This window comes from Agromyces luteolus, assembly GCF_009729855.1.
GTDB classification, from domain to species: domain Bacteria; phylum Actinomycetota; class Actinomycetes; order Actinomycetales; family Microbacteriaceae; genus Agromyces; species Agromyces luteolus.
Genome location: NZ_WODA01000025.1, coordinates 343,382 through 399,732, shown reverse-complemented (window position 1 = coordinate 399,732; position 56,351 = coordinate 343,382). Strand labels below are relative to the sequence as shown.

55 protein-coding genes (2 of these 55 running past the window's edge) are annotated in these 56,351 nt (G+C 72.8%); 39 read left to right on the top strand and 16 right to left on the bottom strand.

The window, feature by feature from the left end:
- Positions 1-370, bottom strand: partial view of a TIGR03885 family FMN-dependent LLM class oxidoreductase gene (locus GLX25_RS15535; RefSeq protein ID WP_155843411.1) — the beginning only. 617 nt of this gene lie to the left of the window's left edge; 370 of the gene's 987 nt are visible here — the first part of the coding sequence; its start codon is at positions 368-370; its stop codon lies off the left edge, out of view.
- A gap of 137 nt (positions 371-507) precedes the next feature.
- On the opposite strand from GLX25_RS15535, the gene ftsY reads away from it, so the two are divergent.
- The 4 genes from ftsY (at position 508) to GLX25_RS15515 (ending at position 5,066) form a co-directional block, all read left to right on the top strand.
- Positions 508-1,383 (top strand): signal recognition particle-docking protein FtsY, encoded by an 876-nt coding sequence (gene ftsY, locus GLX25_RS15530; protein ID WP_154347653.1) that lies wholly within the window; start codon positions 508-510, stop codon positions 1,381-1,383.
- A gap of 16 nt (positions 1,384-1,399) precedes the next feature.
- The gene (locus tag GLX25_RS15525) at positions 1,400-1,888 is read left to right on the top strand and encodes a DUF2004 domain-containing protein (RefSeq protein ID WP_155843410.1); all 489 of its coding nucleotides are present in this window, start codon (positions 1,400-1,402) and stop codon (positions 1,886-1,888) included.
- A gap of 69 nt (positions 1,889-1,957) precedes the next feature.
- Positions 1,958-3,547, top strand: coding sequence for a signal recognition particle protein (ffh, locus tag GLX25_RS15520; RefSeq protein ID WP_155843409.1), 1,590 nt, complete (start codon positions 1,958-1,960; stop codon positions 3,545-3,547).
- 85 nt (positions 3,548-3,632) lie between these two features.
- Positions 3,633-5,066, top strand: a complete 1,434-nt coding sequence (locus GLX25_RS15515) for a GH1 family beta-glucosidase (RefSeq protein WP_155843408.1) — start codon at positions 3,633-3,635, stop codon at positions 5,064-5,066.
- A gap of 5 nt (positions 5,067-5,071) precedes the next feature.
- Here GLX25_RS15515 and GLX25_RS15510 read toward each other — a convergent pair whose 3' ends face one another.
- The gene (locus GLX25_RS15510; protein WP_155843407.1) at positions 5,072-6,229 is read right to left on the bottom strand and encodes a glutamate--cysteine ligase; all 1,158 of its coding nucleotides are present in this window, start codon (positions 6,227-6,229) and stop codon (positions 5,072-5,074) included.
- A gap of 149 nt (positions 6,230-6,378) precedes the next feature.
- Between GLX25_RS15510 and GLX25_RS15505 the strand changes: the two genes are divergently transcribed.
- Genes GLX25_RS15505 through GLX25_RS15480 form a run of 6 tightly spaced genes read left to right on the top strand, consistent with a single transcriptional unit; the run spans position 6,379 to position 11,789 of the window.
- Positions 6,379-7,041, top strand: coding sequence for a GntR family transcriptional regulator (locus tag GLX25_RS15505; RefSeq protein ID WP_155843406.1), 663 nt, complete (start codon positions 6,379-6,381; stop codon positions 7,039-7,041).
- Between the two features lie 8 nt (positions 7,042-7,049).
- Positions 7,050-8,207 (top strand): NAD(P)/FAD-dependent oxidoreductase, encoded by a 1,158-nt coding sequence (locus tag GLX25_RS15500; RefSeq protein WP_166548893.1) that lies wholly within the window; start codon positions 7,050-7,052, stop codon positions 8,205-8,207.
- Positions 8,204-8,446 carry a (2Fe-2S)-binding protein gene (locus GLX25_RS15495; RefSeq protein ID WP_155843404.1) on the top strand — a complete coding sequence of 81 codons (243 nt, stop codon included), beginning with the start codon at positions 8,204-8,206 and terminating at the stop codon, positions 8,444-8,446. The genes GLX25_RS15500 and GLX25_RS15495 overlap by 4 nt, the downstream gene beginning before the upstream one ends.
- Positions 8,443-9,828, top strand: a complete 1,386-nt coding sequence (locus GLX25_RS15490; RefSeq protein WP_166548892.1) for an FAD/NAD(P)-dependent oxidoreductase — start codon at positions 8,443-8,445, stop codon at positions 9,826-9,828. The genes GLX25_RS15495 and GLX25_RS15490 overlap by 4 nt, the downstream gene beginning before the upstream one ends.
- A gap of 45 nt (positions 9,829-9,873) precedes the next feature.
- Entirely contained in the window at positions 9,874-10,788 is a 915-nt protein-coding gene (locus GLX25_RS15485) for a dihydrodipicolinate synthase family protein (protein ID WP_155843403.1), read from the top strand.
- Entirely contained in the window at positions 10,788-11,789 is a 1,002-nt protein-coding gene (locus tag GLX25_RS15480) for a proline racemase family protein (protein ID WP_155843402.1), read from the top strand. The genes GLX25_RS15485 and GLX25_RS15480 overlap by 1 nt, the downstream gene beginning before the upstream one ends.
- 39 nt (positions 11,790-11,828) lie before the next feature.
- Here GLX25_RS15480 and GLX25_RS15475 read toward each other — a convergent pair whose 3' ends face one another.
- Together GLX25_RS15475 and GLX25_RS15470 are read right to left on the bottom strand one after the other, a co-directional pair.
- Positions 11,829-12,815, bottom strand: coding sequence for a proline racemase family protein (locus GLX25_RS15475; RefSeq protein WP_205719913.1), 987 nt, complete (start codon positions 12,813-12,815; stop codon positions 11,829-11,831).
- The gene (locus GLX25_RS15470) at positions 12,812-13,750 is read right to left on the bottom strand and encodes an ornithine cyclodeaminase family protein (protein WP_155843401.1); all 939 of its coding nucleotides are present in this window, start codon (positions 13,748-13,750) and stop codon (positions 12,812-12,814) included. Before GLX25_RS15470 ends, GLX25_RS15475 begins: the two co-directional genes overlap by 4 nt.
- Positions 13,751-13,942: 192 nt before the next feature.
- On the opposite strand from GLX25_RS15470, the gene rpsP reads away from it, so the two are divergent.
- The 5 genes from rpsP to GLX25_RS15445 all read left to right on the top strand — a co-directional run bounded on the left by rpsP (position 13,943) and on the right by GLX25_RS15445 (position 16,860).
- Entirely contained in the window at positions 13,943-14,365 is a 423-nt protein-coding gene (gene rpsP / locus GLX25_RS15465) for a 30S ribosomal protein S16 (protein WP_166548891.1), read from the top strand.
- Between the two features lie 3 nt (positions 14,366-14,368).
- Entirely contained in the window at positions 14,369-14,605 is a 237-nt protein-coding gene (locus tag GLX25_RS15460; protein ID WP_155843400.1) for an RNA-binding protein, read from the top strand.
- Position 14,606: 1 nt separating this feature from the next.
- Positions 14,607-15,236, top strand: coding sequence for a ribosome maturation factor RimM (gene rimM / locus GLX25_RS15455; RefSeq protein ID WP_166548890.1), 630 nt, complete (start codon positions 14,607-14,609; stop codon positions 15,234-15,236).
- 9 nt (positions 15,237-15,245) lie between these two features.
- Entirely contained in the window at positions 15,246-15,962 is a 717-nt protein-coding gene (trmD, locus tag GLX25_RS15450; protein WP_155843399.1) for a tRNA (guanosine(37)-N1)-methyltransferase TrmD, read from the top strand.
- Positions 15,963-16,125: 163 nt separating this feature from the next.
- A complete protein-coding gene (locus GLX25_RS15445) occupies positions 16,126-16,860 on the top strand; it encodes a sirohydrochlorin chelatase (RefSeq protein ID WP_271192386.1) in 735 nt (244 codons plus the stop codon).
- A 53-nt stretch (positions 16,861-16,913) separates the two neighbouring features.
- Here GLX25_RS15445 and GLX25_RS15440 read toward each other — a convergent pair whose 3' ends face one another.
- The 6 genes from GLX25_RS15440 to nirB all read right to left on the bottom strand — a co-directional run bounded on the left by GLX25_RS15440 (position 16,914) and on the right by nirB (position 26,830).
- Positions 16,914-18,530 carry an NAD(P)/FAD-dependent oxidoreductase gene (locus GLX25_RS15440; protein WP_155843397.1) on the bottom strand — a complete coding sequence of 539 codons (1,617 nt, stop codon included), beginning with the start codon at positions 18,528-18,530 and terminating at the stop codon, positions 16,914-16,916.
- Positions 18,527-20,653: a molybdopterin oxidoreductase family protein gene (locus GLX25_RS15435; protein WP_155843396.1), complete on the bottom strand. Its 2,127-nt coding sequence runs from the start codon at positions 20,651-20,653 to the stop codon at positions 18,527-18,529. The genes GLX25_RS15440 and GLX25_RS15435 overlap by 4 nt, the downstream gene beginning before the upstream one ends.
- Positions 20,654-20,732: 79 nt before the next feature.
- Entirely contained in the window at positions 20,733-22,163 is a 1,431-nt protein-coding gene (locus GLX25_RS15430) for an MFS transporter (RefSeq protein ID WP_155843395.1), read from the bottom strand.
- A gap of 139 nt (positions 22,164-22,302) precedes the next feature.
- Positions 22,303-23,433 (bottom strand): uroporphyrinogen-III synthase, encoded by a 1,131-nt coding sequence (locus GLX25_RS15425; RefSeq protein ID WP_155843394.1) that lies wholly within the window; start codon positions 23,431-23,433, stop codon positions 22,303-22,305.
- Complete coding sequence (cobA, locus tag GLX25_RS15420; RefSeq protein WP_155843393.1) at positions 23,430-24,206, bottom strand: uroporphyrinogen-III C-methyltransferase; 777 nt, start codon at positions 24,204-24,206, stop codon at positions 23,430-23,432. Before cobA ends, GLX25_RS15425 begins: the two co-directional genes overlap by 4 nt.
- Complete coding sequence (gene nirB / locus GLX25_RS15415; RefSeq protein WP_155843392.1) at positions 24,203-26,830, bottom strand: nitrite reductase large subunit NirB; 2,628 nt, start codon at positions 26,828-26,830, stop codon at positions 24,203-24,205. The genes cobA and nirB overlap by 4 nt, the downstream gene beginning before the upstream one ends.
- 201 nt (positions 26,831-27,031) lie before the next feature.
- Between nirB and nirD the strand changes: the two genes are divergently transcribed.
- Positions 27,032-27,382 (top strand): nitrite reductase small subunit NirD, encoded by a 351-nt coding sequence (gene nirD, locus GLX25_RS15410; RefSeq protein WP_155843391.1) that lies wholly within the window; start codon positions 27,032-27,034, stop codon positions 27,380-27,382.
- On the top strand, positions 27,379-28,089 hold the full coding sequence (locus GLX25_RS15405; RefSeq protein ID WP_166548889.1) for a sirohydrochlorin chelatase: 711 nt from the start codon (positions 27,379-27,381) through the stop codon (positions 28,087-28,089). Before nirD ends, GLX25_RS15405 begins: the two co-directional genes overlap by 4 nt.
- A 19-nt stretch (positions 28,090-28,108) precedes the next feature.
- On the opposite strand, the gene map is transcribed toward GLX25_RS15405, so the two are convergent.
- A complete protein-coding gene (gene map, locus GLX25_RS15400) occupies positions 28,109-28,876 on the bottom strand; it encodes a type I methionyl aminopeptidase (protein WP_166548974.1) in 768 nt (255 codons plus the stop codon).
- Between the two features lie 86 nt (positions 28,877-28,962).
- Between map and GLX25_RS15395 the strand changes: the two genes are divergently transcribed.
- The 10 genes from GLX25_RS15395 (at position 28,963) to GLX25_RS15350 (ending at position 37,155) form a co-directional block, all read left to right on the top strand.
- Positions 28,963-29,484, top strand: coding sequence for a hypothetical protein (locus GLX25_RS15395; RefSeq protein ID WP_155843389.1), 522 nt, complete (start codon positions 28,963-28,965; stop codon positions 29,482-29,484).
- Positions 29,485-29,694: 210 nt separating this feature from the next.
- Complete coding sequence (rplS, locus tag GLX25_RS15390) at positions 29,695-30,042, top strand: 50S ribosomal protein L19 (protein WP_155843388.1); 348 nt, start codon at positions 29,695-29,697, stop codon at positions 30,040-30,042.
- 80 nt (positions 30,043-30,122) lie between these two features.
- Positions 30,123-30,869, top strand: coding sequence for a signal peptidase I (gene lepB, locus GLX25_RS15385; RefSeq protein ID WP_155843387.1), 747 nt, complete (start codon positions 30,123-30,125; stop codon positions 30,867-30,869).
- Position 30,870: 1 nt separating this feature from the next.
- Complete coding sequence (locus GLX25_RS15380) at positions 30,871-31,557, top strand: ribonuclease HII (protein ID WP_271192385.1); 687 nt, start codon at positions 30,871-30,873, stop codon at positions 31,555-31,557.
- A gap of 6 nt (positions 31,558-31,563) precedes the next feature.
- Positions 31,564-31,887 (top strand): DUF2469 family protein, encoded by a 324-nt coding sequence (locus GLX25_RS15375; protein WP_155843385.1) that lies wholly within the window; start codon positions 31,564-31,566, stop codon positions 31,885-31,887.
- 102 nt (positions 31,888-31,989) lie between these two features.
- On the top strand, positions 31,990-32,346 hold the full coding sequence (locus GLX25_RS15370) for a YraN family protein (RefSeq protein ID WP_155843384.1): 357 nt from the start codon (positions 31,990-31,992) through the stop codon (positions 32,344-32,346).
- Positions 32,346-33,926 carry a YifB family Mg chelatase-like AAA ATPase gene (locus tag GLX25_RS15365; RefSeq protein ID WP_155843383.1) on the top strand — a complete coding sequence of 527 codons (1,581 nt, stop codon included), beginning with the start codon at positions 32,346-32,348 and terminating at the stop codon, positions 33,924-33,926. The genes GLX25_RS15370 and GLX25_RS15365 overlap by 1 nt, the downstream gene beginning before the upstream one ends.
- Positions 33,923-35,200 (top strand): DNA-processing protein DprA, encoded by a 1,278-nt coding sequence (gene dprA / locus GLX25_RS15360; RefSeq protein WP_155843382.1) that lies wholly within the window; start codon positions 33,923-33,925, stop codon positions 35,198-35,200. The genes GLX25_RS15365 and dprA overlap by 4 nt, the downstream gene beginning before the upstream one ends.
- A 49-nt stretch (positions 35,201-35,249) precedes the next feature.
- The gene (locus GLX25_RS15355) at positions 35,250-36,170 is read left to right on the top strand and encodes a phosphodiesterase (RefSeq protein WP_155843381.1); all 921 of its coding nucleotides are present in this window, start codon (positions 35,250-35,252) and stop codon (positions 36,168-36,170) included.
- A complete protein-coding gene (locus GLX25_RS15350) occupies positions 36,163-37,155 on the top strand; it encodes a tyrosine recombinase XerC (protein WP_155843380.1) in 993 nt (330 codons plus the stop codon). Before GLX25_RS15355 ends, GLX25_RS15350 begins: the two co-directional genes overlap by 8 nt.
- 13 nt (positions 37,156-37,168) lie before the next feature.
- Here the strand turns inward: GLX25_RS15350 and GLX25_RS15345 are convergent, their stop codons facing one another.
- Positions 37,169-37,741, bottom strand: coding sequence for a murein hydrolase activator EnvC family protein (locus tag GLX25_RS15345; protein ID WP_240898389.1), 573 nt, complete (start codon positions 37,739-37,741; stop codon positions 37,169-37,171).
- 282 nt (positions 37,742-38,023) lie between these two features.
- Here GLX25_RS15345 and rpsB point away from each other — a divergent pair, with 282 nt between their 5' ends.
- The 9 genes from rpsB (at position 38,024) to GLX25_RS15300 (ending at position 44,807) form a co-directional block, all read left to right on the top strand.
- On the top strand, positions 38,024-38,941 hold the full coding sequence (gene rpsB / locus GLX25_RS15340) for a 30S ribosomal protein S2 (protein WP_155843379.1): 918 nt from the start codon (positions 38,024-38,026) through the stop codon (positions 38,939-38,941).
- 45 nt (positions 38,942-38,986) lie between these two features.
- Positions 38,987-39,817 carry a translation elongation factor Ts gene (gene tsf, locus GLX25_RS15335; RefSeq protein WP_155843378.1) on the top strand — a complete coding sequence of 277 codons (831 nt, stop codon included), beginning with the start codon at positions 38,987-38,989 and terminating at the stop codon, positions 39,815-39,817.
- Between the two features lie 161 nt (positions 39,818-39,978).
- Positions 39,979-40,710: a UMP kinase gene (pyrH, locus tag GLX25_RS15330; protein WP_155843377.1), complete on the top strand. Its 732-nt coding sequence runs from the start codon at positions 39,979-39,981 to the stop codon at positions 40,708-40,710.
- A gap of 30 nt (positions 40,711-40,740) precedes the next feature.
- Positions 40,741-41,295 (top strand): ribosome recycling factor, encoded by a 555-nt coding sequence (gene frr / locus GLX25_RS15325; RefSeq protein WP_166548888.1) that lies wholly within the window; start codon positions 40,741-40,743, stop codon positions 41,293-41,295.
- An 11-nt stretch (positions 41,296-41,306) separates the two neighbouring features.
- On the top strand, positions 41,307-42,290 hold the full coding sequence (locus GLX25_RS15320) for a phosphatidate cytidylyltransferase (protein ID WP_240898388.1): 984 nt from the start codon (positions 41,307-41,309) through the stop codon (positions 42,288-42,290).
- Between the two features lie 42 nt (positions 42,291-42,332).
- Positions 42,333-42,887, top strand: coding sequence for a DivIVA domain-containing protein (locus GLX25_RS15315; RefSeq protein ID WP_166548887.1), 555 nt, complete (start codon positions 42,333-42,335; stop codon positions 42,885-42,887).
- A 50-nt stretch (positions 42,888-42,937) separates the two neighbouring features.
- On the top strand, positions 42,938-43,705 hold the full coding sequence (locus tag GLX25_RS18965; RefSeq protein WP_271192384.1) for an aggregation-promoting factor C-terminal-like domain-containing protein: 768 nt from the start codon (positions 42,938-42,940) through the stop codon (positions 43,703-43,705).
- A gap of 44 nt (positions 43,706-43,749) precedes the next feature.
- On the top strand, positions 43,750-44,058 hold the full coding sequence (locus GLX25_RS15305) for a hypothetical protein (RefSeq protein WP_205719912.1): 309 nt from the start codon (positions 43,750-43,752) through the stop codon (positions 44,056-44,058).
- Between the two features lie 11 nt (positions 44,059-44,069).
- Positions 44,070-44,807, top strand: a complete 738-nt coding sequence (locus GLX25_RS15300) for an alpha/beta hydrolase (protein ID WP_155843872.1) — start codon at positions 44,070-44,072, stop codon at positions 44,805-44,807.
- 60 nt (positions 44,808-44,867) lie between these two features.
- Here the strand turns inward: GLX25_RS15300 and GLX25_RS15295 are convergent, their stop codons facing one another.
- Both GLX25_RS15295 and GLX25_RS15290 read right to left on the bottom strand, forming a co-directional pair.
- The gene (locus GLX25_RS15295; RefSeq protein ID WP_155843375.1) at positions 44,868-45,932 is read right to left on the bottom strand and encodes an AI-2E family transporter; all 1,065 of its coding nucleotides are present in this window, start codon (positions 45,930-45,932) and stop codon (positions 44,868-44,870) included.
- Positions 45,933-45,955: 23 nt separating this feature from the next.
- Positions 45,956-47,563 (bottom strand): DivIVA domain-containing protein, encoded by a 1,608-nt coding sequence (locus GLX25_RS15290; RefSeq protein WP_155843374.1) that lies wholly within the window; start codon positions 47,561-47,563, stop codon positions 45,956-45,958.
- Positions 47,564-47,757: 194 nt separating this feature from the next.
- On the opposite strand from GLX25_RS15290, the gene GLX25_RS15285 reads away from it, so the two are divergent.
- Complete coding sequence (locus GLX25_RS15285; RefSeq protein ID WP_155843373.1) at positions 47,758-49,635, top strand: DUF8094 domain-containing protein; 1,878 nt, start codon at positions 47,758-47,760, stop codon at positions 49,633-49,635.
- On the top strand, positions 49,632-50,594 hold the full coding sequence (locus tag GLX25_RS15280) for a tetratricopeptide repeat protein (RefSeq protein ID WP_166548886.1): 963 nt from the start codon (positions 49,632-49,634) through the stop codon (positions 50,592-50,594). Before GLX25_RS15285 ends, GLX25_RS15280 begins: the two co-directional genes overlap by 4 nt.
- 103 nt (positions 50,595-50,697) lie before the next feature.
- Here the strand turns inward: GLX25_RS15280 and glgB are convergent, their stop codons facing one another.
- Both glgB and GLX25_RS15270 read right to left on the bottom strand, forming a co-directional pair.
- The gene (gene glgB / locus GLX25_RS15275; protein WP_155843372.1) at positions 50,698-52,902 is read right to left on the bottom strand and encodes a 1,4-alpha-glucan branching protein GlgB; all 2,205 of its coding nucleotides are present in this window, start codon (positions 52,900-52,902) and stop codon (positions 50,698-50,700) included.
- Complete coding sequence (locus GLX25_RS15270) at positions 52,899-54,914, bottom strand: maltotransferase domain-containing protein (protein WP_166548885.1); 2,016 nt, start codon at positions 54,912-54,914, stop codon at positions 52,899-52,901. Before GLX25_RS15270 ends, glgB begins: the two co-directional genes overlap by 4 nt.
- Before the next feature lie 120 nt (positions 54,915-55,034).
- Between GLX25_RS15270 and glgP the strand changes: the two genes are divergently transcribed.
- A protein-coding gene (gene glgP, locus GLX25_RS15265; RefSeq protein ID WP_166548884.1) for an alpha-glucan family phosphorylase crosses the window boundary here: on the top strand, positions 55,035-56,351 show its 5' portion. 1,248 nt of this gene lie beyond the right edge of the window; the window shows 1,317 of its 2,565 coding nt (coding positions 1-1,317); it begins with the start codon at positions 55,035-55,037; its stop codon lies off the right edge, out of view.

The following is a 56,351-nucleotide window of genomic DNA, read 5'->3' as shown; positions in this document are numbered from 1 at the left end:
GGTCGCGGTCGTCTTTCTCGGGCCAGGGCTCGCCCGTGATGTGCTCGTTGACGGCCTCGCCGCTGCCGATCGCCGCCCAGAACCGGCCGGGGAACATCTCGCCGAGCGTCGCGATCTTCTGCGCCGCGACGGCGGGGTGGTAGCGCTGGCCCGGCGCCGTGACGACGCCGAGCGAGAAGTCGGTCGCCTGCAGCGCCGCGCCGAGCCACGACCACGCGTAGCCCGAGTGGCCCTGGCGCACGCTCCAGGGCGCCCAGTGGTCGCTGCACATGGCCGCGTCGAAGCCGGCCTGCTCGGCGCGCACGACGGCGTCGAGGAGCGCGCTCGGCGGGAGCTGCTCGTGCGACGCGTGGAATCCGACGAGGGGCATGGGGGTCTCCTTCCGTCAGCGCTCGATGCTTCCGGGACGCGCACGGGGCGACAAGGCCTTGCGGGCCGCGCGGTCGCCCGCTATCCCGCGTGCTGCGGCGCGAGCCCGCGGCATCCGCCACCCGTAGGCTGGGAGGCATGGTGGAACGCGCATCGTGGTCGCTCGGGTCGGCCCTCCGCAACGTCTTCGGCGCGAGGACGATCGACGAGGACACCTGGGACGACCTCGAGTCCGCGCTGATCCGCGCCGACTTCGGGCCGGCGGTGACCGAGGAGATCGTCGAGTCGATCAAGGCGCAGGTCGAGCGCTACAAGACCACCGACCCGCGCGACGTGCAGCGGATGCTCCGCGAGCTCGTCGAGGAGCGGCTCGCGAAGTACGACCCCACGCTCAAGCTCACCGAACGTCCCGCGGTCGTGCTCGTCGTCGGGGTGAACGGCGTCGGCAAGACGACCACGATCGGCAAGTTCGCCAAGTTCCTCGGCAACTACGGCCGGAGCGTCGTCGTCGGCGCGGCCGACACCTTCCGCGCGGCGGCCGTCGACCAGTTGGCGACGTGGGCCGAGCGGGCGGGCGCGCAGGTGGTCCGGCCCGAGCGCGAGGGCCAGGACCCGGCGTCCGTCGCCTTCCAGACCGTGGACTACGCCAAGCGCACCGGCACCGAGATGGTCATCATCGACACGGCCGGCCGCCTGCACACCAAGGGCGGGCTCATGGACGAGCTCGGCAAGATCCGGCGCGTCGTCGAGAAGCAGGCGCCGATCAGCGAGGTGCTGCTCGTGCTCGACGCCACGACGGGGCAGAACGGGCTCGCGCAGGCCGAGGCCTTCATTCAGCACGGCGGCGTGACCGGCCTCGTGCTCACCAAGCTCGACGGGTCCGCCAAGGGCGGCTTCGTGATCGCGGTGCAGGAGAAGACTGGCCTGCCGATCAAGCTCATCGGCCAGGGCGAGGGCATCGGCGACCTCACGGGCTTCACGCCGCACGTGTTCGCGCAGCAGCTCGTCGGCTGAGAAGGGGAGGGCGCGCATGTCCATGGAGCACGACTACTTCGGACTCGTCGGCGACTACTGGTCGGAGGACGTCGAGTACGGCGACCAGCGCGTCGAGGTGGTCCTCGACGCCGACGCCGACACCGTGGCGCTCGCGGCGCTGGATGTCGCGGCGACCCTGGTCGGCGAGCTCGAGCTCGTCGACGACGAGCTCCGGTCGGCGTTCGTCACGCAGCTCGACTCGGGCTCCTCGCCGGTGATGCGCTTCCTCGCGGCCGTGCTCGATCCCGAGCTGGAACAGGCCGAGGAGGTCGAGGCCGCCATCGGCCGCGACTCGGGCGATCGCCAGATCGACGCGCTGCGCTCGATGTCGCTCATCCGGGTCGACCTCCGCCCCGATGCCGACGAGCCCGGCGACGCGTTCGCCGAGTTCGAGTTCGGGCTCGCGCCCGAGGACACCGACGAGCGGCTCGTCGCGTCGATCGACCTCGAGCGCGAGATCGTCGACGTGCGCTTCGAGGGCTGAGCCCGCCCCGGCATCCGCAGCGACCTCCGAGCGGATGCCGCGGAGTCGCCCTCTACACTTGAGGGCATCATGGCTACGTTCGGCACCCTCTCCGACCGTCTCACCGAGACGTTCAAGAACCTCCGCACCAAGGGCAAGCTCTCCGCTTCCGACGTCGACGGCACCGTCCGCGAGATCCGGCGCGCGCTCCTCGACGCCGACGTCTCGCTCGACGTCGTGAAGTCCTTCACCGCGACGGTCCGCGAGCGCGCGCTCGGCGACGAGGTGAACCGGGCGCTGAACCCCGCCCAGCAGGTCGTGCAGATCGTCAACGAAGAGCTCGTCGCGATCCTCGGCGGCCAGCAGCGCCGGCTGCAGTTCGCGAAGACCCCGCCGACCGTCATCATGCTCGCCGGCCTCCAGGGCGCGGGCAAGACGACGCTCGCCGGCAAGCTCGCGAAGTGGCTCAAGAAGGACGGCCACACGCCCATGCTCGTGGCCGCCGACCTGCAGCGCCCGAACGCCGTGAACCAGCTCCAGGTCGTCGGCGAGCAGGCCGGCGTCACCGTCTTCGCGCCCGAGCCCGGCAACGGCGTGGGCGACCCCGTGCGCGTCGCGAAGGACGCGGTCGTCCAGGCGCAGCGCGCCCAGCACGACGTCGTCGTGATCGACACCGCCGGCCGCCTCGGCGTCGACGCCGAGATGATGAAGCAGGCCGCCGACATCCGGAAGGCCACGAACCCCGACGAGGTGCTCTTCGTCATCGACGCCATGATCGGCCAGGACGCGGTCACGACCGCCAAGGCCTTCCAGGAGGGCGTCGACTTCACGGGCGTCGTGCTCTCCAAGCTCGACGGCGACGCGCGCGGCGGTGCCGCGCTGTCCGTGGCATCCGTCACCGGCCGCCCCATCATCTTCGCCTCGACCGGCGAGACGCTCGACGACTTCGAGCCGTTCCACCCCGACCGCATGGCGAGCCGCATCCTCGACCTCGGCGACATCCTCACCCTCATCGAGCAGGCCCAGCAGGCCTTCGACGAGGAGGAGGCGCTCAAGGTCGCCGAGAAGATCGCGTCGGAGCAGTTCACGCTCGAGGACTTCCTCGCGCAGATGCAGCAGCTCCGCGGCGCGGGCTCGATCAAGAAGATGCTCGGCATGCTCCCCGGTGCGGGCGGCATGAAGCAGCAGCTCGAGAACTTCGACGAGCGCGAGATCGTGCGCACCGAGGCGATCATCCAGTCGATGACGCCGGCCGAGCGCAAGAACACCAAGCTCCTGAACGGCTCGCGTCGCCTGCGCATCGCGAAGGGCTCCGGCATGACCGTCACCGACGTGAACCAGCTCGTGCAGCGCTTCGAGCAGGCCGCGAAGATGATGAAGACCGTCGCGCGCGGCGGCGTGCCGCAGATCCCCGGCATGGGCCCGATCCCGGGCGGCGGCGGGTACGGCGGCGGCAAGCGCCAGGCGGCGAAGAACAAGAAGAAGTCGGGCGGCGGCTCGCGCTCGGGCAACCCCGCCAAGCGCGCGGCCGAGAACGCGGCGATCGCCTCGGGCCAGGTGCCCGGTGCGGCCTCGAACGCGCCCGCCGGCTCGGGCTTCGGCATCGGCGGCGGTGCGGGCGCCGCGGGCGGGCCCTCCGAGGAGGAGATGGCCGCGCTGCAGAAGCTGCTCGGCCGCTGACCGGCTGCCGTCGGCATGCCGCGGCGGAGCGCCCCGGCGTAGTGTTGGACCCGCGGCGCGCGCCGCGGACGAGGACGGAGCGACGATGACGACCGGCGACCCCGACTACCGCGACTCGGGCCTCGAGTTCGCACCCGACTTCCTGCTCGGCTCGGCGACCGCGTCGCACCAGATCGAGGGTGCAGCGACCGAGGGCGGCCGCGGCCCGTCGATCTGGGACACGTTCAGCCACACGCCGGGCAAGGTCTGGAACGGCGACACCGGCGACGTCGCGTGCGACCACTACCACCGGTGGGAGTCCGACCTCGACCTGATGGCCGAGCTCGGACTCGAGGCGTACCGGTTCTCGATCGCGTGGCCGCGCATCCAGCCGACGGGCCGCGGGCCCGCGAACGAGGAGGGGCTCGCGTTCTACGAGGGACTCGTCGACGGGCTCATCGCCCGAGGCATCCGCCCCATCGCGACGCTGTACCACTGGGACCTGCCGCAGGCGCTGGAGGACGAGGGCGGCTGGACGAACCGCGCGACCGCCGAGGCGTTCGCCGACTACGCGCGGATCGTGGGGGAGCGGCTCGGCGACCGCGTCGCGGTGTGGACGACGCTCAACGAGCCGTGGTGCTCGGCGTACCTCGGCTACGGTTCCGGTGCGCACGCGCCCGGCCTCATGGACGGCGCGAAGGCGCTTGCCGCGGTGCACCACCTGAACCTCGCGCACGGCCTCGCCGTGTCGGCGCTCCGCGAGGTCGTCACGAACGACCCCGGCTTCTCGATCACGCTCAACCTGCACGTCATCCGGCCGGCCGGCGAGACCGGGCACGAGGCCGCCCGCCGCATCGACGGGCTCGCGAACCGCGTCTTCCTCGGGCCACTCTTCGGCGACGGCTACCCCTCCGACGTGATCGAGGACACCGCCGACGTCACCGACTGGTCCTTCGTGAAGCCGGGCGACACCGAACTGATCGCGCAGCCGATCGACCTGCTCGGCGTGAACTACTACTCGACCGTCACGGTGCGGATGTGGGACGGCGTCTCGCCGCGCGTGAACGCCGACGGCCACAAGGACATGGGCGGCACGCCCTGGCCGGGCTCCCAGCACGTCGAGTTCCTCGAGCAGCCGGGGCCGTACACGGCGATGGGCTGGAACATCGACCCGTCGGGACTCGAGGACCTGCTGATCGCGCTGCACGGCGCGTACCCCGAGGTACCGCTCATGATCACCGAGAACGGCGCCGCGTTCGACGACGTGGTCACCGAGGGGCCCGACGGACCCGAGGTCCGCGACCTCGACCGCGTCGACTACCTCCGCCGGCACTTCACGGCCGCGCACCGCGCCCTGGCCCGCGGCGTCGACCTGCGTGGGTACCAGGTGTGGTCGCTCATGGACAACTTCGAGTGGGGCTACGGCTACTCCAAGCGCTTCGGCATCGTGCGCGTCGACTACGACACGCTCGAGCGGCTGCCGAAGGCGAGCGCCCGCTGGTTCGCCGAGCTCATCCGGACCCGGCGCATCCCCGCGTAGGCGCGCTACCCGCCCGCCGCCCCCCGCGGGTGCGTGCCCTCGCGCAGCTCGCGCGCGAGGTGCGCGACGACCGCGGTGAGGTCGCCGCCGTGCTGCTCGGCCACCTTCAGCTGGCGCTGGTACCCGGCGCCCTCGTCGATCGTGCGGCGGATGCGCTGGAGCTCGACCGCGCAGCCGAGGCGCTCCGCGACGGGGGCGAGGGTGACGAGCAGGTCGCGGAGCGCGTCCGCGACGGGACGCTCGTTCCCCGCGGCATCCGTGATGATCTCGGCGTGCATGCCGTAGCGGGCCGCGCGCCACTTGTTCTCGCGCACGTACCAGGGCTGCATGACCGGGAGCGTCTCGCCCTCGTCGAGCCGCGTCGACATCCACTCGACCAGGCTCTGGATCAGCGCGGCGATCGCGCCGATCTCGTCGGCCGACGACACGCCGTCGCACACGCGGACCTCGACGGTGCCCCAGCGCGGCGACGGGCGGATGTCCCAGCGCACCTCGGTGTGGTCCTCGATGACGCCGGTGCGGACGAGGTCGTCGACGTACCGTTCGTACGCCCCCCAGTCGGGAAGCTGGTAGGGCAGGCCCGCGGTCGGCAGCTGCTGGAACATCAGCGCCCGGTTCGACGCGTACCCCGTCTCGACGCCCGCCCAGAACGGGCTCGACGCCGACAGCGCCTGCAGGTGGGGGACGTAGGCGAGCAGCCCGTCGAGGATCGGCAGCGCCTTGTCGCGCTCCTCGATGCCGACGTGCACGTGGATGCCCCAGATCATCATGTTGCGGCCCCACCAGCGGGTGCGCTCGATGAGCTTGCGGTAGCGGGGCTTGTCGGTGAGCCGCTGGTCGTACCAGCGGCTGAAGGGGTGCGAGCCGCTGCACATGAGCTCGTACTCGCCGATGCGATCGAGGACGGCGCGCACCTCCGCCACCTGCCCGGTGAGGTCGTCGACGGCGCCGGCGACTCCGTCGTGCACGCCGCTCACGAGTTCGACCGTGTTCGTCAGCAGCTCCGAGGTGATGAACGGATGCGGCGTCCCGTCGGCCTCGCCGAGCTCGTCGAGCACGCGGTCGCCGACGGACGCGAGCTCGCCGGTCGATCGGTCGACGATCGCGAGCTCCCACTCGATGCCGACGGTCGATCGCTCGGATCGCGCGAACTCGATCGCCATGCGGCACCCCCGTCCCGCGCCCGTGGGCGCACGGCAATCATGTCACGGTGCGAACCGCCGGGGCCGGGACCGGGACGACGCGATCCGGCCCTGTCGTCGGAGCGGCGGCGGGGCTAGGGTGTGATGCATGACATATCACCGGCGTCGACATGGCTGACCCGGCCCGACTGCTCGAGGTCGCGAGCCTCCGCGAGCAGGTCGAGCGCGCGATCTCCTCGCGGATCGTCTCCGGGGAGGTCGCACCGGGCGACGTGCTCACCGTGCCGACCATGGCGGTGGAGTTCGGCGTCAGCGCCACGCCCGTGCGCGAGGCGATGCTCGACCTGGCGCGGCGCGGGTTCCTCGCGCCGATGCGCAACCGGGGCTTCCGGGTGACGGAGGTCTCGCTCGACGAGCTGCGCCAGCTCCGCGAGGTGCGCCGCCTGCTCGAGGTCCCGCCGATGCGGGAGCTCGCCGGGCACGTGCCCGACCAGACGGCCTCACGGCTGCTGGAGCTCGCCGCGGAGATCGTCCGCGCGGGCGAGGAGGGGCGCTTCCAGGACTACCTCGAGGCCGACACGACGTTCCACCTGACGCTGCTCGAGCTCACCGGCAACCGATTCCTCGTCGACGTCGTGGGGGAGCTGCGTCGGCAGACGCGCCTGACCGGCCTCGCCGAACTCGCCGAGTCCGGCGCGCTGACCGAGTCGGCGCTCGAGCACGCCGAGCTCGTCCGACTGCTCGTCGACGGGCGCGGGGATGCCGCCGCCGACCTGATGTCGCGCCACATCGGGCACGTGGCCGGCATCTGGAGCGGCGAGCGCGAGGACTGAGGCGCGGCGTGCGGGCGGTGGTCATCGGGGCGGGCATCGTGGGTGCCGCCTGCGCGCTCGCGCTCGCCGAGCGCGGCGCCGAGGTCGTGGTCGTCGATCGGGTCGGGGTCGCCGGCGAGACGTCGAGCCGGTGCGAGGGGAACCTGCTCGTCAGCGACAAGGCGCCCGGGCCCGAGGCCGACCTCGCGATCGCCTCGAACGCAAGGTGGCGGCCCCTCGCCGAGCGACTCGACGACGACCGGCGCGACGGACGGCCGGCGACGGAGTTCGAGGCGAAGGGCGGCATCGTCGTCGCGTTCGCCGGGGGCGGGGCCGCACTCGAGCGGTTCGCCGATGCGCAGCGGGCGACGGGCATCCGCGCCGTGGGGATCGACGCCGCGGCGCTCGCGGCCGACGAGCCGTTCCTGTCGCCCGAGGTCGCCCATGCCGTCCACTACCCTGACGACGCCCAGGTGCAGCCGTCGAACGCGACGCAGGCACTCCTCGCCGAGGCGATGCGGCTCGGCGCGCGCCTCGTGATCGGCGAGGTGACCGGCGCGATCGGACGGACCGGCCGACTCGCCGGCGTGCGGACGAGTGCGGGGGAGATCGACGCCGACGCGGTGGTGAACTGCGCCGGGCCGTGGTCCGCGGAGGTCGCCGCGCGCCTCGGCGCGCGCCTCGACATCCGCCCGAGGCGGGGCATGATCCTCGTGACGGCCCCCATGCCGCAGCGCGTGTTCCACAAGGTCTACGACAGCGACTACGTCGGCGCGGTGGGCTCGGGCGACGCCGCCCTGCAGACCTCGACCGTCGTCGAGTCGACCCCCGGTGGAACCGTGCTCATCGGCTCCAGCCGCGAGCGCGTCGGGTTCGACGAACGGCCGGGCGTCGCACCCGCGGCGGCGATCGCGGCCAAGGCCGTCCGCCTGTTCCCGTTCCTCGAGCGCACGATCCTGCTGCGCAGCTACGTGGGATTCCGCCCCTACGCACCCGATCACCTCCCCGTGATCGGGCCCGATCCGGATGTCGCGGGGCTCGTGCACGCGACCGGCCACGAGGGCGCGGGCATCGGGCTCGCGCCGGCGACCGCCGAGCTCGTCGCGCACGCCGTGCTCGGCGCCCCGACCGACCTCGATCCGACGCCGTTCCTGCCGAGCCGGGCCGGCCTCCGGGAGACCGCATGATCCGCATCACCGTCGACGGCGAGCCCGTGCAGGGCCGCGACGGCCAGACCATCGCCGGAGTGCTCGTCGGTGCCGGCCGCACCGCCTGGCGCACCTCGCAGACCGGAGATCGGGGCGTGTTCTGCGGCATCGGCGTGTGTCACGACTGCCTCGTGACCGTCAACGGCGTCGAGGGGGTCCGCGCGTGCCGGCGCGAGGCCGCCGACGGCGATCGCGTCGAACGGGAGGTGCGCGCGTGACGCACGTCGCGATCCTCGGCGGCGGCCCGGCCGGCCTCGCGGCCGCGCAGGGCGCCCTCGCCGCCGGCGCCCGGGTGAGCCTGCTCGACGAGGGCGACCGGCTCGGCGGCCAGTTCTGGCGGCACCACGAACGGCTGACCGATCCCCGCCTCCAGCACGCGTGGCACCGGTTCGGGCGACTGCGCGGCGCACTGGCCGACGGCGACGCCCAGGTGCACGTCGGCGCGAGCGTGTGGTGGGCCGAGGCGTCCGCCGACGGGGTCCGGCTGCGCGCCACGGTCGGCGACGCCGACGGCGACGGCCGGACCGGGCTCGAGGTCGACGCCGACGCGGTCGTCGTCGCCACCGGCGCGCACGACCTCGCGCTCCCCGTCCCCGGCTGGACCCTGCCCGGCGTCACCACGGCCGGCGCCGCGCAGGCGCTCGCCAAGCGCGACGGCGTCGCCGTCGGGCGCCGCACGGTCGTGAGCGGCTCGGGGCCGTTCCTCCTGCCCGTGGCGCACTCCCTCGCGCTCGTCGGATCCGAGGTCGTGGCGGTGCATGAGGCGTCGCGGCTCCCCGCGCTCGCCCGCGGGTGGCTGCCCCGGCCGTGGGAGCTCGCCGGCAAGGCCGAGGAGTTCCTGGAGTACGCGGGCGGCCTCATGCGGCATCGGATCCCGTACCGGACGGGGAGCGCCGTCGTGCGGGTCCTCGGGACCGACCGGGTGGAGGGCGTCGTCGTCGCCGCGGTCGACGCCGACTGGCGACCGATCCCGGGCACCGAACGCGAGGTCGCGTGCGACGCGGTCGCGCTCGGCCACGGCTTCACGCCACGGCTCGAGGCCGCCCTCGCGCTGGGGTGCGCGATCGACGGCGATCATCGCGGGCGATTCGTCGTAGTGGATGACACGCAGCGCACCAGCGTCGCCCGCGTGTTCGCCGCGGGCGAGCTCACGGGCATCGCGGGTGCCGACGCCGCGCTCGCCGAGGGCGCCGTCGCCGGGTTCCTCGCGGCGGGCGGTGCGTTCGACGATCCCCGCCTCCGGGGCCCGGTGGCCGCGAGGTCGCGGACGCGCGCGTTCGCGAGGCGCCTCGAGCGGGCGCACGGGATCCGGCCCGGATGGACGGCGTGGCTCGACGACGACACGATCGTGTGCCGCTGCGAGGCCGTCGCGCGGCGGGCGATCGTCGAACGCGCCGACGTGCCGCTCCGCGCGATGCGGCTCGCGACGCGCGCGGGCCTCGGCCCCTGCCAGGGGCGCACGTGCGGTCGGACCGTCGAGGCGATCGTCGCCGAGGCCGGCGGGGCCGCGGCATCCGTCGGGTTCGACCGTCGGCCGGTGCTCGCGCCGGTGCGGATCGGCGAGGTGGCGGCGCTTGCCGAGACCGATCCGCCCACGTAGCATGTGACATATTACTCGAACGAAACCCCGAAGGACGGACGACGCATGACCGGCACCATGGACCTGGGCGGCGTCATCGTCGCGACGACGCTCGCCTTCCGGGAGGACGACTCGGCACCCGCGGGGCTCGCCGTCGACTACGACCGGTTCGCCGAGCACGTCGACTTCCTCATGCGCAACGGATGCCGCGGCGTCGGGCCGAACGGATCGCTCGGCGAGTACTCGTCGCTCACCGACGACGAGCGCCGCCGGGTCATCCAGGTCGCCGTCGAGGCGGTCGACGGCCGCGGCGTCGTCGTCGCCGGCGCCCACGGCGTCGGCAGCCACCAGGCGCGGGCGTGGGCCGAGCTGGCCCGCGAGGACGGCGCCGACGGCGTGCTGCTCCTCCCGCCGACGCTCTACCGGGCGAACGAGGGCGAGGTGATCGCGCATTACGAGGAGGTGGCGAAGGCGGGCCTGCCGATCATGGCCTACAACAACCCCTTCGACACCAAGGTCGACCTCGTGCCCTCGCTCGTCGCGAAGCTCGCCGAGATCCCCGAGGTCGTCGCGATCAAGGAGTTCTCGGGCGATGTCCGGCGCGTGTACGAGATCCGGGAGCTCTGCGACATCGACGTCATCGCGGGCGCCGACGACGTGCTGTTCGAGCTCATGGTCAACGGCGCGGTCGGCTGGTTCGCCGGCTACCCGAACGCCTTCCCGAAGGAGGCGGTCGAGCTGTACGACCTGTGCGCCCGCGGAGACTGGCACGAGGCGAAGGCCCTCTACGAGCAGCTCGTCGCCGTGTTCCGCTGGGACTCGCGCACCGAGTTCGTGCAGGCCATCAAGCTCTCCATGGACATCTGCGGCAACTCGTACGGCGGGCCGACCCGCCCGCCGCGCGGCCCGCTCTCCGCGGAGCAGCACGCGCAGGTCACGGCCGACACCGAGCGGGCGCTCGCCGCCCTGGCGGCGCGCTGATGAGGGCGCGCCGGGTCGTCACGGCGGTCGACTCCCACACCGAGGGGATGCCGACCCGCGTCGTCACGGGCGGCGTCGGCCGGATCCCCGGCGCGACCATGAACGACCGGCGCCTCCACGCCATGGAGCACCTCGACGGCCTCCGCGGCTTCCTCATGAACGAGCCGCGCGGTCACGCCTCGATGTCGGGCGCGCTGCTGCAGCCGCCCGCGCGCGACGACGCCGACTGGGGCGTCGTCTTCATCGAGGCGAGCGGGTTCCTGCCCATGTGCGGGCACGGCACGATCGGGGTCGCGACGGTCCTCGTCGAGACCGGCATGGTCGAGGTGACCGAGCCGGTGACCGAGATCCGGCTCGACGTGCCGGCGGGGCTCGTCGTCGCGCGCGTCGAGGTCGAGGGCGGCCGGGCGACGCGCGTCACCATCGAGAACGTGCCGAGCTTCGTCGAGCGGCTGGATGCCTCGATCGAGGTGCCCGGCCACGGGACCGTGCCGTACTCCATCGCGTTCGGCGGCAACTTCTACGCGCTCGTCGAGCTCGACGCGCTCGGACTGCCGTTCGACCGCGAGCGCAAGGACGACCTCCTCGCGGTGGGGCTCGCGATCATGGACGCGATCAACACGCAGGCGCCGCCGCGGCACCCCGTGCTCGAGGGTGCGGACCACGTGCACCACGTCGAGTTCATCGCCCCGGGCTCCGACGCCGTGCGATCGCGACACGCGATGGCGATCCATCCGGGCTGGTTCGACCGGTCGCCGTGCGGGACCGGGACCTGCGCCCGGATGGCCGAGCTGCACGCGCGAGGCGACCTCGCGCTGGAGGCAGACTTCGTCAACGAGTCGTTCATCGGGAGCGAGTTCACCGGGCGGCTCCTGCGGGAGACGGCCGTCGGCGGCGTGACCGCCGTCGTGCCGACGATCAGCGGCCGCGCCTGGGTGACCGGCTTCGCGCAGTACGTGCTCGACGACGACGACCCGTTCCCCGAGGGGTTCGTGTTCTGAGCGGATGCCGCGTCGGAGCGCAGCGGGAGCCGGCGACGGTCAGCGGAGGCTGAACCCGGCCGCCACGGGGTCGTCGGGGTCGAGCTCGAACTCGCACGCGCCGACGCGATACGCCTGACCCGTGACCTCGGGGACCACCCCGTCGACGGTGCGCCCGGCCACTCGACCGAGGAACCGGGTGCCGATGATCGAGTCGTGCGTGAGCACCTCGTCGTCCGCGAGCTCGCCCCGCTCGGCGAGCAGCGCCACCCGCGCCGCCGTGCCCGAGCCGCACGGGCTCCGGTCGACCTCGCCGTCGGCGAAGACGGTCACGTTGCGCTGCCAGGGCCCCTCGTCGGTGCGCCCGAGGTCGTCGACGAGGATGGTCCCGTAGACGCCGGACAGGCGGCGATCGACCAGTTGCGCCGCGGGGTGGTCGTGCAGCGCCCATTTGATCTCACGACCCAGCCGGATGAGCTCGGTCGTGTGCGCGGGTGTCACCTGGAGGCCGAGCGCCGCGGCGGGAAGCGTCGCGTACACCGCGCCCCCGAAGACCAGGTCGACGTCGACCTCGCCGCGGCTCGTCGGGAGGCGGATCCCGGTCGCGAGCACGCGCGAGGGGACGTTCCGGAACACGACCCCGGTCGTGCGGCCTCCGCTCCGCTGCACGCGCGCCTGCACGCGACCGCTCGGCACGTCGATCGTGACGACCGCCTCGCCGTCGTCGGGCGCGACCACGCGCCCCGTGCGCACCGCCCACGCGCCGAGCGCCATGGTGCCGTGGCCGCACGCGGTCGAGAACCCGTCCTTGTGCCAGAACAGGACCCCGAAGTCCGCGCCGTCGTCGTCGGGCGGGGTGATGAAGCCGCCGTACATGTCGTCGTGCCCGCGCGGCTCGAGGCACAGGAACCGTCGCAGCGCGTCGGCGCGGCCGGTCATCGCCTCGACGCGGCGCTCGGCGACGGTCGCGCCCTCGGTCGGGGCGTCGAGCACGATCCGGAACGGCTCGCCCGCCGTGTGCCAGTCCTCGGTCCGCCACCGCATCATGCGCTCCCGCCGTTCGCGAGGGCGAGGGGCGCCACCGCGAGGTCCTGCCAGCCCATGCCGCAGGTCTTGACCACGCGAGGGCGGTCGGATGGCACGGGCTCTCCGCCGAAGAGGGTCGCGAACGGGATCAGCGCGCCGGCCGAGAGGTGGCCCTCCCCGATCGCGAGGATTACGTCGCCGGCCTCGGCGAGCGCGACGCGCTCGGACTCGACGATGACGTGCGCCCGACCGAGGAGGTCGCCGGGCAGTTCTCGTGCGGAGGGCTCGTGCGAGCCGACGGCGACGACGGCCGCACGGTCCGCCACGAGGGTGGCGTCGAAGAGCGGTTCGCGTGCGGTCGTCGCGCAGACGACGACGTCGGCGTCGGCGACATCCGCTGCGCTGCCCACGGCGGCATCGAGCCCGGGTCGTGAGACGCGCGCGACCGCGTCGCGGGCCTTCCCGGGTTCGCGCCCCACGAACCTGACCCGGTCGATCGGACGGATCGCGCGCATCGCCTCGACGTGGCGGACGCCCTGCGGGCCGGTGCCGAACACGACGAGCGAAGCGGCGTCGGGCGCGGCGACGACGTCGAGCACCGCGGCCGACACCGCGGGCGTGCGGAGGTTCGTGAGCTCCGTGCCGTCGAGCACCGCGACCGGGGCGAGCGTCTCGGCGTCGATGAGGACGTAGAGCGCCTGGATCCGCTCGAGGCCGCGCGCGGGGTTGCCCGGCGCGACGGTTGCGAGCTTCTGGCCGACCCATCCGCCGAGCTCGGAGGGCATGAGCAGGAGCTGCCCATGGCCGACTTCGACGACGCTGCGCGGCGGATCGGCGTCGGGGTCGTAGCCCGCACGCAGCACGGCGCCGATCGCGTCGATCGCCGACCGCATCGAGACGCGCTCGGCGATCGCGGGTCCGTCGACGAGTCCGACGGAATCCAAGGTGCCGCCCATGCGGCCATCGTATTCACCGACGCGACCGGGAGGATTCTCGTTTCGGCGCGGAATCTGCAAGAATGGTCAGTCGAGTTCTGTACCGCCCGACCCTCTATCCGGCGCGCAGAGCACCCTTTGAGCTTCCGCCGAGTGTGCACCCCACGCTCACGGCTGTCAGTTCGCCTACCTCACAACACATCCAGGAGAATCGTGGCTGTCAAGATCCGCCTCAAGCGGCTCGGCAAGATCCGTGCCCCGTACTACCGCATCGTCATCGCCGACTCGCGCACCAAGCGCGACGGTCGCGTGATCGAGGAGATCGGCAAGTACCACCCGACCGAGAACCCCTCGTTCATCGAGGTCGACTCGGAGCGCGCGCAGTACTGGCTCGGCGTCGGCGCGCAGCCGACCGAGCAGGTCCTCGCCATCCTCAAGCTGACCGGCGACTGGGGCACGTTCAAGGGCGACAAGAACGCCAAGAGCACCGTCCAGACCGCCGCCCCGAAGGCCGAGTACGAGGTCGACGCGACCAAGAAGTCGGTCGTGAAGCCCAAGGCCGAGAAGCCGGCCAAGGCCGAGGAGCCCGCCGAGGCCCCCGAGGCCGCCGACGAGACCGCGTCGGACGAGGCGTAGGCCTTGCTCACCTCCGCGCTCGAGCACCTCGTCAAGGGGATCGTCGATCACCCCGACGAGGTGAAGGTCGTCTCCGCGTCGAGCGCGCGCGGCGAGGTCCTCGAGGTGCACGTGCACCCCGAGGACCTCGGCCGCGTCATCGGGCGGTCCGGTCGCACCGCGAAGGCGATGCGGACGATCGTCGCCGCCCTCGCCGACGGCCGCCGCGTCCGGGTCGACGTCGTCGACACCGACGACTGACGTGGCCGCGGCAACCCGCCCCCAGCAGCTCCGCGTCGGCCGGCTGACGAAGGCGCACGGCCTGAAGGGCGCCCTCAAGCTGGAGCTGTACACCGACGACCCCGAGCGACGCTTCGTGCCGGGCGCGGTGTTCTCGCTGCAGGTGCCCGAGGAGTCGCCGTGGCACGGCCGCACGCTCGCGTTCCGCGAGCTGCGCTGGTACAACGGCCAGCCGGTCGGCTTCTTCGAGGGCGTCGACGACCGCACCGCGGCCGAGGGCCTCGTGAAGGCCATCCTGTGGGTCGACCAGCCCGTCGACGAGGAGCCCGAGCCCGACGCGTGGTACGACCACCAGCTCATCGGGCTCGCGGTCGTCCGCGACGGCGAGCGCATCGGCCAGGTGGCGCACGTCGACCACCTGCCCGCCCAGGACCTCCTCGTCGTCAAGACGAAGGGGGGCGACGTCATGGTGCCGTTCGTCTCCGCCTTCGTCCCCGAGGTCGACGTCGAGGCCGGCACGCTCACCGTCACGCCGCCGCCCGGGCTGTTCGAGGAGCTCCCCGAGGAGACCGGGAGCCCTGAGGCATCCGTCGCCGATGCGGCCGACGCCGCGGACGGCGCCGACGCGTCCGACGAGACCCCCTCCGCGTAGGCGACGACGATGCGCATCGACATCGTCACGATCTTCCCGTCGTTCTTCGACGTGCTCGACCTGTCGCTGCTCGGCAAGGCCAGGCAGACGGGGCTGATCGACGTCGTCACGCACGACCTCCGTGACTTCACCCACGACCGTCACCGCACGGTCGACGACACGCCGTACGGCGGCGGCGCCGGCATGGTCATGAAGCCCGAACCCTGGGGCGAGGCGCTCGACTCGATCGTCGGCGACGGCGACTCCGACGCGCTCCTCGTCGTGCCGTCGCCCGCCGGCGAGCCGTTCACGCAGGCGACGGCGCGCGAGCTCGCGACCGAGCCGCACCTCGTGTTCGCGTGCGGCCGCTACGAGGGCATCGACCAGCGCGTCGTCGACCACTACGCGACGCGCATGCGCGTGCGCCTCGTCAGCCTCGGGGACTACGTCCTGAACGGCGGCGAGGTCGCCGTCATGGCGATGATCGAGGCCGCCGGCCGGCTCGTGCCCGGGGTCGTCGGCAACCCCGAGAGCCTCGTCGAGGAGTCGCACGAGGACGGCCTGCTCGAGTACCCGAGCTACACCAAGCCCGCCGTCTGGCGCGGGCTCGAGGTGCCGCCCGTGCTGCTCTCCGGGCACCACGGCCGGGTGGCGGAATGGCGGCACGAGCAGCAGGTCGAGCGCACCCGTCGCGTGCGTCCCGAGCTGCTCGCCGACGATCCGACGGATGCGCCGGACGCCCCCTGATCCCTGGCGCCGACCGCCCTCGGCGTGAGGGACTCTTCACGCGCCGGAAACACGTGGGTGTGCTCGGCGAAACACGCCCTGAATACCGTCGGATCGGCGGGTGAGACCGGATTCCGCCGGAAGGTGCGGGCGTGAGATGGGTCGGACGAGCGATGCCGGAGACGTGTCACAGCCGGTCCGTCGCCCGCCGCTCCGCCTCGTCGCCGTCACCCACGGAACCCCGTCGACCGCCAACCGCGAGGCGGTCATCCGGCTGATCGACGGCGTCGCCTCCGCCCGCCCCGACCTCGACGTCTCGATCACGTTCGTCGATGCGAGCAACGCCGACATCGGCGCCGCGCTCGAGGCGGCGGCCGAGCCCGACGCGGTCATCGTGCCGCTCGTGCTGTCGGCGGGATTCCACGTGCGCACGGGACTCTCGCTCGGCCTCGACCGGATCGGCGGGTCGGCCCGACTCGCCGCGGAGCTCGGACCCGACGAGCGCCTCGTGGACGTGCTCGCCGAGCGGCTGCTCGCCGCGGGGCTCGCCGACGGCGACACGGTCCTCCTGGCCGCGGCCGGCTCGAACGACCCGCGCGCCGTGCGCGAATGCTTCGAGACGGCCCGCCGGCTCGGCCAGCGCCTCGGCCGGTCGGTCACCGTCGGCTTCATCGCCGCCGCGATCCCGCGGCTCCCCGATGCGATCGAGATGATCCGCGAGGTGCACCCGGGTTCCCGGATCGTCGTCGGGCCGTACCTGCTCGCCCCCGGCACGTTCTACGACCAGGCCGTCGCGGTCGGCGCCGATGCGATCGCGGACCCCCTGCTGGTGCCCGGCGCCCCGCCGCCGCCCGCGCTCGTCGACCTCGTCCTCGACCGGTACTCCGCCATCGAGCAGGAGCAGCGCGAGCACGCCTGAGGCGAACCCCGGCGGCGACGACGGATGCCGCGTCCCCGACACCGTGCCCGACGTCAGCCGGTGAGGCTCGGCGCCCCGTCGGCCTCGGCCGCGCGGGCGAGGACGTCGGCGATGCGCCCGCGGCATCCGCCGCAGCCCGTGCCGGCCCGCGTGTCCCGCCCGACGCACTCGACGGTCGTGTTGCCGCACGCCGCCGACTCCTGGATGCGGCCGACGGTGACGCCGTTGCACCAGCAGACGGTCGTCTCGGGCGCGAAGGCGTCGGCGTTCGCGGCCGGGTCGTCGTCGGGCCCGTCGAAGCGCAGCAGCAGCGACCGGTCGGCGGGCAGCTCGGCACGTCGCTCGAACAGCAGGGTCAGCTCAGCCGCGGTCCGGGGCATCCCGACGCTCGCGAAGCCCGTGAGGATCCCGTCCTCGGTGACCATCTTCACGTAGCGCAGGTGCTCGGGGTCGGCCCATTGGGCGACCCGACGTCGGGGCGAGAGCGCGTCGTCGTCCCACGGGTCGGCGGAGACGTCGCCGACGGCCACGACGTCGACGTGCTCGGCCTTGAGCATGACGATCGCGTCGCGCTCGGGCGGCAGCGGCGCGGCGGCCGATCCCGTGGCGGGGTCCGCCGCCTCGGCGGCGAACCGGCCCGCGAGGTGCTCCGCCTGACGCCATCCCGGCCCGATGAGCCCGGAGGGGGCGCCGGGGAGGATCCGGCGGCCGGCCGTCTCGTCGGTGCGCTCGACGACCTGGGCGCAGTCGCCGATGGCGAACACGTCCGGGTCGCTCCAGCTGCGGAGGTCGGGTCCGACCACGACGCCGACGGCGGTGCGGAGCCCGGCGAGCGTGGCGAGCTCGTTGCGCGGGCTCACGCCGCACGAGAGCACGAGCAGGTCGCCCCGCACCTGCTTGCCGTCGGCCGTGACGAGCATGTCGAAGCGGCGCGTACCGTCCTCGTCGGTGCGGAACCCGATCGCCTCCGCGCGGCTGTGCGCGATGACCGTGATGCCCGTGCGACGAAGCGCCGAGCGCAGCACGTGACCGCCGCCGCGGTCCAGGTTGCGCGGCATCGGATGCGGCCCGTGATGCACGACGCAGACCTGGGCGCCCGCATGGGCGGCCGCGAGTGCGAGCTCGAGTCCGAGCACGCCGGCGCCGAGCACGACGATCCGGCGTCGGCCGCGCACGGCGGCGAGCACTCGTTCGGCGTCGTCGAGGTCGCGGAGCGCGGTGACGCCGGCGGGCAGCTCGTCGTCGCGTGCGACGAGCCGGGCGGGGTGGCGCTCGAGGTCGGCGAGGTCGCGCCGCGGGCGCTCGACGCCGTCGAGCGTGGGCACGTTCGCGCGGGAGCCGGTCGCGAGCACGAGCCGGTCGTAGGGGAGCGCCTCGCCCGTCGAGAGGTGGACGAGGTGCGCGTCGCGGTCGATCCGCGTCGCCCGCACCCCGAGCAGGATCGCGGCACCGGCCGCCTCGGCGGCCTCGCGGTCGCCGACGAGCATCGCGTCGAGGTCGGCGTTGCCGACGGCGTACTCGGCGACGAGCACGCGGTTGTAGGCCTCGACCGGTTCGCCCGCGACGACCGTCAGCGCGACCGCGCCGCCGCGCGCGGCGGGCAGCAGCTCCTCGACGAAGCGCGCGCCGACCGGGCCGTAGCCGATGAGGACGATCCGGAGAGGGCTCATGATTCGGCTCCCGTTTCGACGAGGCGCGTCACGCGCACGAGGTTGGCCTTGAACTCGGGCATCGACGAGATCGGGTCGACTGCGTCGGAGGTGAGGAGGTTCGCGGCCTGCTCGTCGCCGTAGTGGAACGGCAGGAACACCGCGTCGGGGCGGATGTCGGTGGTCAGCCGAGCGCGGCACCGCACCGTGCCGCGCTCGTTCCGGACCTCGACGGGCTCGTCGTCGGCGATGCCGAGCCGAGCCGCGGTGGCGGGGTGGATGGCGGCGCGCGCATCGGGCTGGGCGCCGAGCAGTTCGGGCACCCGGCGCGTCTGCGCCCCGCTCTGGTAGTGCTCGAGCAGGCGCCCGGTCACGAGGGTCAGCTCGTCCGGCGACGGCGCCGGGCGGGCGCCGGTGCGCGGTGCGACGGCGACCAGGCGCGCGAGCCCGTCGTCGTGGTGGAACCGCTCCGCGAAGAGCCGCGGGCTGCCCGTGCCGCCACGCGGGAACGGCCAGAAGGCCTCGGCGCCGGAGTCCAGCAGCGCGTAGTCGATGCCGGAGTAGTCGGCGATGCCGCCCTCGGAGGCGAGGCGCAGTTCCTCGAAGACCGCCTCGGGGTCGGTGTCGAAGTCCGCGGTCGATCCGAGCCGCATCGCGAGTTCGTGCAGGATCCAGAGCTCGTCGCGCGCACCGGCCGGCGGCGCGAGCGCCGGGCGACGACGGATGACGCGTCCCTCGAGGTTCGTCATCGTGCCCTCCTCCTCGGCCCATTGGAGGACCGGGAGCACGACGTCGGCGAGCGCCGCGGTCTCCGAGAGGACGAAGTCGCACACGACGAGGAGCTCGAGGCGTTCGATGCCGCGTCGCACCTCGGCGACGTTCGGGGAGGAGACCACGAGGTTCGAGCCGTGCACGAGCAGGGCCCGCACGCCGTCGGGGCGGCCGAGCGAGCCGAGCAGCTCGATCGCCGGCAGTCCGGGCCCGGGGATCTCCGACGCGTCCACGCCCCAGACCCGGGCGACGTGGGCGCGCGCGGCCGGGTCGGTGATCTTGCGGTACCCGGGCAGCTGGTCGCACTTCTGGCCGTGCTCGCGCCCGCCCTGGCCGTTGCCCTGGCCGGTGAGCGTGCCGTAGCCGCTCCCCGGACGGCCCGGTAGGCCGAGCAGCAGCGCGAGGTTGATCGCGGCGGTCGCGGTGTCGGTGCCGTCGACGTGCTGCTCGACGCCGCGGCCGGTGAGGATGTACGTGCGCCCGCCCGACGCGAGGCGGCGGGCGATCGCCCTGACCGTCGCGGCGGGCACGCCCGTCACCGACTGCACACGCTCGGGCCACCACTGGGCGACGCTCCTCCGGAGCGCGGCGAACCCGGTCGTGCGACCGGCGACGTACGCGTCGTCGACGAGCCGCTCGGCGATCACGACGTGGGCGAGGCCGAGCAGCAGCATCAGGTCGGTGCCGGGGGCGGGCTGCACGTGCAGGCCCTGCCCGTCGTCGACGAGCCGCGCGGTCGCCGTGCGCCGCGGGTCGACGACGACGAGTCCGCCCGCCGCCTGCGCCCCGCTGAGGTGGCCGATGAACGGCGGCATGGTCTCGGCGACGTTGGTGCCGAGCAGGAGGATGGTTTCCGCGTCGTCGAGGTCGGTGAGCGGGAACGGCAGGCCGCGGTCGATGCCGAACGCGCGGTTGCCCGCGGCCGCCGCCGACGACATGCAGTAGCGCCCGTTGTAGTCGATGCGGCTCGTGCCGAGCGCGAGCCGGGCGAACTTGCCGAGCAGGTACGCCTTCTCGTTCGTCAGCCCGCCGCCGCCGAACACGCCGACGGCGTCGGCGCCGTGCTGCGAGCGGATGTCGCGGAGCCGGTCGGCCACGAGGTCGAGGGCCGCGTCCCACGTGGTCTCACGCAGGGCGCCGTCCGCGTCGCGCACGAGCGGCGCTGTCAGCCGGGACGGCGCGGCCAGCAGCTCCGCGGAGGTCCAGCCCTTCTTGCAGAGCCCGCCGCGGTTGGTGGGGAAGTCGCGACCCGCTACCGTCACCGGGGCCGCCGGGGCGGCGCCCGTCGCGACCGTCGCGGACGCGGCATCCGTCGGCGTCAGGGTCATCGCGCACTGGAGGGCGCAGTAGGGGCAGTGGGTCTCGGCTGCCATCTGGTCCTCCTGGTCTCGGTGATCGGGTGGGGTGGGGGTGGGAGCGGGTCGGGCGGTGAGGTCGCCCGACCCGCCCCGGTCAGATCCGGTGTCCGGAGCGCTTGGCGAGGGTCAGGTAGACGCCAGCCGTGATGAGGAGCATCACCGCGTACGCCCACACGAACCAGCTGAGGCCCGTCGTGTAGTCGCCGAACGTGGTCTTCGAGAAGCCGAGCAGCTGCGGGATCACGAACCCGCCGTACGCGCCGACCGAGGAGATGATGCCGAGGGCCGCGGCGGCCTTCCGCTGCGAGCTCACGTCGCCGGCCGACTCGTGCGCGTTGTGCGCGCCGGCGCGGAGGGCGAAGACCGTCGGGATCATCCGGTAGGTCGAGCCGTTGCCGACGCCCGATGCGGTGAAGAGCACCAGGAACAGGCCGAGGAAGAGCCAGAAGTTCCCGAGCGGCAGCGTCCAGACGACGGCGAGCGCACCGAGCGCCATGACCGCGAACGCGGCGATGGTGATCTGCGTGCCGCCGAACCGGTCGGCGAGGCGCCCGCCGTAGGGCCGGGCGAGCGAGCCGACGAGCGCGCCCATGAACGCGAGCGACAGGGTCGCCGACCCGACGTGGAACGCGGAGAAGTCGGGGAACTGGTCGGCGATGAGCTTCGGGAAGACGCCCGCGAACCCGATGAACGAGCCGAACGTGCCGATGTAGAGCACGGCGAGGATCCACAGGTGCGGCTCCTTCAGCGCCGCGAGGGATGCCGCGACATCCGCCTTCGCGTTCGAGAGGTTGTCCATGCGGAGGGCCGCACCGACCATCGCGGCGAGGATGAACGGCACCCAGATCCAGCCCGCGAGTGGGAGGTTCAGCGTGACGGCCGCCCCGATCGTGATGGCGATCGGCACCACGAACTGCGCGACGGACGCGCCGAGGTTGCCGCCGGCGGCGTTCAGGCCGAGCGCCCAGCCCTTCTCCCGCTGCGGGTAGAAGTACGTGATGTTCGCCATGGAGCTCGCGAAGTTGCCGCCGCCGAACCCGGCGAGCGCCGCGATCGCGAGCATGACGCCGAAGGGCGTCTCGGGGTTGCCCACCGCGATCGCGAGGCCGATCGCCGGGATGAGCAGCAGGCCCGCCGAGACGATCGTCCAGTTGCGGCCGCCGAAGCGGGGGACCATGAAGGTGTACGGGATGCGGAGCGTCGCGCCGACGAGTGCGGGGATCGAGATGAGCCAGAACACCTGGCCCGTGTCGAACGCGAAGCCGGCGGCCGGCAGCGCGACCACGACGATCGACCAGAGCTGCCAGACGACGAAGCCGAGGAACTCGGCGAAGATCGACCAGCGGAGGTTCCGGGCGGCGACGCGCCGGCCCTCGCCCTCCCACTGGACGTGGTTCTCGGGGTCCCAGCCGTCGATCCAACGGCCGGGACGGCGGGTGAGGGCGGCGGTCGCGACGGGCGGAGAGCCGGGTGCGGCGACGGCGGCGGGGGGCGCGGTGGGCGGAGCGGAGAGGGTCTCGGTCATCGGTGCCTCCGGTGGGTGTCGGTCACGGGTCGAGCTGGTGAGGCGACGCTATCCACGCCGTGTTTCCCCGACCGGCGCGGGTGGTGAACTTCGTGTTCCCACCTGCTCACCTCTCGCCGAGTCCGATGTGAGGTCATGGTCAGACGTCGATCCGGTAGCCGCGCTTGACCACGGTCGAGATGAGCCCGGGCACGCCGAGGGTCTGCCGCAGCCGGCTCAGCGCGACCTCCAGTGCTCGCTCGTCGGCGCCGCCGGGCATGCCCGCGGCGAGGCGCTCCCGGGCGACGACGGAGCCTCGGGCCCGGATGAGCGGGCGGAGGATCGAGAGCGCGACGGGCGGCAGCGCCACGCGGCGTCCGCGCACCTCGACGACCGAGCCGCGGAGCGCGAGCGGGCCGTGCTGCGTCTCGAGGCGGACGACGCGCTCGTCCTCGAGGTGCTCGCACACCTGGCGGATCATCGCGCCCATCCGGAACCGCTCGGGCTGGAGCGGACGGATGCCCGCGGCGACGAGCGGCGCCGAGGTGACGGGTCCGACGGTCGCGGCGACCACCGGCCCGCGCATGGCGTCGACGAGGTCGTCGTATCGCCCGCGGGCCTCGGCGGCCATGAGGAGCGCGTGCACGGCGGGCGCGCTCGTGAACGTGATGCAGTCGAGGCCGCCCGTGCAGGCGGCCTCGATCAGGCGGTCCACGCGCTCGTCGGCGAGGTCGGGGTCGATCCAGCGGTACGGCTCCACGGTGAGCACGCGGTCGTGCGCGTCGCGGAGGCGGTCGAGCGCCTCGGGCGGCAGGTAGCCGTGCAACTGCACCGCGACGGTGAGGCCGGGCGGATGCGTCGCGAGGACCTCGTCGATGAGCGACTCGGTCGTCTCCTCGGCGCTCATCCCGACGTCGTCCAGGCCGGCGGCGCGGATGCCTCCGCGCGCCTTCGGACCGCGGACCAGGATGGCGGTGCGCCCGAGCGCGCACACGAGCTCGTCGCCGAGCCCCGCGGCATCCGCCACCTCGAACCAGCGGCGCACGCCGTACGCGGTCGTCGCGAGCAGGACGTCGGGGCGGGCCGCGATGATCGCGCGCGTGTCGGCGATCACGGGCTCGTCGGAGCTCGCGTTCGCCATGCGGATCGTCGGCGCGTGCACGACCTGGGCTCCGCGGCGAAGGAACGCGTCGATGAGATCCGCGGATCGGCGGTCGCTCGTCACGCCGATCCGGAACCCCTCGAGCTGGTCGGGACGGAACCCGATCGTCGACTCGACCTGGTCGGTCATGGGGCCACCGCCGCGAAGCCCGCCGCGCGCTCCATGAGCTCGGCCGCGCTGCGGTCGCCGTCGTGTGCGAGCCGGACGACCTCGCCGACGACGATCACCGCCGGCGAGCTCACGCCGGCGAGCCCGGCCGCCGGGACGATGCCCGAGAGGTCGGCGATCGTCGTGCGCTGGTCGCAGCGGAAGCCGCGCTCGATGATCGCGACCGGCATCGAGGCGGCCATGCCGTGGCGGGCGAGCCCCGCGGCCAGCTGCGGCAGTGTGTTCACGCCCATGAGCACGACGATCGTGCCGCCGAGGCCGGCGAGGTGGCGGAGCTCGTCGTCGCTGAGCGGCGCGTGCCCGGAGACCACGGTGAAGAGGCGGCTGACGCCGCGATGCGTGAGCGGGATGCCGGCGGCGCCGGGCACCGCGACGGCGCTCGTCACGCCCGGGAGGACCTCGACGGGAACCCCGGCGCGGTGGCACGCGAGCACCTCCTCGCCGCCGCGGCCGAACACGTACGGGTCGCCGCCCTTCAGGCGCACGACGTGCCGTCCGGCGAGGGCGTGCGCGACGAGGAGCGCCTCGATCTCCTCCTGCGGCAGCGCGTGATGGCCCGGCTGCTTGCCGACGTCGACGAGGTCGGCGTCGGGCGCGAGTTCGGCGAGGCGCGCGTGCGGTGCGAGCCGGTCGTACAGTACGACGTCCGCGGAGCCGAGCGCCCGGACCGCCGCGACGGTGAGGAGCTCCTCGCGCCCGGGACCGCCGCCGACGAGCGTCACCCGCCCGGTCATGCGTCGGCCCCCCGGATCGGGATCGTGGGTCCGGCGACGAGCACGGACTCGCCGCGGGCGATCTCGTCGGGCCGGGCCGGGCGGAGCTGGCCGCGCTCCTCGACGCGCGCGAGCGCCGAGACGGCCGCGCCCTCGGGGTCGTCGGGGTCCGGGGCGTTCACGAACGGCCGGAAGCGGCGCAGCCGCTCGGGGTCGGCGAGCGTCGCGGCCCACTCGTCCTCGTAGGTGTCGACGTGCGTCGCCATCGCCGCCTCGAGTTCGTCGGCGAGCCCCAGTGAATCGTGGACGACGACGTCGCGCACGTGGTCGAGGCCGCCCTCGATGTCCTCGATCCACCGGGCGGTGCGCTGCAGCCGGTCGGCGGTGCGGATGTAGTACATCATGTAGCGGTCGATGTACCGGATGAGCGTCTCGTCGTCGAGGTCGCTCGCGAGCAGCTGCGCGTGCGCGGGCTGGAAGCCGCCGTTGCCGCCCACGTAGAGGTTCCACCCCTGGTCGGTGGCGATCACGCCGACGTCCTTGCCGCGCGCCTCCGCGCACTCGCGCGCGCAGCCCGAGACGCCGAACTTCAGCTTGTGCGGCGACCGCAGTCCCCGGTAGCGGAGCTCGAGGCGGATCGCCATCGCGACCGAGTCCTGCACCCCGTACCGGCACCAGGTCGAGCCGACGCAGCTCTTGACGTTCCTGAGCGCCTTGCCGTACGCCTGCCCCGACTCGAAGCCGGCGTCGATGAGCCGCTTCCAGATCTCGGGCAGCTGGTCGAGCCGGGCGCCGAACAGGTCGATGCGCTGTCCACCGGTGATCTTCGTGTACAGCCCGAAGTCGGTGGCGACCTGCGCGATCACGGCGAGCTTCTGCGGCGTGATCTCGCCCGCCGGGATGCGCGGCACGACCGAGTACGTGCCGTCCTTCTGCATGTTCGCCATGGCACGGTCGTTCGTGTCCTGCAGGCCGCCGCGGCCGCCGTCGAGGATGTACGAGCCGTGCTGGGCGGCGAGGACCGACGCGACCACGGGCTTGCACACGTCGCAGCCGCGTCCGGTGCCGAGCCGGCTGATGACCTCCTCGAACGAGGTCAGCTCGAGCACCCTGACGGACTCGAAGATCTCCTGCCGCGAGATCGGGAAGTGCTCGCACAGCGCGCGAGAGACGGTCTGTCCCGACTTCTTCAGCTCGGCCTCGAGCAGCTTCTTCACGAGCGGCACGCACGACCCGCACTGGGTGCCGGCCCGCGTGCAGGCCTTGAGCGGCCCGAGTTCCGAGCAGCCCGCTTCGTGCTCCCCGTGCGGTCCGTTCACCGCGTCGCGGATCGTGCCGGCCGCGACGTTGTTGCAGGCGCAGACGAGGGCGGATGCCGGGAGCTCGTCGCCCGCGGGCGCCTCCATGCCCGACGCCGACAGGTAGGCCGCCGGCTCGCCCGACAGCTCGGTGCCGAGCATCGGTCGCAGCGACGCGTAGGGCGAGGCATCGCCGACGAAGATGCCGCCGAGCAGGGTCTTCGCGTCGTCGGTCATCACGAGCTTCTGGTACAGGCCGCGCGCCGGATCGGCGTAGACGATCTCGAGCGCCTGGTCAGTGCGCGCGAGCGCGTCGCCGAAGCTCGCGACGTCGACGCCCGCGAGCTTCAGCTTCGTCGCGTCGTCGACCGTCGTGAACTCGGCCCCTCCGCCGAGGAGGCGGTCCGCGACGACCTCGGCCATCGCGTTCGCCGGGGCGACGAGGCCGGTGCAGCGGCCCTCGAAGCTCGCGACCTCGCCGATCGCCCAGACGTGCGGGGCGGATGCCGCGCAGCCCGTGTCGATCGCGACGCCGCCGCGCGGTCCGAGCTCGAGCCCCATCGCCCGAGCCAGTTCATCGCGTGGCGTGATCCCGATCGCGAACACGACGAGATCGGCGTCGACGCGGCGGTCGTCGGTGAGCTCCACCCCCACGACGCCGCCGCTGCTGGTGAGCACCTTCGCGGGGCGGACCCCGAGGTGCAGGTCGATGCCCTGGCCGGCGATGATGCGCCCGAGCGCGCGGCCCGCGCCCTCGTCGAGCTGCGCCGACATCAGCCAGGATCCGGAGTGCACGATCGCGGCGTCCGCACCGAGCTTGGCGAGGCCGCCCGCGGCCTCGAGGCCGAGCAGCCCGCCGCCGGCGACGACCACGCGCGGGGCCCGGCCGAGGCGCGCGGAGAGCTCGCGCGTCTCCGCCACGAGGGCGTCGACGTCGTCGATCGTGCGGTAGACCCGGATGTGCTCGCTGCCCGGGATCGGCGGCACCGGTGCGCTCGAGCCGGTCGCGAGGACGAGTTCGTCGAAGCGGAGCTCGACCCCGTTCGCCGTCGTCGCGACGCCCGCCGCGGCATCCACCTCGGCGACGCGCTCGCCCGTGATGAGGCGCACGGAGCCCTCCGACCACGGCGTCGCGGGCAGGGCGAGGTCGACGGTGGTGTCGGCCAGCCGGGTGCTCAGCGCGACCCGGTCGTACGGGGCGTGCACCTCGTCGGCGACGACGGTGAGGCGGAGCGTGCGGCCGCCGTCGCGGGCGTGCAGGCTGTCGGCCAGTCGGTGGGCGGCGGGCCCGCCGCCGACGACGAGGACGTCGCGCGGGGCGACGGCGTCGATCTCGGTGTCGTTCATGGCTCCTCCGGTCCTGGATTGACGGCGAGCGTACGGCGGCGCGGTTTCGCCCCTGTTTCGGAGCCGTAACACAAGCGCTCGGAGACCTTGCATGACGCCGTGCGTCATGTGAGGGCGGTTTCACCCCGGTGAAACACGCATGGCGCGATCGGGGAAACATCCGCTCCGTAGCGTCGGTGGCGACGACGAGGAGGACCCAGGATGACGTCGACGATCGAACTCACGACCCGGTGGATCCGCGCCTGCGCGATCGCCGACCTCGAGCCCGGTTGGGGCGAGGTGGCGCTCATCGGATCGCGGCTCGTCGCCCTCGTCAGGGTCGACGACGAGGAGGTGTACGCCGTGGACCACCACGACCCGCACACGGGAGCACCGGTCATGGCACGTGGCATCGTGGGCTCGCGCGCCGAGCGGCCCACCATCGCCTCGCCGCTGCACAAGGAGGTCTACGACCTCGGCACGGGGGAGTGCTTCACCGACCCGGCCCTCGGTCTGCGCACGTTCCGCACGCGCGTCATCGGCGGGATGCTCGAGGTGGAGGTCGACGCGTGAGCCGCGCGACGGTCATCGCGGCATCGCACGGGACGTCATCGCGCGCGGGCCGCTCCGCGGTGGCGGCGCTCGTCGCCGAGGTGCGCGCGTCGGCACCCGTCGGCTGCGACGTGATCGACGCGTTCGTCGACGTCCAGGAGCCCGACGTGGCCACCGTGCTCGAGGTCGTCGGCGACGACGTCGACGTGACGGTCGTCCCGCTCCTGCTCTCCGCCGGCTACCACGTGCACGTCGACCTCGCCGAGGCCGTCCACGGCCGACGCGCCGGTCTCGCCGGCGCGCTCGGCCCGGATGAGCGCCTCGTCGACGTGCTCGTCGAGCGACTCCGCGAGGCCGGGCTGGCGCCCGGCGACCGGGTCGTGCTCGCGGCCGCCGGATCGAGCGACGCCAGGGCGGTCGAGGACAGCCGCGCCGTCGCCCGCCGGCTCGGTGAACGTCTCGGCCGGCTCGTGACGATCGGGTTCCTCTCCGCGGCGCGGCCGACGCTCGCGGAGACCATCGGCTTCGCCCGCGCCACCCACCCGCTGTCGCGCATCGTGGCCGCGACGTACCTGCTCGCGCCCGGCTACTTCCACGACCTCGCGGCATCGGCCGGCGCCGACGTCACTGCGGCGCCCCTGCTGCGCGCGGATGCCGCTCCGCCGCCCGGCCTCGTCGGGCTCGTCCTCGACCGCGCCGGGGTCGGAGCGCCGAGTCCGGTCGCGTAGGACGGACCTTCCGGCGGGCTCAGCCCCGCCGGGTGAGCACGATCGGGTCGCCCTCGGTGACCGCGATCGTGTGCTCGGAGTGCGCCCCGCGAGAGCCGTCGACGCTCCGCAGGGTCCAGCCGTCGGGGTCCGTGAAGATGCGGTCCGTGCGGTGCAGGAACCACGGCTCGATGGCGACCACGAGGCCGGGCTTCAACGGCAGTCCGCGACCCGGGCGCCCGCTGTTCGGGATGTGCGGGTCGCCGTGCATCGTCCGGCCGACGCCGTGGCCGCCGAAGTCCGTGTTGATCGAGAGACCCTCGGCCTTCGCGACGTCGGCGATCGCCCGCGAGATGTCGCCGATCCGGTTGCCGGGGCGCGCCGCGGCGATGCCCGCGTCGAGGGCGCGCCGCGTGGTGTCGATGAGGCGGAGGTCCTCGTCGCGAGGGGTGCCGACGACGATCGAGATCGCCGAGTCCGCGACCCAGCCGTCGACCGAGGCGGCGAAGTCGAGGCTCAGCAGGTCGCCGTCCTTCAGCCGGTAGTCGTGGGGGAGTCCGTGCAGCACGGCGTCGTTGACCGAGGTGCAGATGACCTTGCCGAACGGGCTGGCGCCGAACGACGGGTGGTAGTCGATGTAGCAGCTCTCCGCGCCGGCCTTCCGGATCATCTCGTGGGCGAGCGCGTCGAGCTCCAGCAGGTTGACGCCGACGGCCGCGGCCTTCGTCGTCGCCTCCAGCACGCTCGCCACGAAGCGGCCCGCGGGACGCATCTCCTCGATCTCGGCAGGGGTCCTCAGTTCGATCACGCTCATCCTCTCCGCCTCCCATTCTGGCGGCTCCGCCCTGAGTGAACACCCGGCCGACCCCCAGTCGCCCCAAGTACGCTGGGCGCATGCTCATCCGACGCGGGTTCTACCGGTGGCAGTTCGCCGCCGCGATCGTGCTGCCGGTCTGGCTGCTCATCGGCTACGCGATCTTCGGCTCGAGCGGGTGGGGCGTGCTCGGGCTCATGTTCGCGACGCCCGTCGCGTTCGTCATGCTCGGCATCGTGGCCCTGCTCGTCGCCGCGCGGCCCGACGTGCGCCAGGCGAAGGCCGTGGCCTGGTCGGATGTCGCGGTGCTCGGCGCCTGGCACCTGCTCATCGTCGCCGCAGGGTTCTACGGCCCGGCGGGTATCACCTTCGCGGTCCTCGCCATGGTCGGCGGCATCGCGGCGTTCTGGTACGCGGTCTGGCGCCTCCTCCGCGACGGCGCGCGCCGCGTGCGCGCGACGATGGACGAGTACGAGCGCCTCGTCGCCGAGGGCCCGCCTGCACAGGGCGTCGGCCGCGATGCCCGGCGCACGCCCGCCGACGACGCCGGCGAGGTCATCGTGATCCGCGAGGAGCGCCGCTGGGAGGAGCCGCGGGCCTGACCCGCCCGCATCCGCGCGGCGCGGCCGCGAGGCATCCGTTCACCGCTTTTGGCCGGGAGCGACCCCATCTGGCAGAATGGATGTTTGTGCCGTCGCATGGCTCTGCCTCCGGGGAGCCCGCACGTCGCGAGTGATCGCGCGAACGGCGCCGAACTCTTCTTCCAATCAGATCCGCGTTCGACCGGTGGCGGGCGCAGAGAGCGAACCATCATGCACATCCTCGACCACGTCGACGCCGCGAGCCTCCGCTCGGACGTCCCGGACTTCCGCCCGGGCGACACCGTCAAGGTGCACGTCAACATCGTCGAAGGCACCCGCTCGCGCATCCAGGTCTTCCAGGGCGTCGTCATCGGCCGCTCGGGCGAGGGCGTGCGCGAGACCTTCACCGTCCGCAAGATCAGCTTCCAGGTGGGCGTCGAGCGCAAGTTCCCGGTCCACTCGCCGGTGATCGACCACATCGAGGTCGTCACCCGCGGCGACGTCCGCCGCGCCAAGCTCTACTACCTGCGCGAGCTCCGCGGCAAGAAGGCGAAGATCAAGGAGAAGCGCGAGAGCTGATCGGCCCGCGCGCCGTTCCGAACGCGTCATCCGCTCGAGCTCCTCACCCCTAGACTGGGGCGGGGAGCTCGAGCCGTTTCATGACTGAAGACACACGTACGCAGCGCGACGAACGCGCCACCTCCGGGGCGTCGTCACGCCGCCGGAGCACCCTGCTGTTCCTCCGCGACCTGGTGGTGATCTTCCTGGTCGCCGTGCTCGTCTCGTTCCTCATCAAGACGTTCCTGATCCGGTCGTTCTTCATCCCGTCGCAGTCGATGGAGGAGACCCTGATGCAGGACGACCGCATCATCGTCAACCAGCTCGTGCCCGAGGTCACTCCGATCGAGCACGGCGACGTCGTCGTGTTCAAGGACCCGGGCGGATGGCTGCCGGCCCGAGCCGACGAGGCGCGCCCGCCGCTCGTGGCGGTCGTCGACGGGTTCCTCGCGTTCGTGGGCCTGTCCGCGCCCGACTCCAACGACCACCTCGTCAAGCGCGTCGTCGGCCTGCCCGGCGACCACGTCGTCTGCTGCAACGCGCTCGGCCAGATGACGGTGAACGGCGTGCCGCTCGACGAGCCGTACGTCGCGCTGCCGCCCGGCGAGACCAAGGTCTCGCGCGACGACTTCGACGTGACCGTGCCCGACGACTCGCTCTGGGTCATGGGCGACAACCGCTACAACTCGAAGGACTCCCGCTACAACACCGGGACGCCGCTCGAGGGCTTCGTGCCCGTCGAGAACGTCGTCGGTCGCGCGGTGGTGGTGAGCTGGCCGATCTCGAACTGGGCCTGGCTCGACAACTACCCCGAGGTGTTCGCCGGCGTCGACGAGGCGGCTGGCTGACGTGCCACCCGCCGGGGTGCCGACGCTGCGGCTGGAGCGCGACCTGCTGGCCGGGGGAGCACCCGTCGTGCTCGCGTGCGACGAAGTGGGGCGCGGGGCGCTCGCCGGGCCCGTCACGGTCGGGATCGTCGTCATCGACGCGACCGTCAAGCGGATGCCGGCGGGCCTGCGCGACTCGAAGCTCCTGCCCGAGCCGAAGCGCGAACTGCTCGCTCCGCGCGCTGCCTCGTGGGTCCTCGGGTCGTCCGTCGGCGAGGCGAGCGCCGACGAGATCGACCGGCTCGGCATCATGGCCTGCCTCGGGCTCGCCGGCGCGCGGGCCTTCGCGGCGCTCGGTGTCGACCGCGGGCTCGTCGCCGGTGCGCCGCTGCTCCTCGACGGCAACTACGACTGGCTCAGCCAGTCCATCGAGCACCGGGCGCAGGTCATCACGCGCATCAAGGCCGACCGCGACTGCGCGTCGGTGTCCGCGGCATCCGTCATCGCCAAGGTGCACCGCGATCGGGGCATGCGCAGGGCGCACGACGAGACGCCGCTCTACCACTGGCACGAGAACAAGGGCTACTCGAGCGCCGCGCACTTCGCCGCCATCGCCGAGCACGGGCCGAGCGCGCTGCACCGGCACACCTGGCTGCACGACCGGTCGCCCGAACCGGCGCCGTCGCTGTTCGACCTCGAAGTAGGATGATCCACGATGGATGAGGACGAGTTCGACGACTACGACCGTGAAGTGGAGCTCGCGCTGTACCGCGAGTACCGCGACATCGTCACGCAGTTCAAGTACGTGGTCGAGACGGAGCGGCGCTTCTACCTCGCGAACGAGGTCGAGTTGGTGCGCCGCGACACCGAGCACGATTTCTACTTCGAGCTCTCGATGAAGGACGTCTGGGTCTGGGACGTCTACCGCGCCGACCGGTTCGTGAAGTCGGTGCGCGTGCTGACCTTCAAGGACGTCAACGTCGAGGAGCTCGCGACCCGCGAGTTCGAGCTCCCGAAGGACCTCGCGCTCGAGGAGTAGCGGGGTCGCGAGCCGTCCTCCACCGGCGACCCGCAGGCGGTTCCGGTCACGGACCGGCGTCCGGATGGCCGCCCGCCGGCGCCCGAACGCGACACTGGGCCCATGGCCCACAACATCGAACTCGGGCGGCGCGGTGAACAGGTCGCGGCCGACCATCTCGAGGCGCGCGGCATGCGCGTCGTCGACCGGAACTGGCGCTGCACGCACGGCGAGCTCGACCTCGTGCTCCGCGACGGGGACTGCACCGTCTTCGCCGAGGTGAAGACCCGCACGGGCCCGGGCTTCGGCCACCCGTTCGAGGCGATCACCGCGCTGAAGCTCGCCCGCTTGCGTCGCCTCGCACTCGCGTGGTGCGAGGCGCACGACCAGTCGACCGCGCGCATCCGGATCGACGCCGTCGCGGTGCACGCGCCGTCCTCGGGTCCCGCGATCGTCGAGCACCTCGAGGGGATCGCCTGATGGTCGTCGCACGGACCCGCGCCATCGCGCTCGTCGGACTCTCCGGCTCGGTCGTCGAGGTCGAGGCCGACCTGTCGAGCCAGCTGCCCGCCTTCGTCATCATCGGCCTGCCCGACACGGCGCTCGGCGAGGCCCGCGAGCGTGTGCGCTCGGCCGCCGGCAACGCGGGGTGCCCCCTCCCGGCACGCCGACTGACCGTCAACCTCTCGCCGGCCTCGCTCCCCAAGCACGGCTCCGCCTTCGACCTCGCGATCGCGATGTCCTGCCTGGCCGCTGCCGGCACCGTCGCCCCCGAGTCCGTGGCGCGGTTCGTGCACCTCGGCGAGCTCGGGCTCGACGGACGGCTCCGACCGACGCACGGCATCCTGCCGGCCGTGCTGGCCGCCGCGCGGGCGGGCTGCGAGCGCGTCATGGTGCCGACGGCGAACGCCGCGGAGGCCCGGCTCGTGCCCGGCGTCGAGGTGGTCGCCGTCGCATCCCTGCGCGAGGCGGTGGAGCGGCACGGCGGCGAGCCCGGGCCGGAGGCCGTTCGCGTCGGCGAGCCCGTCGCCGATTCGGACGGGGCTGCGCCGCCGGCGGATGCGGTGGCTCCCGACGGCGACCTCGCCGAGGTCATCGGCGGCGAGGAGCCGCGCCAGGCGCTCCTCATCGCGGCGGCCGGCGGTCATCACCTGCTGCTCGCCGGACCGCCCGGCGCGGGCAAGACCATGCTCGCGTCGCGGCTGCCGGGCATCCTGCCCGACCTCTCGCCCGAGGCGGCGCTCGAGGTCGCCTCGCTCCGCTCGCTCGCCGGCCACCCGATCGGCGAGACCCTGTCGGTGCGACCGCCGTTCGAGGCACCGCACCACACCGCGAGCGCGGCGGCGATGGTCGGCGGCGGCAGCCGCGGCATCCGCCCCGGCGCGGCCGCTCGCGCATCGCACGGCGTGCTGTTCCTCGACGAGGCGCCCGAGTTCCCCGCCAGCGTCCTCGACGCGCTCCGCCAGCCGCTGGAGTCCGGCCGGATCACCATCCACCGCGCGAGCTCGGTCGCGACCTTCCCCGCCCGGTTCCAGCTCGTGCTCGCCGCGAACCCGTGCCCGTGCGGCGGCGGCGACGCGCCGGACGCCGGCTGCGCCTGCCCGCCCGCCGCCAAGCGGCGGTACTTCGCACGCATCTCCGGCCCGCTGCTCGATCGCGTCGACCTGAGGCTCTTCGTGCACCGCGTCACCCCGTCGAGGCTCAAGGTGGAGCGTGATCGCGCCGGAGAGCCCGGGGCCGCTCCGACGATGAGCTCGCAGGAGGCGCGCAACCTCGTCGTCCGCGCCAGGGACGCCGCGGCGCGACGCCTCGCCGGCACGCCGTGGCGCACCAATGCCGAGATGCCGGGCCCATGGCTCCGGGGAGAGGGCGGACTGCACCCCGGGTCGGTCGCGACGCGGTCGCTCGATCGCTCGCTCGAGCGCGGCGGCGTCACGATGCGCGGGTACGACCGAGTGCTCAAGGTCGCGTGGACGATCGCCGACCTCGATGGTGACGACCGCCCGAACTCCGAGCACGTCGGGCGCGCACTCGCGATGCGCCTGGGCACGGCGGCATGAGCGCGGACACCCTTCGCGCCCTCGCCCGCGACGTCGCGGACGCGCTGGCCGCGGTCAGGACCGGGCCGGATGCGACGTCGGCGTCGGCGACCGATCCCGAGGAGGCGGTCGCGGCCGCGCTCCTCGGCTACCTCTCCGAGCCCGGCGACGGGGTGCTCGGCCGACTCGTCGGCGTGCTCGGCGCGCGATCCGTCGCGGCGGCGCTGCTCGCCGGTCGATCCGGAGCCGCGCTCGCCGAGGAGGTCGCCGCGCACGCCCCGGTCGGCGTCGACGCTCCGAGCGCCCGCGAGCTCGCCGCCGGAGTCGCGCGGTGGCGCCCACGCGTCGACGAGACCGCGTTCGCACGGTCGGTCGTCCAGGCGGCGCGCGTGCGCGCCCGACTGCTGCTTCCCGGCGACGACGCGTGGCCCGACGCCGTCGCCGACCTCGGCGCGCACGCTCCGCTCGCGCTGTGGGTGCGGGGACGGCCGGCGGCGCTCGCCGAGTCGCCGTCCATCGCCCTGGTCGGAGCGCGCGCCGCGACCGGGTACGGCGAGCACGTCGCCATCGAGGCGTCGGCAGGGCTCGTCGACCGGGGGTTCGCCGTCGTCTCCGGCGGTGCGTACGGCATCGACGGGACCGCGCACCGGGCGGCGCTCGCCGCCGGGGGGACGACCGTGGCGTTCCTCGCGGGCGGGGTCGACCGCTTCTACCCGGCCGGTCACGAGACGCTCCTCGGCCGCATCGCCGAGACCGGCGCGGTCGTCTCCGAGCTCGCGTGCGGTGCGGCACCGACGCGCTGGCGCTTCCTGCAGCGCAACCGGCTGATCGCCGCCGCGTCCGGAGCGACGGTTGTGCTCGAGGCAGGCATGCGATCCGGTTCGCTGAACACCGCGGGTCACGCGGCGGCACTCGGTCGACCGCTCGGCGCAGTGCCCGGACCGGTCACGAGCCCCGCGTCGGCGGGCTGTCATCGCCTGCTCCGCGAGTTCGACGCCGTCTGCGTGACGGATGCCGCGCAGATGGCCGAACTCGTCACGATCGGCGGCGTCGGAGTCGACGGCGGTACCCCGCCGGGCGCCGCGTCTCGTCCCGACCACGTGCTCGAGGGATTGACGTCGGCCGAACGGCGGGTGCTCGATGCACTCGGAGTCCGCCGCGCACGCACGATCGACGAGCTCGTGCGATCCACCGGATCGACGCCCGGAGCCGTCCTGGGCGCGCTCGGAGCGTTGGATGCCACGGGCCTCGCGGCCAGGTCCGGGGAGGGCTGGGTTCGACGACCCCCCGATTGAGGCTCGGCTTCACGTGGATGGTGGTCCTAGGCTGGCCGCGGAGGCAGACATGGATCATCCTCGACTCGGCAGGTACCCCGCGGCACGACACGTGATCGCGCACCTCAGCGACACGCACCTCCTCGCCGGCGGTGCGCCGCTCGGGGGTCGCGCCGACACGGTCGCCAACCTCGAGCGCGCGACGGAGCAGCTCTCGCGGATGACGGGCGGGCTCGACGCCATCCTCGTCTCGGGCGACGTCGCCGACCTCGGCGAGGACGACGCCTACCGGCGTGTGCGCTCGGCCCTCGACCCCGTCGCCGAGGCCACGGGCGCCCGCCTGATCTGGGTCATGGGCAACCACGACGAGCGCGAGCCGTTCCGGCGCGTGCTGCTCGGCGACGAGAGCGGCGACGAGAGCCCGGTCAACCAGGTCATCGGCCTCGACGGACTGCGCATCGTCGCGGTCGATTCGAGCGTGCCCGGGTACCACCACGGCATCCTCGAAGCCGAGACGTTGGACTGGCTCGACCGCGTGCTCGCGGAGCCCGCCCCCAACGGGACGATCGTCGCGCTGCACCACGCCCCCATCGCGACCCCGCTCGCGCTCATGGACGTCCTCGAACTCCGACGGCAGGACGAGTTCGCCGAGGTCCTGCGGGACCGCGACGTCCGAGCCATCCTCGGCGGGCACCTGCACTACCCGACCCAGGGGACCTTCGCGGGGATCCCCGTCTCGGTGGCCGGATCGCTCGCGTACACGATGGACCTCTCCGCGCCTGCGCGACACCTCGTCGGGATCGACGGCGGCAGGTCGTTCTCGCTCGTGCACTGCTTCGACGACACCGTCGTCACCTCGGTGGTCCCGGTCGGACGGTTCGGCGAGATCACGAGCTTCGGCGAGCAGTTCCTCGCCGAGGTCGAGGCCCTCGACGAGGAGGGACGACTCGACCGCTTCTCACGGAAGCGGGAATGGGTGACGGATGGCTGATCCGGTGGACGTCGCCGCGACCCGGACCCGCTCGCACCCCGTGGCCGGTCGGAGGAGCATCGACGTCGCCGTGGAGGGCTACCTCGGGCACGTCCGCCTCGAGCGCGGCTACTCGGAGCACACCGTCGCCGCCTACGCGTCCGACCTGGCCGACCTCACGCGGTTCGCGGAGCAGCGTTCCGCGACGGGCGTCGACGCCGTCGACCTCGACCTGCTGCGCGACTGGTTGTGGGACGCGACCGAGCGCGGCCTCGCCCGCGCGACCGTGGCGCGCCGCGCGGCATCCGCTCGGGGCTTCTGCGCCTGGCTCGAGCGCACGGGCGCCCTCCCGGTCGACCCGGCGGCCCGGCTGCGCGCTCCGCGCGCCAAGCGAACCCTGCCGCGCGTCGTGGCGGCGCCGTCCGTCGAGGCGGTGCTGGACGGCCTGCAGGCGCGAGCCGCCGACGGCGATCCGGTGGCCGTCCGCGATCTCGCCGTGATCGAGCTGCTCTACGCCTGCGGGCTGCGCGTCTCCGAACTCGTCGGCCTCGACGTCGACGACGTCGACCGCGGGAACCGGACGGTCCGCGTCACGGGGAAGGGTGCGAAGGAGCGCGTCGTGCCGTACGGCGCGCCCGCCGCTGCGGCGCTCGAGCGCTACCTCGCCTCGGCTCGCCCCGCACTGCTCGCCGCCGCCGCGGGCGCGAACGGAACCGCCGCGGATGCCGGACGGGCGGTGTTCGTCGGCATCCGAGGGGCGCGCCTCGGGGTCAGGAGCGTCCACCGCCTCGTCGCGGGCCTCCTCGCGGAACTGCCGGGCTCCGGTCCCGCCGGTCCCCACGCCTTCCGGCACAGCGCGGCCACGCACCTGCTCGACGGGGGCGCCGACCTCCGCGCCGTCCAGGAGTTCCTCGGCCACGCGAACCTCGGCACGACGCAGATCTACACCCACGTCTCGGCCGAGCGGCTCAAGCAGAGCTATCGCACGGCCCACCCCCGCGCCTGAGCACGGCTGGGCATCACCCCTCCATCGGGAGCAGCACCGCGCGCGGCACCCCGCCGAACCACCGCAACGGGGACACGTACTCGCCGTGCACCCGCACGCCGAAGTGCACGCATCCGCCGTCGCAATGGCCGCCGGTCGAGACGGTCGCGACCGGCTCGCCGGCCCGGACCGCCGCGCCCGCCGCCAGGTCGGCCTCCACGGGCTCGATCGAGCTCACGACGCCGTCGCCGTGATCGATCGAGAGCACCCCGCGCCCCGCGACCGGGCCGGCGAACGAGACGACCCCCGCGGCGGGCGCGACGACCGTGCTCCCGGCAGCCGCGGCGAGGTCGATCCCTCGGTGTCCGGCGGAGTACGGCGTGGGCGGGGCGCGGAACGGCGCGACGACGATCACCGGCGGTCCGACCGGCCAGAGCCACCGATCGGCCGGCGCGACGACGGACGGGTCGACGCGCGGGGTCGGCATCGATCGGGCCGCGGTCGACGCCGAGGCGGAGCCCGGCGCCGCCAGCACCACCACGAGGACGGCGAGCAGGCCCGCGACGCTCGCCGCGACGGCCGCGCCGGGGAGGGGCGAGAGGCGCATGCGTCGACCATGTCGGCCGCGGCATCCGCTCGTCGAAGGCCCGATCGGGTCGGTGGCCCGGGACCGGTCGTGCGGCGGGTGGTGAGGAGGGGTCGCCGAGCCGCACCGTGATAGCATGACCGGAGCGCCCCGCCTGTCGGGGCGACTACGCGTGCCCATTCGGCCACCGACTCCACTCAGTCCCGCTCGTGCCATCGCAGCGCGAGCCGGCGGAGCCGTGCCGGGCACCAGGGCTTCCGGCCGCCGGTCGGAGCATCAACTGAGAACAGAAGGAGAACGGCCATGGCCGTCGTCACCATCCGCCAGCTGCTCGACAGCGGCGTGCACTTCGGGCACCAGACCCGCCGTTGGAACCCGAAGATGAAGCGCTTCATCTTCACCGAGCGTTCCGGCATCTACATCATCGACCTCCAGCAGTCGCTCGCCTACATCGACAAGGCCTACGACTTCGTCAAGGAGACGGTCGCCCACGGCGGCACCATCCTCTTCGTCGGCACCAAGAAGCAGGCGCAGGAGTCGATCGCCGAGCAGGCCACGCGCGTCGGCCAGCCGTACGTCAACCAGCGTTGGCTCGGCGGCCTCCTCACCAACTTCGCGACCGTCTCCAAGCGCCTCGCGCGCATGAAGGAGCTCGAGGAGCTGGACTACGAGGGCACCACCTCTGGCTTCACCAAGAAGGAGCTGCTCCTCAAGAAGCGCGAGCTCGACAAGCTGCACAAGTCGCTCGGCGGCATCCGCAACCTCTCGAAGACGCCGTCGGCGCTCTGGGTCGTGGACACCAAGAAGGAGCACCTCGCGATCGACGAGGCCAAGAAGCTCGGCATCCCCGTCATCGGCATCCTCGACACCAACTGCGACCCCGACGAGGTCCAGTACCCGATCCCGGGCAACGACGACGCGATCCGCTCGGTGAGCCTGCTCACGCGCATCGTCGCCGACGCCGCTGCCGAGGGCCTCATCCAGCGCCACCAGAAGCCCGAGGAGGGCGAAGAGGCCGAGCCGCTCGCCGAGTGGGAGCAGGAGCTCCTCAAGGCCGGCTCCGAGAGCACGCCCGAGCAGTCCTCCGCCGAGACCGAGAAGGTCGCGGAGTCGAAGGCGGAGGCCGAGGCCGAGGCCGCCGAGGTCGTCGACGAGGCGGCCACCGAGGTCGCCGCGACCGAGTCCGAGGCCGACGCCGCGGGCGCAGCTGCCGCCGAGTAGTCGGCACCCCCCACCCACTCCGAAACGACAGGGAGTCCATTCCACATGGCCAACGTCAGCATCGCCGACATCAAGGCGCTCCGCGAGCAGCTCGGAACCGGCATGACCGACACCAAGAACGCGCTCGTCGAGGCCGACGGCGACATCGAGAAGGCGACGGAGATCCTGCGCCTGAAGGGTGCCAAGGGCAACGCCAAGCGCGCCGACCGCTCGACCTCCGAGGGCCTCGTCGCCGCCGTCGAGAACGGCGACGGCACCGCGACCCTCATCGAGCTCGCGTGCGAGACCGACTTCGTCGCCAAGGGCGACAAGTTCGTCGGCCTCGCCGACCGCGTGCTCGCGGCCGTCGCCGCGGCCCGTGCCGAGACCGTCGAGGCCGCCCTGGCCGCGCCGGCCGAGGCCGGAACCGTCGCCGGGCTCATCGACGGCGAGGCCGCGATCCTCGGCGAGAAGGTCGAGCTCCGTCGCGTCCGCCTCGTGAAGGGCGAGCACTTCTCGATCTACCTGCACAAGACCTCGAAGGACCTGCCCCCGCAGGTCGGCGTGGTCCTCGGCTACGCGGGCGACGACGCGGAGACCGCGCGTTCGATCGCGCAGCACATCTCGTTCGCCGCGCCCGAGTACCTCACCCGCGAGGACGTCCCGGCCGAGGCGGTCGAGAAGGAGCGCGCGCTCGTCGAGCAGATCACCCGCGAGGAGGGCAAGCCCGAGGCCGCCCTCCCGAAGATCGTCGAGGGTCGCCTCGGCGCGTTCTTCAAGCAGGTCGCACTGCTCGAGCAGGACTACGCCAAGGACAACAAGCTGTCCGTCGGCAAGGTCGTGCAGGACGCCGGTCTGACCGTGAGCGACTTCGCTCGCTTCAAGGTCGGCGCGTAACACGTGCCAGGGGAGTCCGGACCGCATCACGCGGTCCGGGCTCCTTTGCTGTGTCCGGACGTCGCGGTGACGCGCATCGGACGCGGAGCGGTCCCGCCTGCACTGCGGCGCGGGCTCGGAACCACTAGTTTTGACTCCCAGAGGGGAAGGATCGGTCGGGGATGACGGAACACACGCGCAGGGTGCTGCTCAAGCTGTCGGGCGAGGCGTTCGGCGGCGGCGCACTCGGAGTCAACCCCGACGTCGTCAGTTCGCTCGCGCGGGAGATCGCCGACGCGGCACGCACCGTCGAGGTCGCGATCGTCGTCGGCGGCGGCAACTTCTTCCGCGGGGCAGAGCTCAGCCAGCGCGGCATGGACCGCGGGCGCGCCGACTACATGGGCATGCTCGGCACGGTGATGAACTCGCTCGCCCTCCAGGACTTCCTCGAGCAGGCGGGCGCCGAGACGCGCGTCCAGTCCGCGATCTCGATGACCCAGGTCGCGGAGCCCTACATCCCCCGTCGCGCCGAGCGGCACCTCGAGAAGGGGCGCGTGGTCATCTTCGGCGCCGGCGCCGGGCTGCCGTACTTCTCCACCGACACCGTCGCCGCGCAGCGCGCGCTCGAGATCGGCGCGGACGTCGTGCTGGTCGCCAAGAACGGCGTCGACGGGGTGTACTCCGACGACCCGCGCACGAACCCCGACGCCCACAAGATCGACCGCATCAGCTACCAGGAGGCCCTCCAGCGGGGCCTCAAGGTCGTCGACTCGACCGCGTTCAGCCTCTGCATGGACAACGGCATGCCGATGCAGGTGTTCGGCATGGAGCCCGCCGGCAACGTGACGAAGGCGATCCTCGGCGCGGAACTCGGCACCGTCGTCAGCAACGGCGAGCCGAACACCGATCGATAGACTGTCCCGAGCCCGAGAGAAGGAGTCCCCGTGATCGCGGATGTACTGTCCGAAGCAAGTGCACGCATGCAGAAGGCCGTGGAGGTCGCCAAGGACGACTTCGCCTCCGTTCGCACCGGCCGCGCCAACCCGCAGCTCTTCCAGAAGATCATGGTGAGCTACTACGGCACCCCGACGCCGCTCGCCCAGCTCGCTTCGCTCGCGAATCCCGAGGCGCGCACGCTCGTCGTGACGCCCTACGACAAGGCGGCGATGAAGGACATCGAGCAGGCGATCCGCGACACGCCGAACCTCGGCGCGAACCCGTCGAACGACGGCAACATCATCCGCGTGACCCTCCCCGAGCTGACGGAGGAGCGTCGCAAGGAGTTCGTGAAGATCGTGCGCTCGAAGGCCGAGGATGCGCGGGTGTCGGTCCGGAACATCCGTCGCAAGGCGAAGGACGACCTCGAGTCCCTGAAGGGCGAGGTCGGCGACGACGAGGTGGTGCGCGGCGAGAAGGAGCTCGAGCACGTCACCAAGTCGCACGTCGACCAGATCGACGAGGCTCTCAAGCGCAAGGAAGCCGAACTCCTCGAGGTCTGAGGGGCCACACCATGACGGGCGTCCCTGATGGGGAACGGTCGGACGCCGACGACCAGCGGCATTCGACGCGCGACGAGATCCGCGCGCAGATGCATGCGCGACGGGTGGACCTCGAGCGCCAGTTCGAGGCGTCCCGCGCGCAGTTCGACGAGGCGCAGGAGCGCATCAACGCGCGCACCGGTCGGAACCTCCTCGTCGCCATCCTGATCGGACTGGCATTCGGCGGCACACTGCTGCTCAGCCTCCTCGTGTTCAAGGAGCTGTTCATGGTGTTCGCGGTCGTCGTGGCCGGGTTCTCCAGCTCCGAGCTCGCGGCGGCGCTGAAGCACGGCGGCTACCGGGTGCCGCGCATCCCGACCGTGGTCGCGGCCGTCGCCGCCGTGCCCGTCGCGTACTACGGCGGACCGGCCGGGCAGGTCGCCGCCGTGCTCATCGGGATGGCCCTCGTCGTGCTCTGGCGGCTCGCGCAGCAGGCCTCCAGGAGCGTCCGCGCCGAGTCGTCGGGCCTCGCGCGCGACCTCGGGGCCGGGATCTTCGTCCAGGGGTACGTCACGTTCCTCGCCACGTTCGCGGTGGTGCTCACCGCGGCAGACGGCGGCCAATGGTGGACGCTCGCGTTCATCATCCTCGCCGTCGCCGCCGACACCGGTGCGTACGCGTCCGGCCTCGCCTTCGGCCGGCATCCGATGGCGCCCGTGATCAGCCCGAAGAAGACCTGGGAGGGCTTCGCGGGCGGCGCGCTCGCCAGTCTCATCGCCGGCGTCCTGCTCGCGCTGTTCATGCTCGGCCAGCCGTGGTGGTTCGGGCTGGTCTTCGGCGCGGCCATCTTCCTCTCGGCGACCCTCGGCGACCTCGCCGAGTCGCTGATCAAGCGCGACCTCGGCATCAAGGACATGAGTTCGTGGCTGCCGGGGCACGGCGGGTTCCTCGACCGGCTCGACTCGATCCTCCCGTCGGCGGCCGTCGCGTTCGCCGCTTTCCAGATCTTCGCCTGAGGCGTGCGCGAGGAACCGCCGCGGGTGCGCGATACTGGTGCGGTGGATGCCACGTTCCCCCGGGCCCGCAGGAACCAGCTGGGCTACAAGACCGCCGAGGTCGAGGACTTCCTCCAGCGCGCGCGTCGCGCCTACGACGGGCGCCCCGAGCCCGACGACACGGGGCTCGATGCCGAGCGCATCCGCCTGACCGCGTTCTCGATGCAGAAGGGCGGCTACTCGACCAGCCACGTCGACGCCGCCATGGAGCGGCTCGAGGACGCCTTCGCGTTCCGCGAACGGCAGATCGCCTCGCGGCTGCACGGCGACGAGGCGTGGCTCGCCGAGGCGCGCACGACCGCGCAGGTGGTCGCGAACCGGCTCGCGCGTCCCGAGGGCGCCCGTTTCGACCGCGTCAGCTGGCTGGCCGTCGGGTACGACGTGCACGAGGTCGACGCGTTCGCCGATCGGCTGACCCGGTACTTCCGCGACGGGTGGCCGATCGCGATCGACGACGTGCGTGGGGTCGTCTTCTCCGCCCAGCGCGGCGGATATCGCGAGGCGCAGGTCGACCTCGTCCTGGACGCCGTCGTCGACGTGATGCTCGCGGTCCGGTGAGCGGCTCGAGGTTCGACCGGGGGGATTCCCTCCGTTACACTCGACCAATCGTGGGCAGGCATTCGGATCAGGACGGCGAGATGTCGATGGATGCCGTCCGGGAGCGCTGGGCACGTGACGACGCCGCGGCCGCGACGCGATCGCTCCGTCCGCAGGTCGCGGCGCGCCCGACCCGGACCACGACGAGCGTCGAGACGCCGCCGCCGCGATCGACGCAGCGGGGGAGCGTGACCGGTCCCGTCAAGCAGGCGGCGACCGTGGTGTTCGCCTTCGCGGCATCCGTCAGCTTCCTCCTCGTCAACGTCGTCGACCCCTACTCGGGCGCGACGGCCACGTCGACCTACGTCCCGGTCGACCGCTTCGGCGGCGAGGCCACGCAGGAGGTCGAGCTCGCCGACGGCTACTCGTCGCTCGCGGTCGCCTCCGAGGGGTACGTCGTCGAGGCGAAGCCCGACGAGCCCGAGCCCGAGGCCGCGTCCGCCGCGGGATGGGCGCCGCCGGCCGTGGTCCCCGACCCGGGCAGTGCGCAGGCCTACGGCGCGCAGGCGGTCGCCGCGCGCGGATGGCCCACGACCGAATTCGACTGCCTCGTCGCGCTCTGGAACAAGGAATCCGGATGGCGCGTGAACGCGTACAACGCCTCGAGCGGGGCGTACGGCATCCCGCAGGCGCTCCCGGGGTCGAAGATGGCGACCGCCGGCGCCGACTGGGAGACGAACGCGGCCACGCAGATCGAGTGGGGCCTCGGGTACATCCAGGCCCGCTACGGCACGCCCTGCGGCGCGTGGGCGCACTCGCAGAGCGTCGGCTGGTACTGACCCGCCTGCCCCGCGACATCCGCCCCCGACCGTAGACTGGACCGATGGCCCGCTCGCACCGCTCCCGTGGTCGCGCCGCGAAGGCGCGCGAACCGCACCCGGAGCTCGACGTCGCGCGGATGACCGCCGGCTGGCGCCGCACCGAGGTGCGCGCCGGGCGGGAATGGAACGTGCAGCCGGTGTCCGAGGCGCAGGCGGTGAAGGCCTACCTCTGCCCGGGCTGCGGACTCGAGATCGACCCCGGTGTCGCCCACCTCGTGACCTGGCGCGCCGACGGCGTCCTGGGCGACGCGGCCGACCTGGCCTCGAGGCGACACTGGCACACCCACTGCTGGAGGATCGGACCCGCGTGACCGACGACACCATGACCGAGATCCGCGCCGGAGCCGTGCTGCCGGCGCAGCGCGAGGAGATCGAGCTGCGCACCGACGACGGCCTCCGCCTCGTCGGGGAGCTCGCCACACCCCTCGACCGCGCGCCCGTGGCGACCCTCGTGACGCTGCATCCGCTGCCCACCGCCGGCGGGTTCATGGACTCGCACATCCTGCGCAAGGCGGCCGCCCGACTGCCCGCCCTCGCCGACCTCGCCGTGCTCCGCTTCAACACGCGCGGCACGAGCTCGGTCCGTGGCACCAGCGAGGGCGAGTTCGGCCACGGTGTCAGCGAGCGGGCGGATGTCGCGGCCGCGATGCGCTACGTCGCCGAGCGCGGACTGCCGAACCCCTGGCTCGTCGGCTGGTCGTTCGGGACCGAGCTCGCGCTGAAGTACGGTCTCGAGCACGGCATCGCCGGCGCGATCCTGCTCTCGCCGCCGCTGCACCGGACGAGCGACGAGGAGCTCGCTCGCTGGCGCTCCGCGCCCGTTCCCGTCGTGGCCCTGATCCCGGAGCACGACGACTACCTGAAGCCCGCCGAGGCCGCCGAGCGGTTCGCGGGCCTGCCGAACCTGACGCGGATCGACGTCGAGGGGGGCAAGCACCTCTGGGTCGGCGAGTCGCAGACGCGCCGCGTGCTGGACGAGATCGTGCGCGCGGTGAACCCGGCGGCCCTGCCGATGCCGACCGAGTGGCCCGCGGCATCCGTGTCGTCGCCCGAGGCCTGACGGCCACCTCGGTCCGAGCCGGCGCGGCGGGCCGCGCGCGCTGGGCCGGCGCGAGCGCGGTCAGCGCTCGTTCTGGCGTGGGATGACGACCTGCTTGATGATGAGCAGGATCGCCGCCGCGATCGGGATCGCGACGAGTGCCCCCAGGATGCCGAGCAGCGCGCCGCCCGCGAGGGCGGCCACGACGACCAGGGCTCCGGGCACCTTGACCGCTCGGCTCATGATGCGCGGCGCGAGCACGTACGCCTCGACCTGCATGTAGATCAGGTAGTAGATCGCGGCCACGAGCGCCGTGAGCGGCGAGCCGAGTCCCGGGATGAGGCAGAGCAGCACGATGATGACGGAGCCCGTGAGCGTTCCGACGAGCGGGACCAGCGAGAACAGGAAGGCGATGAACGCGAGCACCGCGGGGAACGGGGCGCGGATGATCGAGAGGAACGTGAAGCTCAGGAAGCCGTTGACGGCGGCGAGCGAGACCTGGCCGATCACGTAGCGGCCGACGGACTGCGTGATCTGCTCCGTCAGGTCGGCGAACCGCGCCCGACGCGATGCGGGGATGAGCTGGTAGGTCGCCCGCTTCATGGCATCGAGCGACGCCGTGAAGTAGATCGTGAGGACCGCGACGATGATGACCCCGAACACGCCGCCGCCGATCGCGAGCGCGACGGCCCACACGCCGCCGAGCAGCTCGCTCAGCCGGTTCGGGTTGGTGAAGAAGTCGGTGAGCGCCGCTCCCGCCTGCTCGCTGATCTCGTCGATCAGCAGCAGCGGGAACTGCTCCTGCAGCCAGGCGATCCAATCGACGCGGTTGACCTGGTCGATGATCCGCGGGATCTGCGCGATCAGCTCGGCCACCTGGTCGACGATGATCGGGATCACCGCGATGAGCAGCGCGGCGACGACCGCGGCGACGCCGGCGATGACGAGCAGGATGGCCGCCCAACGCGGAAGCCCCCGGCGCTCGAGCCCGCTCACGGCGGGCTCGAGGCCGAGGGCCAGGAACAGCGCTGCTCCGATGTAGGTGAGGATCGTCGACAGGCTCGACACCGCGGACAGGATCAGGAGTCCGGTGCCGACGCCGAGCGTGCCGACGAGCGCGATGCGGAACGCGTTCTGGATCTTCAATCCCCGCGCTCCCTCGTCTCGCGTTACTTGTTGGCCACCTGCTCCGCCTGGGTCAGCACGCCGCGAAGGCTCTCGAAGTAGCCGGCGACCGCGTCTCGCTCGATCCTAATCTGGGCGAGGCGGTCCTCGGCGTCCGCCACGAGGGCGCGCGTGCGCTCCTCCGCGTCGGCGATGAGCTTGCGAGCCTGCGAGTGCGCCGCGGCGACGCGCTCGCGCGCCTCCTCGTCGGCCTTGTCGCGCGCGTCGGCGATGTCGGTCCGCGCCTCGGTCTCGAGGCGCTCGGCCTCGGCGCGCGCCTCCGCGGTGCGGGCGACGGCCTCGGCGAGCTCGGCGTTGGAGTCCTCGAGGAACTTCTTGGTCTGGTCGGCGGCCTCCTGCTGCGCCGTCAGCAGCTCCTGCTCCGCCTCGTCGCGCTTGGTGGCGAGCTCGGCGTCGAGGTCCATGCGCGCGCGCTCGATCTCGCGACGCATCCGGTCGACCTCGTGCGTGGTCTTCTTCTTCATCGAGGTGAGCTGGTTGTCGAGGTCGATCCGGGCCTGCTCGGCCTCGGCCTCGAAGTCGGCCCGGGCCTGCTCCTGCTCGAGTGCGAGGTCGGCGCGCATCTGGTCGAGCTCGGCCGCGTGCTTGGCGCGGATCCGGTCGAGCTCGTGCTGCAGCTTCAGTCGAGCGGTCTCGGTCTCGCGCTCGAGGTCGACCCCCACCTGCTCGCGCTGCTGCGCGAGCTTGACCCGCTCCGCGTCGAGCTCCCGGTCGAGGTCGGTGCGCGCCTGCTCCAGCTCGTGCTCGAGCACGGCGCGACGCTCGTCGATCTCGGCGTCGAGCGCGGCGCGCGCCTCGGCGGTCTCGCGCTCGAGGTCGAGTCGCGCCTGCTCGGTCTCCTTGGCGAGGTCGATGCGGGCCTGCTCGGTCTCCTTGGCGAGCTCCGCACGCTTCTGGTCGAGCTCGACCGCGACCTCGGCGCGCGTCTGCTCCGTCTCCTCCTGGAGCCCGGCCGCGGCCGCACGCGCCTCGTTCGCCTCGGTGTTGGCGGCGACGAGCATCTCGGCGGCCTTGCGCTCGGCCTCGGCGACAACCGCCGCAGACTCCCGCTTGGCGGTGGCGCGGGCCTCGGCGGCCTCCGTCGAGGCCGTGCCCCGGATCGACGCGGCGTCGCGGTTGGCGTCGTCGCGGACCTGCTCGCTCGCCTCGTGCGCGCGGGCGACCATGTCGTCGGCCTCGGCGCGCGCGTTCTCGAGCAGGCGGTTCGCCTGCGCGCGCGCCTCGCTCAGCGTGCGCTCCGCGAGCTCGTGCGCGTCGGAGCGCATGAGGTGCGCCTCGTCCTCCGCGGCACGACGGAGCTTCTCGGCGTCGATGTCGGCCTGGGCGATGAGCCGGGTCGACTGCTCCTCGGCGACGCGCAACGTGTTCTCGAGCTTCGTGCCGAGGCCGGAGAACGTGGGGCTGCCGACCTCCTCGAGCTCTGCGGTGAGTTCCTCGATGCGTGCGAGGAGGCGCTTGTTCTCCTTCTGCACGTCACCTGACGCGTTGTTCGCCGAGATGATCTCGCGGCGGAGCTGGTTGATGCTGCGGTCGACCTCGTCCTTGTCGTATCCGCGGAACACCTGCGTGAACTCGGTCTCTTCGACGGCCAATTCTTCCTCCGGGGTCCGTGTCCCGCGTTGTGGGGGGTTGTGGGGGGCGCGCGGGTCGCCTCCGATCATACGGCCCGGAGCCCGCCGACAGGCGGCCGATGTCATACAGACATCGGTTAGGAGACTCCCAGACACCGTCGCTAGTCTTGGGTGTCTTTGTCGGATGCCGCCCCCGCGGCCTGGAGGTAACCCGAGTGCGCTTCGTCCTCGCCATTCTGGCGTTCGCTGCTGCCGCCGTGCTGGTCGGCTTCGGCATCGCCCAACGGACCGTCTTCCTCGAGCCGGACAAGGTCTCGCTCGGAACGGTGGTCGAGAACCAGGCCAGTTACACGGTCCTCACGCCCGAGGCGCTCGCCGCCAACCCCGGGAAGCAGACGATCACCGTGTCCGGCGGCGGACCCGTCCACCTCTCCTACGGGCGCACCGACGACGTGCTGAGCTGGATCGGCGACGACCCGTACGTCTCGGTCGGCTACGACGGGACGACCGGCGAGCTCACGAGCGAGGTCGTGGTGGCGCAGCCCGTCGACGACTCGACCCCCACGACGCCGGAGACCGGGGAGCCCGCCGCCGAGGAGTCCGAGGACGCGGAGGCGGAGCCCGACCCCGCGGCGTCCCCCGCCGGCAGCGACCTCTGGCTCGACGAGTTCACCGGCGACCGGACGCTCACGACCACCGTCGACGTGCCCGAGGGGATCACGGTCCTCGTCTCGTCCGACGGCACGCAGCCGGCGCCCGGTCGCATCGTGGTGGCCTGGCCGCTCGACAACGCGACGCCGTGGGCGGGACCGCTCATCGCCGGCGGGGCCGTCCTCTTCCTCGTCGGCATCGTCCTCGTGATCTCCGGCGTGGTCGCGCACCGCCGCTCCCGGGGACCTCGCCGCAACCTCCCGAAGGGCCCGAAGGGCAAGCTGACGCGCGCACCGCGTCCGCCGCGGGCGCAGCGCGCCGCACTCGGCTCGGGCGGGGCCGGCAGGTCGTCCGGTCGCGCGAGGCGAGTCGCGCTGCTGCCGGTGCTCCTGGTGCCGGCGATCGCACTGTCCGCGTGCTCGTCGGACTACTGGCCCGACCTGTCGTCGGCACCCGAGACGACGGCCCCCGCGACTCCGGTCGAGACCGCCGCCGAGGACGAGGCCGAGCCGGTCGAGCCCGCGACCCCCGAGGTCGTCCCGGCCGTGACGGTTCCCCAGATGGAGCGCATCATGCGCCGTGTCGCGGTCTTCACGACCGAGGTCGACGCCGACGCCGATTCGCAGCGGCTCGGCGAGCGCTTCACCGGGCCCGCGCTCGAGGCGCGGAAGGCGAACTACGCCATCCGCAAGTCGCTGCCCGACCACGCGGCGCTGCCGGCCATCCCGGCGTCCCCGCTGACCCTGACGCTGCCGCAGCAGGTGACGGGCTGGCCGCGGACCGTGCTCACGATCGCGAAGAACAACGACGACGAGACGGTCGCGCCGACGGCCCTCGTCCTCCGCCAGGAGTCGCCGCGCGAGAACTACAAGGTCCTGTACGCGACGGCGCTCGTGCCCGACGCCGACGTGCCCGAGGTGGCACCGGCATCCATCGGCGCCCCGCCGATCAACCCCGAGTTCAAGGGCCTCATCATGCCGACGGGCCAGGTCGCCCCGGCCTACGCCGACGTGCTGCTGAAGGGCGACGAGTCGGAGTACGCGCAGTTCTTCGACCCGGAGGGCGACGTCATCCGCCAGCAGCTCGGCGTCGAGGGGCAGAAGGCCATCGCCGACGACCTCCCGGACACCGCCGACGTGGCGTTCTCGAACGCGCCCGGCGACAGCCCGACGGTCGCGCTCGCGACGAACGACTCCGGCGCACTCGTGACCGTGTCGATCACGCAGACCGAGAAGGTGACGCCCAACGACGGCGGCACCATCGGCTTCAAGGAGGGCCAGCCCGGTGCCGCGCTCTCCGGCTTCGACGAGAAGAGCGCCAAGGGCGTCGAGCGCGAGATCGGCATCCAGCTCATGTTCTACGTGCCCGCGGTCGGATCCGATGAGCAGATCCGCCTGCTGGGCTGGTCCGAATCCCTGATCGGCGCATCGGAGGTCAAGTGACGAACGCGTTCCCACCCCACGAGCCCGCCAGCCTGCGCGGGGCCGTCGACCTGTCCTCGCTCGTCCACCGCGGCGAGCGACGGGCAGCGGATGCCCCGGGCGCGCCGCCGGCCGCCGGAAGCCCCGGCGGCTACGTCGCGGCCGTCGACGACCAGAGCTTCGCCCAGGTCCTCGAGCTCTCGCGCTCGGTGCCCGTCGTCCTGGCGTTGTGGGCGTCGTGGAGCGAGCAGTCCACCCAGCTCGTGGCCGCACTCGAGCGGCTCGTGAACGCCCGCGAGGGCCGGCTCGTGCTCGCTCCTGCCGACGCCGACCGCAGCCCCCAGCTCGTCCAGGCGCTGCAGGCGCAGGCCATCCCCACCGTGGTCGCGCTCGTCGCCGGGCAGCCGGTGCCGCTGTTCCAGGGCGTGCAGCCCGACGAGGTCATCGACCAGGTGTTCGACCAGCTGCTCGAGGTCGCCGAGCGCAACGGCGTGACCGGCCGCGTGCCCGCCGCCGACGGCGACGACGCAGGCGACGCCGCCGCCGAGGAGCCCGCGGAGGAGCCGCTGCCGCCGCTGCACCAGGAGGCGTTCGACGCCATCAGCCGTGGCGACTACGCCGCCGCGGCATCCGCCTACCGCACGGCGATCGCGCAGGACCCGCGCGACGAGCTCGCGGTCGCCGGCCTCGCGCAGGCGAACCTGCTGGCCCGGCTGCAGGGCAAGACGCTCGACGAGATCCGGAATCGCGCGGCGACCGCGCCGGCCGACCTCGACGCACAGCTCGACGTCGCCGACCTCGACCTCTCGGGCGGCCACGTCGACGACGCGTTCGCGAGGCTGCTCGACCTGTTCCCGACGCTCGACGCCGACGCGAAGAACCGCGTGCGGGAGCGCCTGCTCGAGCTCTTCCAGGTGGTCGGCGTCGCGGACCCGCGGGTCGCGGCGGCGCGGCGGCGGCTGGCGACGCTCCTGTACTAGGTCTCGATACGCGCCGGCTTCGCCGGTGCTACTCGACCACCGGGTGTGGTTACGCGCCGGCTGCGCCGGTGCTACTCGACCACCGGGTGCTCGACCACCGGGTTCAGGCGGGCGTGAACCAGAGCGCGCCGAGCGGCGGCAGCGTGAACACGGCCGACGCGGGCTTGCCGGCCCACGGCTCGTCGGTCGCGTCGACCCCGCCGAGGTTCCCGACGCCCGAGCCGCCGAACTCCGCGGCATCCGTGTTCAGCACCTCGCGCCAGCGCCCCGCGAACGGCAGGCCGAGGCGCACGTCGTGATGCGGGTTGCCCGCGAAGTTGACGATGCACAGCAGCGGCCGGCGGTCGCGGTCGTACCGGAGGAACGCGATCACGTTCATGTCGGCCGCGCCGCCCTCGACCCAGTCGAAGCCGGCCGAGTCGTCGTCGAGCTGCCAGAGCGCGGGCGTCTCGGCGTAGGTGCGGTTCAGCCGGCCGACGAGCTCCGCGAGCTGCCGGTGGCTCGGCTGGTCGAGGATCCACCAGTCGAGGCCGCGTTCCTCGCTCCATTCGGAGAGCTGCCCGAACTCCTGCCCCATGAACAGCAGCTGCTTGCCGGGGTGCGCCCACATGTAGGCGAGGTAGGCGCGCGTGTTCGCCAGCTGCTGCCAGTGGTCGCCCGGCATCTTGCGCACGAGCGACCCCTTGCCGTGCACGACCTCGTCGTGGCTGATCGGCAGGATGAAGTGCTCGCTGAACGTGTACAGGAACGAGAACGTCAGCTCGCCGTGGTGGTGCGAGCGGTACATCGGGTCGCGCTGGATGTACTGCAGGGTGTCGTGCATCCACCCCATGTTCCACTTGTACCCGAACCCGAGCCCGCCGGAGCTCGTCGGCGCGGTGACGCCGGGCCAGCTCGTGGACTCCTCGGCGATCATCACGATGCCGGGGTTGCGCTTGTAGGCCGTCGCGGTGGCCTCCTGCAGGAAGCCGATCGCCTCGAGGTGCTCGCGACCGCCGTACCAGTTCGGCAGCCACTCGCCGTCCTCGCGCGAGTAGTCGAGGTAGAGCATGGATGCCACGGCGTCGACGCGCAGGCCGTCGACGTGCATCTCCTCCAGCCAGAACAGCGCGTTCGCGACGAGGAAGTTCCGCACGCGCGGGTTGCCGTAGTCGAAGACGAGCGTGCCCCAGTCCTTCTGCTCGCCGCGGCGGGGGTCGGGGTGCTCGTAGAGCGGTTCGCCGTCGAAGCGGGCGAGGGCCCACTCGTCCTTCGGGAAGTGCCCGGGAACCCAGTCCATGATCACGCCGATGCCGGCCCGGTGCAGCCGGTCGATCAGGTACTTCAGGTCGTCGGGGGAGCCGAACCGGCTCGTGATGGCGTAGTACCCGGTGACCTGGTAGCCCCACGACCCGCCGAACGGATGCTCCGCCAGGGGCAGGAACTCGACGTGCGTGTAGCCGAGCCACTGGACGTACTCGATCAGCTCGTCCGCGATGTCGCGGTACCCCTTGCCGGGCCGCCACGAGCCGAGGTGGAGCTCGTAGATGCTCATGGGCAGCTCGTGGGGGTTGCGGTGCGGGCGCTGCGACATCCACTCGCCGTCGGCCCAGTCGTGGCCGCTGGTCGCCACGACCGACGCGGTCGCGGGCGCGACCTCGGCGCGGCGGGCCATCGGGTCGGCCTTCATCAGCCAGTCGCCCGACTGCGCGAGGAGCTCGAACTTGTACGCCGCGCCCGGTTCGACGTCGGGCACGAACAGCTCCCAGACGCCGCTCGAGCCCATGTTCCGCATGGCGTGGCCGAGCCCGTCCCAGCGGTTGAAGTCGCCGACGACGCGCACCGCGCGGGCGCGCGGCGCCCAGACGGTGAAGGAGACGCCGCGCAGCGGCCCCGTGACCGACGGGTACTCGCGGTGGTGTGCTCCGAGCACGGTCCACAGCTCCTCGTGGCGGCCCTCCTCGATGAGGTGCAGGTCGAGCTCGCCGATCGTCGGCGCGTAGCGGTAGGGGTCGTCGGCGGTCCATTCGGTGCCGTCGTCGTACCGGGCGCGTACGCGGTAGCCGGTCGGCCCGAACGTGCCGGCACCCGCCCAGACGCCGTGGCCGACGTGCGTGAGCGCGAGTTCGCCGCCGTCGTCGAGCAGGGCGGTGACGGATGCCGCGAGCGGCCGTCGCACGCGGATCACCGTGTGCGCGCCGCCCTCGCCGGGGGCCTCGAACCCGTGCTGGCCGAGCACCTGGTGCGGGTCGTGGTGGCGCCCCTCGGCGACGGCGAGGAGGAGGTCGTCGGGCACCGACGGTGCCTGGACGGGGGTGGTGTCGGTCATTCCGCGCCTCGAATCACTCGCAGGATGTGCACCGGCTGCGTGAACGCGTCCAGTCGCACGTAGTTGTGCTCGCCCCATTCCCAGCGGTCGCCGGTCACGAGGTCCTCCACCTCGAAGGTTCCGCCCTGCGGGAGGTCGATCGCCGGGAGGTCGAGGTGCACGGTCGTCTCGCGCACCGAGTGCGGGTCGACGTTCGCGACGACGAGGATCGTGTCGTGGTCGTCGGGGCCGTGCCCCTCGATGAACCGCCCCTCGAGGTGCTTCGAGTACACCAGCACCGAATCGTCGTCGCTGTAGTGGAAGCGGATGTTCCGGAGCTGCCCGAGCGCGGGGTGGTCGGCGCGGATCCGGTTCAGGATCCCGAGGTACAGGGCGAGCGACGTGCCATCCGCCTCGGCCTTGGCGAAGTCGCGCGGCCTGTACTCGTACTTCTCGTTGTCGATGGCCTCCTCGGCGCCGGGACGGGCGACCGACTCGAACAGCTCGAAGCCCGAGTACACGCCCCAGGTCGCCCCGGCCGTCGCCGCGATCGTCGCCCGCACGGTGAACGCGGCCGGCCCGCCGAACTGGAGGTACTCGGTGAGGATGTCGGGCGTGTTCACGAACAGGTTCGGTCGCATGAAGTCCGCGGTCTCCTGCGAGACGCTCGTGAGGAACTCCTGCAGTTCCTCCTTGGTGTTGCGCCACGTGAAGTACGAGTACGACTGCTGGAAGCCGACCATGGCGAGTGCCTGCATCATCGCGGGGCGCGTGAACGCCTCGGCGAGGAACACCACGTCGGGGTCGGTCGCGTTGATGTCGCCGATCAGGCGCTCCCAGAACATCAGCGGCTTGGTGTGCGGGTTGTCGACGCGGAAGATCCGCACGCCCTGCTTCATCCAGAGGCGCACGATCCGCGTCACCTCGTCGACCAGTCCCTCGAAGTCGTCGTCGAAGTTGACCGGGTAGATGTCCTGGTACTTCTTCGGCGGGTTCTCGGCGTACGCGATCGTGCCGTCGGGGAGCGTGGTGAACCACTCCGGATGCTCGGTCACCCACGGGTGGTCGGGCGAGGCCTGCAGGGCGAGGTCGAGCGCGATCTCGATCCCGAGCGCGGCGGCGCGGCGCACGAAGGCGCGGAAGTCCGCGAGGGACCCGAGGTCGGGGTGGACCGCGTCGTGGCCGCCGGTGGCCGCGCCGATCGCCCACGGCGAGCCGGGGTCGAACGGCCCCGGCGTCAGCGTGTTGTTCGGGCCCTTGCGGAACGCGAACCCGATCGGATGGATCGGCGGCAGGTAGACCACGTCGAAGCCCATCGCCGCGACGCCGTCCAGCCGGCGCTGGGCGGTGCGGAAGGTGCCCGACTTCCAGGAGCCGTCCTTCTTCAGCTTGCGGGCGCCCTCCGAGCGGGGGAAGAACTCGTACCAGGAGCCGACGCCCGCGCGCCGACGCTCGACGAGGATCTCGTGCTCCTCGGAGTCGGTCGTGAGCCGCGCGAGCGGCCGGGCGCGGAACTCCTCGAGCAGCGGGTCCTCGAGCAGGGCACGGCGGGCGGAGGCGTCGGCCTCCGTGTCGCGCAGCGCGGCGGCGTACGCGCGCAGGCGCTTGCGGACCGCGGCCGGCCGGTCGGCCTCCGCGGCGGCGCGCTGGGCGAGGCGTGCGCCGAGCTCGTACATGAGCTCGACGTCGACCCTCGCGTCGATCTTCACCTCGGCGTCGTGCACCCAGGTGCCGATCTCGTCGCCGAATCCCGCCACGTGCCAGTGCCAGGTGCCCAGCTCGTCGAGCCGGACCTTCGCCTCCCACCGGTCGGTGCCCGCGGCGAGCGCGGTCATGCGGTGCCGCTGCCGCACACCCGACGGGCTCGTGAGCACGAGCATGGCGCCGACCAGGTCGTGGCCCTCGCGGAACACGGTGGCGCGGAACGGGACCACCTCCCCGGAGAACGCCTTCGGGTTCCATCGCGGATCGGGCAGGGCGGGCGTGAGCCGGGTCACGGGGATCCGGCCGGCTCGAACTGGGCGGCTCGTCACGTTCCGACCGTAGCGCGGATGCCGTGGGATGGACACCGGGTTGCGCGGTGCTGCGAACGCGGCGGGCGTCGCGGCATCCGTTCATCTCTCGGACACACGGTGCTGCGTAGGGTTGACCCCGTGAAGCCGATCCGCAAGTTCACCGTCCGCGCCGTCGTCCCGCCGCAGCTGGGCGCGCTCGAGGAACTCGCCGCGAACCTGCGATGGTCGTGGCACGAGCCGACGCGACGCCTGTTCGAGCACATCGACCCCGTGGGCTGGCGGCGCTCGGGTCGCGACCCGATCGCCTTCCTCGGCGACGTCGATGCCCGCCGCCTCGACGAGCTGGCCGCCGACGAGGGCTTCATCGGCTGGGCCGAGCGCGAGCGCGACGAGCTCCGCGGCTACGTGTCGGAGCCGCGCTGGTACCAGTCCCTCGGTGCCGAGACGCCGAGGACGGTCGCGTACTTCTCGCCCGAGTTCGGCATCACCGAGGCGCTGCCGCAGTACTCGGGCGGCCTCGGCATTCTCGCGGGCGACCACCTCAAGGCCGCGTCCGACCTCGGCGTGCCGCTCGTCGCGGTCGGCCTGTTCTACAAGGCGGGGTACTTCTCGCAGGCGATCGCCCCCGACGGCTGGCAGCAGGAGCGCTACCCGGCCCTCGACCCCGACGGCCTCCCGCTGTCCGTGCTGCGCCGTGCCGACGGGACGCCCGTGCAGGTCACCCTCGCGGTGCCGGGCGGCCGCAGCCTGCACGCCCGCGTGTGGCAGGCCGCGGTCGGCCGGGTGCCGCTGCTCCTGCTCGACACCGACATCCCCGCGAACGACGACGACCTCCGCCAGGTGACCGACCGGCTCTACGGCGGCGGGGGAGAGCACCGCCTCCAGCAGGAGCTCCTGCTCGGCATCGGCGGGGTCCGCGCGCTCCGCGCATGGAGCGGGCTCACCGGGCGGCACTTCCCCGACGTGTTCCACATGAACGAGGGGCACGCCGGCTTCCTCGGGCTCGAGCGCATCTCGGCGTGCATCGGCGACGGGCTCTCCTTCGGCGAGGCCCTGCAGCTCGTCCGTGCCGGCACCGTCTTCACGACGCACACGCCCGTGCCGGCGGGCATCGACCGGTTCGATCGCGCGCTCGTCGCCAGCTACCTCGAGTCGGGCCTGCTGCCCGGGATCGACCCCGCCGACGCGCTGCCGCTCGGCCTCGAACCGGGCGTGCCGGCAGAGGACAGCGCGTTCAACATGGCGATGATGGGGCTCCGGCTCGCGCAGCGCGCGAACGGCGTGTCGAAGCTGCACGGCGAGGTCAGCCGACGCATGTTCGGCGACCTGTGGCCCGGCTTCGACGCCGACGACGTGCCGATCACCTCGGTCACGAACGGTGTCCACGCGCCGACGTGGACCGACCCGGCGCTGCTCGCGCTCGCCGAGGAACGGCTCGGCACCGCCGACACCGAG

Bases quoted from the DNA above. Each gene is read 5' to 3' on its own strand.
- ftsY (WP_154347653.1), top strand. From the start codon at position 508: ATGGTGGAACGCGCATCGTGGTCGCTCGGGTCGGCCCTCCGCAACGTC.
- GLX25_RS15525 (WP_155843410.1), top strand. From the start codon at position 1,400: ATGTCCATGGAGCACGACTACTTCGGACTCGTCGGCGACTACTGGTCG.
- ffh (WP_155843409.1), top strand. From the start codon at position 1,958: ATGGCTACGTTCGGCACCCTCTCCGACCGTCTCACCGAGACGTTCAAG.
- GLX25_RS15515 (WP_155843408.1), top strand. From the start codon at position 3,633: ATGACGACCGGCGACCCCGACTACCGCGACTCGGGCCTCGAGTTCGCA.
- GLX25_RS15510 (WP_155843407.1), bottom strand. From the start codon at position 6,229: ATGGCGATCGAGTTCGCGCGATCCGAGCGATCGACCGTCGGCATCGAG.
- GLX25_RS15505 (WP_155843406.1), top strand. From the start codon at position 6,379: ATGGCTGACCCGGCCCGACTGCTCGAGGTCGCGAGCCTCCGCGAGCAG.
- GLX25_RS15495 (WP_155843404.1), top strand. From the start codon at position 8,204: ATGATCCGCATCACCGTCGACGGCGAGCCCGTGCAGGGCCGCGACGGC.
- GLX25_RS15485 (WP_155843403.1), top strand. From the start codon at position 9,874: ATGACCGGCACCATGGACCTGGGCGGCGTCATCGTCGCGACGACGCTC.
- GLX25_RS15480 (WP_155843402.1), top strand. From the start codon at position 10,788: ATGAGGGCGCGCCGGGTCGTCACGGCGGTCGACTCCCACACCGAGGGG.
- GLX25_RS15475 (WP_205719913.1), bottom strand. From the start codon at position 12,815: ATGATGCGGTGGCGGACCGAGGACTGGCACACGGCGGGCGAGCCGTTC.
- GLX25_RS15470 (WP_155843401.1), bottom strand. From the start codon at position 13,750: ATGGGCGGCACCTTGGATTCCGTCGGACTCGTCGACGGACCCGCGATC.
- trmD (WP_155843399.1), top strand. From the start codon at position 15,246: ATGCGCATCGACATCGTCACGATCTTCCCGTCGTTCTTCGACGTGCTC.
- GLX25_RS15440 (WP_155843397.1), bottom strand. From the start codon at position 18,530: ATGAGCCCTCTCCGGATCGTCCTCATCGGCTACGGCCCGGTCGGCGCG.
- GLX25_RS15435 (WP_155843396.1), bottom strand. From the start codon at position 20,653: ATGGCAGCCGAGACCCACTGCCCCTACTGCGCCCTCCAGTGCGCGATG.
- GLX25_RS15430 (WP_155843395.1), bottom strand. From the start codon at position 22,163: ATGACCGAGACCCTCTCCGCTCCGCCCACCGCGCCCCCCGCCGCCGTC.
- GLX25_RS15425 (WP_155843394.1), bottom strand. From the start codon at position 23,433: ATGACCGACCAGGTCGAGTCGACGATCGGGTTCCGTCCCGACCAGCTC.
- cobA (WP_155843393.1), bottom strand. From the start codon at position 24,206: ATGACCGGGCGGGTGACGCTCGTCGGCGGCGGTCCCGGGCGCGAGGAG.
- nirB (WP_155843392.1), bottom strand. From the start codon at position 26,830: ATGAACGACACCGAGATCGACGCCGTCGCCCCGCGCGACGTCCTCGTC.
- nirD (WP_155843391.1), top strand. From the start codon at position 27,032: ATGACGTCGACGATCGAACTCACGACCCGGTGGATCCGCGCCTGCGCG.
- GLX25_RS15395 (WP_155843389.1), top strand. From the start codon at position 28,963: ATGCTCATCCGACGCGGGTTCTACCGGTGGCAGTTCGCCGCCGCGATC.
- rplS (WP_155843388.1), top strand. From the start codon at position 29,695: ATGCACATCCTCGACCACGTCGACGCCGCGAGCCTCCGCTCGGACGTC.
- lepB (WP_155843387.1), top strand. From the start codon at position 30,123: ATGACTGAAGACACACGTACGCAGCGCGACGAACGCGCCACCTCCGGG.
- GLX25_RS15375 (WP_155843385.1), top strand. From the start codon at position 31,564: ATGGATGAGGACGAGTTCGACGACTACGACCGTGAAGTGGAGCTCGCG.
- GLX25_RS15370 (WP_155843384.1), top strand. From the start codon at position 31,990: ATGGCCCACAACATCGAACTCGGGCGGCGCGGTGAACAGGTCGCGGCC.
- GLX25_RS15365 (WP_155843383.1), top strand. From the start codon at position 32,346: ATGGTCGTCGCACGGACCCGCGCCATCGCGCTCGTCGGACTCTCCGGC.
- dprA (WP_155843382.1), top strand. From the start codon at position 33,923: ATGAGCGCGGACACCCTTCGCGCCCTCGCCCGCGACGTCGCGGACGCG.
- GLX25_RS15355 (WP_155843381.1), top strand. From the start codon at position 35,250: ATGGATCATCCTCGACTCGGCAGGTACCCCGCGGCACGACACGTGATC.
- GLX25_RS15350 (WP_155843380.1), top strand. From the start codon at position 36,163: ATGGCTGATCCGGTGGACGTCGCCGCGACCCGGACCCGCTCGCACCCC.
- GLX25_RS15345 (WP_240898389.1), bottom strand. From the start codon at position 37,741: ATGCGCCTCTCGCCCCTCCCCGGCGCGGCCGTCGCGGCGAGCGTCGCG.
- rpsB (WP_155843379.1), top strand. From the start codon at position 38,024: ATGGCCGTCGTCACCATCCGCCAGCTGCTCGACAGCGGCGTGCACTTC.
- tsf (WP_155843378.1), top strand. From the start codon at position 38,987: ATGGCCAACGTCAGCATCGCCGACATCAAGGCGCTCCGCGAGCAGCTC.
- pyrH (WP_155843377.1), top strand. From the start codon at position 39,979: ATGACGGAACACACGCGCAGGGTGCTGCTCAAGCTGTCGGGCGAGGCG.
- GLX25_RS15320 (WP_240898388.1), top strand. From the start codon at position 41,307: ATGACGGGCGTCCCTGATGGGGAACGGTCGGACGCCGACGACCAGCGG.
- GLX25_RS15305 (WP_205719912.1), top strand. From the start codon at position 43,750: ATGGCCCGCTCGCACCGCTCCCGTGGTCGCGCCGCGAAGGCGCGCGAA.
- GLX25_RS15300 (WP_155843872.1), top strand. From the start codon at position 44,070: ATGACCGAGATCCGCGCCGGAGCCGTGCTGCCGGCGCAGCGCGAGGAG.
- glgB (WP_155843372.1), bottom strand. From the start codon at position 52,902: ATGACCGACACCACCCCCGTCCAGGCACCGTCGGTGCCCGACGACCTC.